A 54,945-nucleotide genomic window follows, 5' to 3' on the forward strand; every position below is an offset into this window, starting at 1 on the left:
TGATCGAGCGGCTCCGGGCGCAGGAGTCGCGCGCCGGCGTACTGGTCCTGACGACGTTCGACACGGACACCGACGTCGTCGCGGCGATCGAGGCCGGGGCGACCGGCTATCTGCTCAAGGACGCTCCGACGCCGGATCTGGTCGAAGCCGTCCGAGCGACGGCGGCCGGCGAGACCGTCCTCTCCCCCGCGGTGGCGACCCGACTCGCGTCCCGACTCCGTTCGCCGGGCCCGACGGCCCAGCTGAGCCCGCGCGAGCGCGAGGTGCTCGCCCTCGTCGCCGGCGGGACGACCAACCGCGCGATCGCCGCAAAGCTCTTCGTGAGCGAGGCAACGGTCAAGACCCACCTAGGTCACATCTTCGACAAGCTGGGAGTCACAGACAGAGCAGCCGCGGTCGCAAGAGCGTACGACCGCGGAATTTTGGGCTAAAACGCAGCGGTGTGCTGCCAGGCGTGCGCCATGACGCACTCCTGACAGCACACTGCGAGGTTCAGCAGCCGCCGGCTACGGCGGGGAGGATTACTACCTGGTCGCCGTCTTTCAGCTCGGCGTCGAGACCGCCGATGAAACGTACGTCCTCGTCGTTGATGTAGACGTTGACGAAGCGGCGCAGGTCGCCGTTGTCGATGAGGCGCTCCTTGATGCCGGAGTGGTTCGCCTCGAGGTCGTCGATGAGCGCGCTCAGGGTCTTGCCCTCGGCGCTGACTGCCTTCTCACCGGCGGTGTAGGTGCGGAGGATGGTCGGGATCTTGACCTCGATGGCCATGGGTTCTCCTAGCTGGATGTTCTCAGGATGCGTCACGACAACGTCGTGACGATGTTGATTTCTTCCTCGGTGACGTTGCCGTCGACGATGCGGTAGGACCGGAACTCGACCGGCCCTTGAGCCGACCCGTGCTCGCGGGTGCTGACCAGCACATAGTGCGCGTTCGGCTCCATCGCCAGCCCGATGTCGGTGCGCGAGGGGTAGGCCTCGGTCGCCGTGTGGGAGTGGTAGACGATCACCGGCTCCTCGTCGTTGGCGTCCATCTCCTTGTAGAGCTGGAGCAGGTCTGTCGAGTCGAACTCGTAGAAGGTCGGCGAGCCGGCGGCGTTGATCATCTCGATGAACCGCTCGGGCCGGTCGGACCCCTCAGGGCCTGCGACGATCCCGCATGCCTCGTCGGGATGGTCGCGCTTCGCGTGGGCGACGATCGCGTCGTAGGTCGCCTGGTCGATGGTCAGCACGGGATCAGCCTAGGCGGGCAGAACAGCGCGGACGTACGTGACCGGGTGCCGGACACGGTCACCGCCGTCCGCACGGATGGTGTAGTCAGGACGCCGCCCACAGCGCATCGACGATGGTCTCCTGCAGGATCCCGACCCACTGGTAGATCCCGTAGACCTGGCCCGCGGGGTCGTCCTCGGGCAGCGAGTCCCAGAAGTCCTCGTCGCCCTCCTCGACCCCGAGCCGGGTCGCGAGCGCGAGCCGGATGTCGGTGAAGGAGCGCATCCACGCCTCGGCGTCGGCGATCGAGAGCTCGACGTCGATGACCATCCCGTCCTCGTCCAGCTCGGGCGGCAGTCCGGCCTCCTCGAGCGCGTCGATGATGGTCGAGGCGGCCCGCGCCTTGCCATCGCGCAGACCTCCCTCGGTGAACCGCCGGAACTCCCCGGCCGCCTCTTCGTCGTCGCCGTAGGCGGAGGGGAAGAGCCGCTTCAGCACCGGGTCCTCGGGCTCGGTGGTCGGACCCGAGAAGTCGAGCAGCGCCTCGAGCGGGTCATCGCTCTCGGCAGGCGCGGCGACCTCGTTGCGCAGCAGCTCGACGAGCTGGGAGGCCAACGAACGAAGCAGGTCGGCCTCGAACCCGGAGAAGGTCGCGATGATCTGCTTGCCGCGGCGGTGGTAGCTGAACCCGCCCATCAGTCCTGCTTCTCCAGGGTCGCCCACAGACCGTACTCGTGCATCGCCTGCACGTCGCGCTCCATCTCCTCACGCGATCCGGAGGAGACGGCCGACTTGCCGTCGTGGTGCACCTCCATCATCAGCTTCTCCGCCTTCTTCTTGGAGTAGCCGAAGTACTTCTGGAAGACGAAGGTGACGTACGACATCAGGTTGACCGGGTCGTTCCAGACGATCGTCACCCACGGGGTCGCGGGCGCTACGAGGTCGTCGACCTCGGGCTCGTCGAGCTCCACGGGGCTTGGCGCGCTCATACAGTCCATCGTGCCACGATGTGCCCGTGGACTCGACAGCGGACTCGACCGCGCTCCTGACAGATCACTACGAGCTGACCATGCTCCAAGCCGCGCTCAAGGCGGGCACTGCGGAGCGCCGTGCCGTCTTCGAGCTGTTCCCCCGGCGCCTCGCCGGTGGTCGCCGCTACGGCGTGGTGGCCGGGGTCGGACGGGCGCTCGACGCCGTCGAGACCTTCCGGTTCGGCCCGGAACAGCTGGCCGTCCTGGAGGGCGTCGTCGACGGCCCGACCCTGGAGTGGCTGGCCGGCTACCGCTTCACCGGCGACATCTGGGGGTACGCCGAGGGCGAGACCTTCTTCCCGCACTCGCCGCTGCTCGTGGTCGAGGCCAGCTTCGCCGAGGCGGTCGCCCTGGAGACGGTGCTCCTCTCGATCTACAACCACGACTCGGCCATCGCCACCGCGGCCTCCCGGATGACGCTCGCGGCCGGGGACCGCCCGTGCATCGAGATGGGCTCGCGGCGCACCCACGAGGCGGCCGCCGTCGCTGCCGCCCGGGCGGCCTATGTCGCGGGCTTCACCGCCACCTCCAACCTCGCCGCACGGGCGCGCTTCGGCGTGCCCACCACCGGCACCTCCGCCCACGCCTTCACGCTCCTGCACGACACCGAGGAGCAGGCCTTCCAGGCCCAGGTCGCCTCCCTCGGCAAGGGCACCACGCTGCTGGTGGACACCTACGACATCGCCGAGGCGGTCGCGAAGGCGGTCGAGATCACCGGGCCCGAGCTCGGTGCGGTGCGGATCGACTCCGGCGACCTGGGCCTCCTCGCCCACGACGTACGCCGCCAGCTCGACGACCTCGGCGCGACCAAGACGAAGATCATCGTCACCAGCGACCTGGACGAGTACGCCATCGCCGGCCTCGCGGCCGCCCCGGTCGACGGCTACGGGGTCGGCACCCAGCTGGTCACCGGCTCCGGTCATCCGACCGCCGGGTTCGTCTACAAGCTCGTCGCCCGCGAGGGCGCCTCCGGCGACCTGGAGCCGGTCGCCAAGAAGAGCGCGTCCAAGAGCTCGATCGGGGGCCGAAAGTACGCCCTGCGCCGCCGCGACCGCAACGATGTCGCCGACGCCGAGGTGATCGGCATCGGCACCCCTCCTCAGGGCGACGACAACGACCGCCCCCTCCTCACCCAGCTCGTACGCAAGGGCGAGATCGTCGGTCGTGAGCCCCTCGACGCAGCCCGCGACCGCCACCAGGCCTCCGTCGCCGAGCTCCCCGTCATCGCCCACTCGCTCCTCAAGGGCGATCCCGCGATCCCCACCCAGTTCATCTGATCGCGCGCCGCCTGGCCGGATGTTCGTCTAGGTATGCAGACCAACCGTCACACCCCACGTGGAACTCCGCTAGGGATGTGACGGTTCGGCTGCATACCTAGACGAACCGCCACCGTCTACGCTGGCGAGCATGACGCGTGCACTGATCGTGGTCGACGTACAGAACGACTTCTGCGAGGGCGGGTCCCTGCCGGTCGACGGCGGGGCCAGGGTGGCCTACGACATCGGTCAGCTGCTGCGCGAACGAGCAGCGAGCAAGGAGCCGGAGCCGACGTACGGCCTGGTGGTGGCGACCAAGGACCACCACATCGACCCGGGCGACCACTTCGGCAACCCGCCGGACTACGTGGACTCGTGGCCGGCGCACTGCGTGGTCGGCACCGACGGCGAGGCGTTCCACCCCAACCTGGACCCGGTGTCCTTCGACGAGATCTTCCGCAAGGGCGAGTACGCCGCGGCATATTCCGGCTTCGAGGGCGCGGCCAAGGGCGGCGCCACGCTGGTCGACTGGCTCCGGGAGCGCGGGGTGGAGGAGGTCGACGTGTGCGGGCTGGCGACCGACTACTGCGTACGCGCGACCGTGCTCGACGCGCGAGCGGCCGGGTTCGGCACGACGCTGCTCTCCGACCTGACCGCTGGAGTGGCGGCGGAGCGCACTGCAGCGGCCATCGAAGAGATGCGCGCGGCGGGGGTAACGGTCTTGTGACAGAAATGCGAACTTTCCACCGATAGTGCTCGTCTGAAGGTCTATTCTCTCTCGAATGGCTCGGATCTCGGCGACAGCCCCACTGCACCATCCCCACTTCCGGTGGTTCTTCGCATCCCGGTCGGTGAACCTGGTCGGCAATTTCATGGCGCCGGTCGCGCTCGCCTTCGCCGTGATGGAGGTGAGCGACGCGCCGATCGCGATCGGCGCCGTCCTCGCGGCCCGGACCATCCCGATGATCATCTTCATGCTGATCGGCGGCGTGCTCGCCGACCGGTTGGGCCGCGCCCGGATCCTGTTCGCCTCCAACCTGGTCTCCGGTCTGAGCCAGGCGGCCGTCGCTGTCCTGGTCATCGCCGGCGTCGCCGAGCTGTGGCACCTGATCGCGCTCTCGGCCCTCAACGGCATCGTCTCCGCCGCCGGTCTGCCGGCTCAGCAGGGGATCATTCCGCTCGTGGTGCCCCGCGACCAGCTGCAGGAGGCCAACGTCCTGCTGTCGCTGACCCGGGCGGTCGTCGCGATCGCCGGCCCTGGAACGGCGGGCCTGCTCGTCCTCAGCGTCGGCGCGGGCTGGGCGCTCGCGCTCGACGCCGCCACCTGGATCATCGCGGCGCTGCTGTTGCTGCCCGTCAAGCTCACCGGCTCGGTCGGCAAGGCCTCCGTCGTCGGCGACCTGCGTCTCGGCTGGGACTACTTCCGCTCGACCACCTGGCTGTGGCTCTGCGTCGGCGCCGCGACCATGCTCAACGCGCTCTACGAGGGCGGGTTGCTCACCCTCGGGCCACAGCGGGCCGAGGGCTCATCGCTGGGTGCCGGCGGCTGGGGCCTGATCCTCACCTTCCAGGGGATCGGCGTGCTCGCCGCGACCCTTGTGCTGATGAAGGTCCGGCTCGAACGACCCCTGTTCTTCGGCATGATCGGCATGGCCGCCTTCGGTCTGCCGATCGCGGCCCTCGGGTTCTCCACCGACATGGCGGTGCTCCTGCCCGCGGCCGCCATCTCCGGCGCCGGTGTCCAGGTGTTCAGTCTCGGCTGGCAGCTGTCGATGCAGGAGAACGTCCCCGGTGAGCTGCTCTCCCGGGCGTCCTCCTACGACCAGCTCGGGACGTATATCGCGATTCCCATCGGGCAGCTGACGATGGGACCCTTGGCCGCCGCGTACGGGATCGAGAACGTGCTCATGATCGCCGGGATCGCCTTCGTCGCGATCTCGCTGGCGACACTGCTGAGCCCAGCCGTACGCCGCCTGAGCCGCGTCACCGTCCCGGCCGTCGAACGCAACGGCGCTCCGGCGCACTAGCCCCGGCCTCACGCCCACCGGTCGGCGAGGGTGCGGATCACATTGAGGTTGCGGTTGGTGCTGACCGCGATGTGACGCTCGACCACGGCGTTGGTGATCTTCGTCTGGTGGAAGCTCTCGGTCAGCAGGTGCACGGCGCGACCGATGACATAGACCTGCTCGCCCTCCCCCGCCCGGGCGACCAGCGCCTCGCGGGAGCCGGTGTCGCCGTGCTCCTTGCACAGGAACACGAACTGTCTGCCTTCGTGCCCCATCCCGACCGCCGCGGCATCGTTGGCGATCACCTTCAGCTCGGCGGGGGTGAGGCAGATCGTCGGCACCTCGAAGAAGCGATCGGCAGCGAAGGCCTCCTCCAGGATCGCCTCCATCTCGGCCCGGTCGCCGACCGGGTGGTCGAAGCGTACGTTGCCGGTGTTGATGTAGGTCTCGACGTCCGTCCCGCCCGCCCTCACGACCGCCGCGATGATCGCCTGCTTCGGGAACTTCCGGTTCGCGCCGAGGTTGATGGCGCGCAGGAACGCGATCCAGGTGTGCCGTTCCGTTGTCATTCTCAGATAGTCTCCACCCGTCCGCCGCGCCGCAACCCCGACCCTGGAATCCGATCGATGCCTTCACAGCAGCTGCTCTCCACGGCAGCCCCGACCGCCTCGGGCTCCGCTTCGGCGAAGACCCTGGACCTCTCCAGCGACCTGGTCGTCTACGCGGCGCGTCTCATGCGCCTCGTACGCCGCGCCCTGGACCTACCGGCCAGTGTCCGGGTCCTCACGATCCTCGACGCCGTCGGGCCGCTCGGCATCACCGACCTGGCCCGCGCCGACGGCTGCTCGCAACCGACCATGTCGGCCCAGATCGCCCAGCTGGTCGAGACCGGCCTGGTCAGCAAGGAGCCCAATCCCGCCGATGCGCGGGCGAGCCTGGTCACCCTCACGGACGCCGGTCGGGCAGACCTCGCCGACGTGCGCGAGCGCATCTCCCACCTCATCGCCGAGCGCCTCGAGTCTCGCAACCGCACCGAGGCCGAGCTCGAGGGCGCGGTCGCGGTGCTTCGCGACCTGGTCGAGGGCGACTCCCCGACCGCCTAGTGGCGCGTCCTGGAAGTTCCTGGACGGTTGGCGTCGTCAGGGTGCGTGCATGGCGAGGCGGCGTCGCGAAGTCATACCGGGCGTCTTCCGAGCGGCGCCAACGCTGCCAGGTGCGTGCCATGGCGGCGCGAAGCGCCTAGGAACTTCTGGGACGCGCCACTAGTGGCGGCCGAGCACAGCAGCTGCAGCGGCGACGACCGCAGGATCGGTCACCCAGTGGCCACCGTCGTCGGCGTCGCCCAACGCGAGCCGGGAGGCAGAGGGGATCCGCCGCTTCGCGGACAGGTGCACGCCCTCGACGCCGAGCGCGGCGAGCGCCCTGATCGCCTCCACACTCACCCCACCGCCGGCCAGCACGTCCGGCCCCTCCACCGCCACCATCGCGGCGATCGTCGCCGCGCCCGCGGCTGCGGTCGACGCACCTCCCGAGGTGAGCACCCGGTCGACCATGCCGCTCAGCGCTCGGACCGCCGCGACCGGGTCGGCACTGAGGTCGACGGCGCGGTGGAACGTCACCGTCGCCTCGTACGCTGCGGCCTTCTCCGCGATCCGGCGGACCAGGTCCACGTCCGGCAACCCGTCCGTGGTGAGCGCACCGATCACGATCCCGTCGGCGCCGGCCTCGAGGATCGTGTCGACCTCTCGTGCCAGCAGGTCCCGCTCTTCCCGGGAGTAGCTGAATCCGCCCGGGCGCGGCCGGACGAGCACCTGGACGCCCTGCCACCCGTCGCCGGCCTCGATGCCGCCGACCTCGTCGAGGACCGCCTCGAGGAGCCCGTGCGACGGCGTGACACCGCCGACCTCGAGCGCCGAGCAGAGCTCGACGCGGTTCGCCCCGCCCTCGCGAGCAGCGCGTGCCCCCTCCACCGAGGTCACCGCGATCTCCAGCGCGGTCATGCGCTGCCCACGCCGGATACGACGGGACGTTCCGGTCGCTCTACCCGCGAGTAACCGACAATTACGTCCCGTCGTACCTCGCGACGGGACCCGGTCACGCCGAGCCCCGTGCCGCCCAGTCACGCAGGGTGTCGATCCGCTCACGCAGCTGGTCGGCGTTGGCGACCGCGGCGGGCGGGCCGCCGCACTCCTTGCGGAGCCGGTTGTGGGTGACCCCGTGGGGCGTCTTGGTGCGGTGGTGCCAGGCGGCGACCAGGCCGTTGAGCTCTCGGCGGAGCACGGCGAGCTGCTCGTGGGCGGCGACCGCGGCGACCGGCTCGTCGGCAGCGACGGGCGCAGAGGCGGACTTCTGCTTGCGCGCCCGGTCGCTCTGCCGCTGTTGGAGCAGGGCCTTCATCTGGTCGGTGTCGAGCAGGCCGGGGATGCCGAGGAAGTCCATCTCCTCCTCGGAGCCGACGTGCACCTCGCCGGAGTGGCCGAACTCGCCGCCGTCGAAGAGCACCCGGTCGAAGCGCGCCTCCGACCCCATGGCCTCCCAGGCTCCCAGCTCCTCCTCGGAGGCGCCCTCCTCGGCGTTGGCCGCGGCCATCAGCGCGTCCTCGGCGGCGAAGATGTCGTCCTCGCTGGTGACCTTCTTGCCGAGCACGTGGTCGCGCTGCAGCTCGAGCTCCGAGGCGAAGCCGAGCAGGTTCGGGACCGACGGCAGGAAGACCGAGGCCGTCTCACCCCGGGTCCGCGCTCGTACGAAGCGCCCCACCGCCTGCGCGAAGAACAGCGGCGTGGAGGTGGTGGTCGCGTAGACCCCGACCGCGAGCCGGGGCACGTCGACGCCCTCGGAGACCATCCGGACCGCGACCATCCAGCGGTCGTCGGACTCGGAGAACTTGGCGATCTTCTTCGAGCCGGCCTTCTCGTCGGAGAGCACCACGGTGGCGCTCTGTCCGGTGATCGTCTTCAGCGTCTTGGCGTAGGAGCGCGCCGACTCCTGGTCGGTCGCGATGACGAGCCCGCCCGCGTCCGGGACGTGGCGGCGTACCTCGGTCAGGCGCTTGTCGGCGGCCGCCAGCACCGATGGGATCCACGATCCGGCCGGGTCCAGCGCGGTCCGCAGTGCCTGCGAGGTCAGGTCCTTGGTCAGCGGCTCGCCGAGGTGGGCGGCGATCTCGTCGCCGGCACGGGTGCGCCACTGCATCTGTCCGGAGTAGGCCATGAAGAGCACCGGCCGGACGACGTGGTCGCGCAGCGCCTCGGCGTAGCCGTAGGTGTAGTCGGCCGCCGAGCGCGGGATACCGTCCTCGCCGGGCGCGTAGGTGACGAACGGGATCGGGTTGGTGTCGGAGCGGAACGGCGTACCGGTCAGCGCCAGCCGCCGTGCGGCCGGCTCGAAGGCCTCCCTGACCCCCTCGCCCCACGAGAGCGCGTCACCGGCGTGGTGCACCTCGTCGAGGATCACCAGAGTCTTGAACCGCTCGGTGCGGATCCGCATCGCGAGCGGGTTGACCGCCACCCCTGCGTACGTCACGGCGATCCCGACGTAGTCGGCCGAGGTCTTGCCCTGGCCGGCGGAGTAGGTCGGGTCGATCGGGATCCCCGCCCGCGCAGCCGCCTCCGCCCACTGGACCTTGAGGTGCTCGGTGGGCGCGACGATCGTCACCCGGTCGACCAGGCGGCGCCCGAGGAGCTCGGCGGCGACCGTCAGCGCGAAGGTCGTCTTACCGGCACCAGGGGTCGCGACGGCGAGGAAGTCACGGGGCTGGTCGTCGAGATAGGCGTTCAGCGCCTCCTGCTGCCAAGCACGGAGCTTGGGCGCAGTGCCCCACGCGGCCTTGTTGGGCCACGCAGGTGTGAGAGCGCCGGGGAGATCGGCACTGCTCACTCGTCGTCGCCCTCGCCACCGCTCGGCGGCATCCCCTCGAAGATCTCTTTGCAGTCGGGGCAGACCGGGAACTTGGACCCGTCGCGGCTCGGCACCCACACCTTGCCGCACAGCGCGACCACGGGCGTGCCCATGACCATCGCCTCGGTCAGCTTGTCCTTCTCCACATAGTGGGAGTAGCGGTCGTGGTCACCCTCCTCGGTGGGGACGTCTTGATGACGAACGTCCTCCCGTTCTTTGACGGCTTCTTTCGTGCCGAATCCCAGGATGCCCATGCCTCCAACCTTACAAGGGTCCGTTAGTTGAGTCCGGGGTCGGGCGGGCGCGTGGCGTGGAATGCCAGCTCACCGGGCTGGCGACGGAGCACCGCGCCCCACATCGAGCTGACGTCGTCGAGGAAGGAGTCGTAGGGCTCGCCGTCGATGACATACCAGGACCCCTCCTCCACCTCGCTCTGCAGCTGGGCTGCCCCCCAACCTGCGTAGCCGGCAAAGATACGCAGGCGCGACAGGGTTCCGTCGACCAGCTCGACGGGCGTGTCGAGGTCGAGCAGCCCGAGGCGCCCGACCACCGGCCGGAAGCCCAGCGGCGGGTCGTCGGCGTCGACCAGGAGAGCGACCGCGATCGCGGCGTCCTTGCTCACCGGGCCGCCCTGGAAGAGCACGTCGGGATCGGCGACAGAAGCCGCCCACGGATGGAGCACCTCGGCGACGGGAACCGGTGAGGGCCGGTTCAGTACGACGCCGAGCGCCCCGTCGTCGTTGACCTCGATCAGCAGCACCACGGTGTCGACGAAGTTGGGATCACGGAGCTCGGGCGTGGCCACCAGCAGCCGACCGGCGCGTACGTCCGTCTGCTCGGTCATGACGCCATGATCGCATCACCTGTGAAACAACAGCTGGAACTCGAATCCGACACGTATGGAGACTCCGGGGCCGGCGCTGAGGGAGTGCGGAGGGAGATCCGCGGGAGGGTGCACCGGCGCCCGGAGCCTGGCTCGATGAGGCAGTACGCCGCCTCAGGCCGCCGACCGCACCGACCGGAACATGTCGACGAGACCCGCGAAGGGGCCGCGGTCGACGATCGGGGCGGCCGGTTCGTACTCGGCCCGGGCTCGCAGCTCGATCATCGAGCCGACCTGGACGCACTGGGCGTCGGCGAAGGCACCCTTGCCCGCCATGACGGCAAGGGTGAGGTGCTCTTTGGTCCGCGCCTTGGCCAGCGCGTCGGCCATGGTCTCGTCGACGGGAAGGGCGTGGTAACGGTCGAGGACCGCGCGGACTCCGGGCAGGTCGTCGGCAGTGCCGTGCCAGGCACGGACGACGGCGTCCTCGAGGTCCATCGGCTGGTCGGCGAGCTCGGTCTCGATGCGGCCGGACAGGCGGGTGTGCCAGCGCAGCTGCAGGGCGGCGAGCAGGTCGAGCTCGTCGGCGAAGGTTTCGGTGACGCCGGGAAGATCCATGGGCAGCAGGCCGTCTCGACGATCGTCGACGGCGGCGACCACACCGCGGAGGATCTCCCCGCGCTTGTGATGGCTGGTCCAGCTCATTATCGGCTCCTTGCGGAAGATCGTCACCCACATACTGTGAGTACGTACCTACAGTATTGAACATACCAAGGGTATGGCCAATACCTGGGACGGTGATTCCGAACACGGCCGTTAGAGTGGGCGGGTGGCAAAGTCGTCCGTGAGCAAGCTCGTCCCCAAGGTTCCCCCGCTGCCGTCGGTCCCTGGGATGTCGCGGAGGCAACAGTTCTCCGCCTCGACCAAGAAGACCTTGATCGAGGTCGCCGAGAAGCTCTTCACCGAGCACGGTTACGCGAGCACGTCGCTGGACGCCATCGTGGCCGGGGCCGAGGTCACGAAGGGCGCGCTCTACCACCACTTCAGCGGCAAGCAGGCGCTCTACGAGGTCGTCTTCGAGAAGGTCGAGGCCGCCACCGCGCAGAGCATCGACGCGGCCATGCGCGAGACGAAGGACCCCTGGGAGCAGGCGAGGGCCGGGCTGCGTACGTTCCTGGAGGCGGTCCAGCAGCCCACCTACCGCCGCATCGTCGTGCAGGAAGGGCCATCGGTCCTCGGCTATCAGCGCTACCGCGAGCAGGAGGAGCGCTCCACGTTCACCGTCGTCGAGGACATCGTCGCCGCTGTCCTGCGCGCCGGCGACCGGAGCGTGGACGACGAGATGGTCGCGACCTTCGCCCGGCTCTTCTTCGGGGCGATGTCGGCCGCCGGCGAGTCCGTCACCGAGGCCAGCGACCCCGAGGACGCAGCCGACCGCATCGAGCTGGCCGTGACCTACCTGCTGACCGGGGTCCGGACCCTGGCCGAGCAAGGCGTCAGGGTCGAGGACATGCGCTGATCCACCGCTCCGGCGGGCAGCGCTACTCGACGCTCACCCCACCGGGCTCTACCTGGCCGTTGCCCTTCGGGATCAGGTCCAGCCACACCTTGCCCGGCGGGATCTCGATCGCGGCGCCGCTCGCGTCGGTGAACGCGACCGCGCCCTTCTCGCCCTTCTTCACCCAGGTCGCCTCGACGATCTGGCCGGCGCGCATGATCCACGCCTTGCCCCGACCGGTGAAGTGGGAGACCGGGACGATCGCGCCGCCCGGGTCCTTGTAGGGAGCGATGGTGGTCCTGGTCTGCGCGACGACGACGGTGTCGGCGAGGAACTGGCCGCTCTTCGACATGTAGTGGTTCTGGAGGCGGTATTTGCCGCCCTTGAAGATCCAGTTGTCCGTGCGCGCCTGGGAGAACTTCACGTCGACGGCCTTGGCGGGCTTGCCGCCGGTCAGCTCGGTGGTCGCGTCGCCCCAGGGCATGAAGTCGGCGGGCCGCTCGGCCTTGCCGTCCTTCGCAGCTGCCTTGCCTGCCTTGGCGACCTTGGCGACGACGCTGTGCAGGAAGTCGTGCGGCTTGCTGGTGTCGCGTACGACGTAGGGGGTGGACATGTCGATCCACTCCACGTCGTGCTTCTTCAGCTGAGCGTAGGTGTAGGGGGCGGCGCCGCTGGTCATGATCTTGGCCCCGATCGGCGCGGCGATCCCGGCGTCGGTCGCACGCATCGACCGGACCGGCCCGGCCTCCTTCGGAAGCTGGGAGTAGTACGCGACGGCCAACCGCGTCACGCCACCCTCGACCAGCTCCTGGACGACCATGTCCGCCTTGGCCATCCCGTACTGCGGGGCGCTGGCTGGGGTGTTGTCGATCTTGACGATGTAGGCGGGGTGCTGACGAGCGGCGGTCTGCCCCTCGGGGAGCTCGGCCCCGGTCAGCGGCTCGTGGTCGGGCTCAGCGGGCGCGGACGGCGACGGCTTCGTCTCCTTCGGCTCCTCCGAGGAGCCACAGCCGGTCAGGACCAGTCCCGCGGCGGCGAGCGTCGCTGTCGCTCGCAGCAGGAACCCCGGGCGGGACGTGCGCATCATCGATCTCCATCTGCATCGGCCAGCATCGGCTCATCTACCTTGACGAGTGTCAGACGGTAATCGTTGCATCCAACGCAGGCGCGCCCGGGGTTCCTCGCTTGACCAGATCAGGCGACGGTCGCGCCGCCATCCACGTAGAGCGTCTGCCCGGTGATGTAGGAGGCCTCGTCGCTGGCCAGGAAGGCTGCGGCGGCGGCGATGTCAGCGGGCTCGCCGACGCGCTTGACCGGGTTGGCGTCGGCGGAGAGCTTGCGGAACTCGTCGACGTCGAGACCGAGGCGGGCCGCGGTCTGGTCGGTCATCTCGGTGGCGATGAACCCCGGCGCGATCGCGTTCACGTTGACGCCGAACGGGCCGAGCTCGAGCGCCAGGGTCCGGGTGAAGCCCTGCACGCCGGCCTTCGCCGCGGAGTAGTTGGCCTGGCCCCGGTTGCCCGTGGCCGAGGTGGAGGAGACGTTGATGATCTTGCCGTACTTCTGCTTCACGAAGACCGCCTGCGCAGCCTTCGACATCAGGAAGTGGCCCTTGAGGTGGACGTTCATGACCAGGTCCCAGTCGTCCTCGGTCATCTTGAAGAGCAGGTTGTCGCGGGTGATCCCGGCGTTGTTCATCAGGATGTGCAGGCCGCCGAGCTCCTCGACGACGCGGGCCACCGCGGCCTCGGTGTCCTCGGCCTTTGCGACGTTGGCGCCGATGCCGACGGACTTGGCGCCCTCGGCCAGCGGGAGCTTGGCTGCCGCCTCGGCCGCGGCGGCCTCGTCCAGGTCGATGATCGCGACCGAGGCACCCTCCTCGGCGAAACGCGTGGCGACTCCGAAACCGATCCCTCGCGCTGCGCCGGTGATGACTGCGACGCGTCCGTCGAAACGACCCATGACCCAAACTCCTTCGTAGGTGACTGAGGCCGACATCACGTACGGCCCCCGCCGACAATAGCGAGGGCCGTACGTGACTTCATGAGGTGTCTACTGATTGGTAGCCACTACCGGTCGGCCCTAACCATTTTTGAGCCAAGCGTCGCGCGCGGCCACACCCAGGTCGGGGTGGTCGGTGAAGAACGCGTCGACACCGGCGTCCAGGTAGGGACCGACCTCGCAGGCGAGGTCACCGATCGCGATCGGGTCGGTGCCGATGCGGCACTCGGCGGGGAGGTTCTTGTTCTCGGCGCGCAAGGTCCAGATGACGGTCGGCAGCCCGACGCGCTCGGCGCGGGTGGCGAGGTCGGTGGGCTCGCCCAGGGTGCCGTCGGCGTCACGCGGGATGAAGTAGTACTTGTACGGCGCCACCTGGTCGGCGTACTTCTTGATGCCTCGCAGGCCCTTGTCGGTGACCAGGTAGTCGTTGGTCACCCCGGTCCCGGCGACCACCTGGTCGTACGGGGCGCCGCCGAAGTCGATCAGCTGCACCAGCTTGGTGCCGATCATCCGGTCGAGGTCCTTCAGGTTGCTGACCTCGAAGGACTGGATCACCGCTGCGGCGCGCTTGCCGCCGAGACCGTGGCGCTTCAGGCTCTTGACGAGCGGCTCCTCCATGGAGAGGCCGATGGAGTCGAAGTACGTCGGGTGCTTGGTCTCCGGGGCGACGCCGATGGTGCGGCCGGTCTCGGCCTCCTTGGCCTCGACCAGGTCGAGCACCTCCTCGATGGTCGGCACCTCGAAGAGGCCGTCGTAGGCGGTGTTGCCCGGGCGGTCGCCCGGGATGCGCTCCACGGCGCGCAGCGTCTTCAGCTCCGCGAGGGTGAAGTCCTCGGTGAACCAGCCGGTCAGGGCCTTGCCGTCGATGGTCTTGGTGGTCTTCCGGTCCGCGAACTCGGGACGGTCGGCGACGTCGGTGGTGCCCGAGATCTCGTTCTCGTGGCGAGCGACGAGCACGCCGTCCTTGGTCGAGACCACATCCGGCTCGATGTAGTCGGCACCCTGCTGGATGGCCAGGTCGTACGCCGCCAGGGTGTGCTCCGGCCGGTAGCCCGAGGCACCGCGGTGCCCGAAGACGACCGGCTCGCTGCCCCGGAGGTCGAGCTTGTCGAGACCCCCACCGTGGACAGCAGTGTTGGGGGTGGTCTTGGCGCTGGTCTGGGTCGCGGCGGAGGCGGGGTTCGCGACCAGGAGGGTCCCGGCGGCGAACGCAGCAGCGGCGGCGAGCGTGAGAGTACGCATACGAGTGGGGTTCAGCGTGGTCATGACCCGATCACACCGGGCCCGGGAGACCCCGGGCCCGGTGTGCGGTGAACGACGAATGACGATCTGTCGACGGACCTCAGGCCGCGTCAGCCGCGTCGGCCTCGTCGGCCCGCTCGGCGGTGCGTCGCTCGGCGATCACATCAGCGAGCACGTCGGGGCGGTTGGTGATGACGCCGTCGACACCACGGTCGAGAACGGCGCCCATCGTGTCGGCGTCGTCGACCGTCCAGGAGTGGATGTTCATCCCGAGGGCGTGCACGCGAGCCACGTAGCCCGCGTCGAAGGAGGCGTAGTGCGGGTTGATCTGGTCGGCCCAGGTGTAGCTGTCCAGGTCGGCGTAGGCCGGTGTGCCGAGGAGGCCGACCGGCACCTCGGGCTGGACGCTCTTGTAGGTCTTCATGGACCCGAAGTCGAAGCTCTGCACGGCGAGCCTGTCGGCGGCGACCGCGGAGCGGACGTAACCGGGGAAGGAGTCGAACCCGGCCGCGACCTTCTTCTCGATGCCCGGGTAGAGCGCCGGCGACTTGAGCTCCATCAGGATCCCGGACCGCGACGACCGCACCTGCTCGACCATCTCCTTCAGCGTCGGCACCGGCTCGCCGGCGTACTTCTCGCCGAACCAGGAGCCGGCGTCCAGGGTCTTGATCTCGGCGAGCGTGAAGTCCTTGACCCGCCACGGCGAGCGGCCGGGGAAGCGCTGCTCGACGTCGGTGGTGCGCGACAAGGTGGTGTCGTGCATCAGCACGAGCTCGCCGTCCTTGGTGGCCTGCACGTCCGACTCGATCCAGTCGGCGCGCTGCTCGATGCCGACGGCGAAGGCGGCGAGAGTGTTCTCCGGGGCGTACGCGCTCGCCCCACGGTGGGCGGTGACGGTGATGTCGTCGGCCCGGTTGGCCTCGACGGCGTTGACAGCCACCGGAACGAGCATCGTACCTGCGGCCAGCGCTACGCCGGCCAGAGCTGAGGTGAGGGACTTGGTCGCGACGGACGACACGGACATTGCGCACTCCCGGGATCAGTGGACAACAACTGATCCCGAGTGAATCGGCCCTCGCCGACCTCGCCCCGACCTCTCGATGGCCGAAGCCGTACGCCTCGGTGAACTCAGCCCAGCACGGCGCGAAGCCGGTCGGCGTACTCGCGCTGTTCACCGGCGGCGTACTTGTGCCGCGGCCAGAAGAAGCCTTTGAGGCCGTCGCCGCGACTGCGAGGGACGACGTGGAGGTGGAGGTGCGGGACCGACTGGCTGACCACGTTGTTGACCGCGACGAAGCTGCCTTGGGCCCCAAGACCCTCGACGACCGCGGCTGCCAGACGCTGACCGTCCGCGACGAAGCGTCCGTGCAGGTCGGGCGGGAGATCGAGCAACGTCTCCAGGTGCTGCCTGGGCACCATCAGGATGTGTCCCTTCTGCACCGGACGATGGTCGAGGAAGGCCAGGAACGCCTCGTCATCGAAGACCACCTCGGCCTCCAGGTCCCCGGCGACGACGTCACAGAAGACGCAGCTCATGGGGTTCGCTCGCTCACGACTCGTCCCCCCACGCCAGCGTGGCGACCACGAGGTCGACGGTGGGCAGGGCCAGGTCGGCGAGGTCGGGGTGCGGGAAGGAGTAGATCAGCCGTGACTCGTAGAGCCGGTCGGGCGAGGCGATCCACCGCTCCCCCACCGTGGTCGTCTCGCCCTGCAGGGGGTGCCGCACCATCCCGAACGGCGCCGGCCGGTTCAGCGCGACCGCCAGGGCGGCCGGCCGCCGACCGACCCGCTGCAACCAGAAAGCCAGGAAGGCCGCGCCCTGCTCGGCGGCCGCCTCCTTGGCGGCGACCATCCACTGCGCCCACTCGGGCTGCTCGGCCTTGGACCGCTGCACTCTCGGGAGCACCTTGTCCGTCAGATCGGCGAGCTGGTAGTCGCGGATGTCCTCCTCGGACATGTCGACGACGTACCACTCCTGCCCCTTCGGCAGCCGCAGATCGACGTGAGGCTTCGGACCGAGCGCCTTGAGCACGTCCTTGATCCCCGCCCGGAACCGGTTCGGCCCGGCCGGGTCGAAGGTGACGTGGGCGATCTCCTCGAGGTTGGCGGTGAGGAACTCCCGCAGGCCGTCGCCGTTGCGCAGCTGCGCGCGGCGGCGGGTGTCCTCGGCGAGGAACGTCTCCAGGGCTTCTTGGGAGGAGAAGAGCATCGCCTCGTACGGCGGCCGGTTGCCGCGGTCCCCGGGAAAGACCCGGATCCGGGCCTCGTCGAGCTGAGGAACGACAACCTGCCCCGTGCGCAGGGCGGCACCGACCGCGTCGATGTCGGCGGCCTCGAGGGCCGCCTCCAGCGCGCGGTTGCGGTAGCCGTCGGGAGTCATTCCCCGAGGTTAAACCCCGTTTGCCGCCGCTAGTGGCATGACACGGCATCCGCGCCGCACGGCATGATCTCCCGGGCAGCGACGCGCCCGCTGACCGGAGCGTCGAAGTGGTGCAGGTCGCCCGAGCCGTACGTCCACCGCATTCCGTTGTTGCGCATCGCACGGACGACGCCATGGCTGGTGCTGCGCCAGGCCACCCGGGGGTGGGAGCGCGAGGGCCACCACCTGTTGGGCACGTAGCCGTCGCGCGACCGGTAAGGGTTCTCCCAGGGGTTGACGTCGAGGGAGCGACCGTAGGAATGCGGCGAGCGCACACCCGGGCGGCCGACGACGTTGCGACAGTTGAAGGCCGAGGTGTTGTCGGCGTCCATGGACGCGTAGTCGTTGCCGCCGCGCAGCGTCTTGGAGTAGCCGAACCGATCGACGCGATACATCCGTCGGATCGGGTAGCGGCCGGCATACATCGCGGTCAGGGCGTTCTTCATGCGGCCGACCGAGTCGCGGTGGGCGATGATCTCGCCGCGGCGGCGGTAGCCGGAGTAGTCCCAGTAGTTGATGCGCAGCAGCCGCAGGCTGGCCCGCCCGACCGGGCAGCCGCTGTGCCAGGAGACGCCGACCATCGAGCGCCACACCCCGTCGGGGATGCTCGTGACGACACCGTTGGCACCGCTCCCGGTGGCGCGCGGCTGGGCCGGTGGGTTGCGTCTCGGCTTCGGGGCGGCGCTGGGCAGCCGCACCGGGGCCACCGGCGGCACGTTGTCGAGCCGGTAGTAGTTGCTCCAAGCCGCGTTCACACCGACGACGGCACTCGAGCTGGCTCGCCAGATGGTGTCGTAGCGGGGACGTACGCTGACTCTGGCGCGCCCCTCGGCGTCGGTCGTCACTGCCGTGTAGAGGGCGTAGCCATCGGCCCCCGCCGTCTTGGTGTAGAGCTTGACCCGGCTGCCGGGGACCGCCCGGCCACCCGGCGTGCGCAGGGTGATCGTGATCGTCGAGCTCCGCTCGTCGACCACCGTCCCTGGGCCGGAGAGCCGCAGAACACCGTCGACCGCCGCCGACGCAGGCACGCTCCACAGGAGCGTGACGACACATGCCAGAACAGTCCCGACCCAGGCGAATCCACCCATCCCCATGAACCGAGTGTAGGAACGACCTAGGACACCCGCGCCAGCCCAATTCGGTGTATCTGGGGCTGTTCGAGATCTCGCCGCGGAGACCTCGAACAGCCCCACGAGTCATGCCTTGGCTGCTACCCCGAGCTTCGCGGGGGTGTCGTCATCGCAGGTCGCGAAGAAGTTGCCGACCTCGTCGACCATGTGACTGAACGACTCCGCCGCGAAGAGCACCGGCTGGTAGTGGGTGATGTCGTAGTCGACCGTCGCCATCTCGGCGAAGTCGAGCGGACGGATCTCCACCTCCCGCATCTCCTCGATCTCCCCGTAGGAGGAGAGCAGCCCGGCTCCGTACGCCTTGATCTCGCCGTCCTCGTGGAGCACGCCGAACTCGATGGTGAACCAGAAGACGTCGGCGACGACCTGGAGCGCCTCTCGGGTCTGGACCCGGCGCGCGGCCGCGCCGGCGAGACGCTTGACCTCGGCCACCTGCGGGTCGGCGAGCAGGTTCCCGTGGCCGATCACCTCGTGGATGATGTCGGGCTCAGGCGTGTAGAGCGGCACCGCGTGATGACGTAGGTATTGCGTCGAGTGGAACTGCCCGTCGGCCAGGCTTCCGTAGAACTCCTCCAGCGGGACGATCCCCGCGGCCGGGACGTACTCGAAACCGGTCAGCCCCTTCAGGCCGGCGCTCACCTCGTCGAGCTGTGGCACCCGATCGGTCGGCAGATTGAGAGCCTCGACGGCCGCGATGTAGTTGCGGCAGGCATATTTCGCGTGCAACGGCGCGATCTCACGGGAGACCGTCCGCCAGATCTCGTTCTCGGTCTCCGTGTAGTCGATCCGGGGCACCGTCTCCCCCGGCTTCCAACCCAGCGCCGCGGCAGCGATCTCGCTCCGCCGTGCCCGGTAGTCCTGGTCTGCGAACCCGGGGTGGTTGTCCCCCAGATGCACCTCGACCTGCCCATCCTCGCCCACGGTGACGGGCGAGTAGAGCTGTCCTTCCTCGAACATCCTTACCTCCATGTGACGTACGCCTCACAACCCTATCGCGCACGCAAGAGAAGTCATTTCGCCCCAGAGGCTCAAGGCCGGAAGTTTTACCGCCCGCACAACGAAGCCCCGCTCCGCGCAACACCAACCACGCGCAACCAAGGAGCGTGGGGCGTCCCCGGAGGCGAGGCGAGGCCGATCACGCGCATCGGGGGTGCGGGTGGCGAAGCCCCCGCCCCCGCGCGAAGCGCGGACAAAATGAAGAGGGCGACGCGGCTCGCGCATATTGCGAGCACACGTCACCCTCGAACTCGTGGAGCTGCGGGGAATCGAACCCCGGTCCTCGAGCGCCGTGCCAGGTCTTCTCCGGGTGCAGTCTGTGGGTGGCGTTCTCTCATCCCCGGGGCTCGACACAGACACGTCCCCGACAGGCTCATCCGACTAGTTGTCCCTCATACCCCGTCGGCATGTGCATGAGGTGAGTCTTCTAGATGACGCCTGGGTCCGAGCCGAAGACGGATACTCGGTCAGACGCTTCGATCACCGCGTCAGGCGGCGAGAGCGAAGGAACTGCGCTTAGAGTCGGCAGTTATTGGTTTCCAGCGATCGTTTACGAGATGACGCTGGCTCCTCGACCCGCTTCCCCTGGGAGCAACGTCCCAAGTCGAAACCGATCAGCCCCTTTTGAGTTTTCAACGCCTGCAACCAGGCAATGACACAACACTACAGGCCCCCGCCGACATTCCCCACTCGGTTTATCCGGTCATCCCCTTGAGCTTGCGCCCGACCTCGACCTCGGCCTCGCGCTTGGCCGTGCGCTCGGCGATGGTGTTGCGCTTGTCCCACGACTTCTTGCCCTTGGCGACGCCGATCTCGACCTTGGCGCGGCCGTTGAGGAAGTAGAGGGCGAGGGGGACGACGGTGAGGCCCTTCTCGGTGACCTTGCGCTCGATCTTGTCGATCTCGGCCCGGTTCAGCAGCAGCTTGCGCTTGCGGCGGGCGGCGTGGTTGGTCCAGGTGCCGTTGAGGTATTCCGGGATGTGGATCCCGTGGATCCAGGCCTCGCCCCGGTCGATGTCGACGAACCCGTCGACCAGCGACGCGCGACCTTCACGCAGCGACTTCACCTCGGTGCCCTGCAGGACCATGCCGGCCTCGTAGGTGTCCTCGATGTGGTAGTCGTGTCGCGCCTTCTTGTTCTGCGCGATCATCTTGCGCCCCTGCTCCTTCGCCATTCCCCCATTCTCTCAGGCACAGGGGCATGACCGCGAAACGTTTAGGCGTCAGTCGTTCCGAGATCAGCCCAGCAGCGGCATCGGGTCGACCGGGGTCCCGTCGCGCAGGATCGTGAAGTGCAGGTGGCAGCCCGTGGACCAGCCGGTGGTCCCCGCGTACGCCACGGTCTCGCCGCGCCCGACAGAACCCGAGCGCTTCGCATAGCTCGAGATGTGGTTGTAGACGGCGGTGTAGGAGTGCCCGTTGACCTTGCCGAGGTAGAGGTGCAGGCGGTTGCCCCACACGCTCGAGTACGAGGTCGAGATGATCTGCCCCGAGTCGATCGCGAGCAACGGGCGACCGCAGGGGGCGGAGAAGTCGGTGCCGTTGTGCAGCGAGACGTACCCGTAGATCGGGTGCTTGCGGATCCCGTAGGGCGAGGTGACGTAGGTGTCGGTCACCGGCGCAGCGAAGAGCCCGCCGACGGACCCGACGTTCCGGTCGGAGCCGGTGCCTGCCGAGGCCAGCGACCGGATCTTGGTACGCAGCGCCGACTCCTCGGCCTCGAGCTTGCGCAGCTCGGCGGCGTCGGCCGCCCTGGCCGCTTCGGCCGACTGCTTCGCGGTGGCTGCCTGCTCCGCCAGCGTGGACAGCTCGGTGTGGGCGGCAGCGGCCTGGTCCCGGAGCGAGTCGACCTCGACGACCAGCGCCCGAGCCTTCGTCTCCTTGGCCGCGATCGCGTCGGTCGCCTCCTGCACCTCGGCCTCGCGGACGACGAGCATCGTCTCGGTGGCCTCCATCCGCTGGAGGGTGGCGTCCTGGCCGGCAGAGGCCGCGTCGACGTAGGTCTGCTGGCGCATCAGGTCCTCGAGGGAACCGCCGGAGAGCAGCGCCGCGGCCTGGGCGAGCTTCGGGTCTCCCCCGGTGAAGCGGGTCAGGATCGCGTCGCGCATCTCTTCACGCTGGGCCTTCACCTCGGCCTGACCCTCGGCCAGCTGCTTCTTGGCCTCCGCGAGCAGCAGCTTCTGCTCGGCCAGCTCCGCCTCGAGCTTGGTGTGGGCGGCCTGTGCCTCGACGAGCTCGGCGTTGAGCTCGTCGAGTCGAGACTGGGCTTGACCGAGCTTCTTCTGCGCTGCGGCGTACGTCGCCGATGCCTTCCGCAGACCGGCGCTGGAGTGCTCGAGCTCCTCGGCAGCGGCCTTCTGGTCCTGCTCGACCTCACGCTGCTCCTGCTCGAGGCGGTCCCTCTCGTCGGCAGAGGAGGGAAGGGTGGGCGAGAGGAGCACGGCAGCCACCACGGCGCAACAGAGCACAGCAGCGAGCGAACCGGCACGGGGGAAGGCGTGCACGGCTCAGACGCTAAGCGACCCGGGTCAGACCTTGATGTATTTGCGGGTGAGCAGGAGTGTCGGAACGAGGGTGAGCAGGATGCCGAGGAGCGCCACGATCGCGAAGGAGCTGAAGAACTCCTCCCAGCCGACCCACTGGGTCACCGCTGTGGACGAGAGTCGCTGCTCCACGCCGAAGTGCATCACCGCGGCCAGGGCGACGCCGGAGAGCCCGATCCCGACCAGCGCCACCACGAGCGATTCCAGGAGGAACGGCAGCGCGATGTAGAGGGTCGAGGCACCGACCAGCCGCATGATGCCGATCTCGCGGCGGCGGGCGAAGGCTGCCAGTCGGATGGTGTTGGCGACCAGCAGCAGCGCCGCGACGATCAGCACGATCGCGCCGACCAGCGCAGCGCTCTGCAGCCCGTCGACGGCGGCGAGGATGGGACCGGTCACCTCGTGGACGTCTCCGACGTGGTCGATGCCGTCCAGGCCGGCGACGGCCTCGATGATCTCGGCGGAGTGGTGCGGGTCGGTCATCGTGACCCAGTAGGACTCCCACATGTCCTCGGCCCTGACCACCGGGTCGGGACCGCTGACGCCTTCGACGTCGAGGGCCTGGAGCCGCTCGTAGGCCTGCTCCTGGCTCTCCTCCTCGATCTTGTCGACGTACCTGTTGTCCTCGAGCGCGTCGGTGATGACCTTCTTCTGGCTGTCGTCGACGGCACCGGCGCACTGCGGGTTGCGGTCGTTGGCGCCGTTGCACATGTAGAAGGTGATCTGCAGCTCGTCGCCCCAGACCTCCTCGGTCAGCTGGGCCTGCTCACGCAGCAGCAGGCCGACGCCGGCGAGGGTCAGCGAGACGAGCAGCGTCAGGGCCACCGCGACGTGCATCGACAGGTTGCGGCGTAGCCCCTGGCGGAGCTCGGTGAATACGTAGCGCAGCTGCATGGCGGGTCGAGGAACCTTTTCTGGTTGTGGAACCTGGTCGAAAAGCGAGGAAGCCCAGCTCAGAGCTGAAGCCTCAGAATTGGGCCCCGTAGCCGCCCTGGACCTGGTCGCGTACGAGGTGGCCGTGCTCGAGCTCGATGACGCGCTTGCGCATCTGGTCGACCATCTGGACGTCGTGGGTGGCCATCACGATGGTGGTGCCTGACCGGTTGATCCGGTCGAGCAGGCGCATGATGCCGACGGTGTTGCCGGGGTCGAGGTTTCCGGTCGGCTCGTCGGCGATCAGGATCATCGGTCGGTTGATGAAGGCGCGAGCGACTGCCACCCGCTGCTGCTCACCACCGGAGAGCTCGTCGGGCATCCGGTCGCCCTTGCCGTCGAGGCCGACCAGCTCGAGCGTCTCCGGGACGCGCTGACGGATCTCGCGGTTGGAGTGACCGGTCACCTGCATCGCGAAGGCGACGTTCTCGGCGACGGTCTTGTTGGTCAGTAGGCGGAAGTCCTGGAAGATCGTGCCGACCTGGCGGCGCAGCCGAGGCACCTTCCAGCCCGCGAGCCGGTTGATCTCCTTGCCGGCGACGTAGACACGCCCGGTGGTCGGCCGCTGCTCGCGCAGCATCAGCTTGAGCGCCGTCGACTTCCCCGAGCCGGACTGGCCCACGAGGAAGACGAACTCCCCCTTCTGGATGTCGATCGAAAGGCTGTTGAGGGCGGGTCGTGCCTGCCCTGGGTAGGCCTTGCTGACCTTCTCGAAGCGGATCACCGCACCGAGGGTAGTGCAACGGTGGTGGGACTCGACACTTCGGCTCTGAGATACCTGCCCCTGTACTCTGACGGCGTGCGCTCTGCAGTCCGGATCCTCCTCGGTGCCGTAGTCCTCACCGCGATCGCGGTCGGGGTCGGCGTGCTCACCCTGAAAGACGACGAGCCGGAGACCCCCGAGGTCAAGGGCGATCTCAGCACCGCCGACACCACCACGATGCACGTACGCCGGGGCGCCTTCTGCGACCGCGTACCGACCGAGGACGTGACCGAGGCGCTCGGTGGCGCCGCGACCGAGAAGAAAGCCTACGGCGACGGCGACCAGGTGGTCATCTCCGGCGAGGTGAGCGACGTCGCCCAGGAGTACGGGTGCATCTGGACCGGCCCGGAGGAGTCCGCCACCTCTGCGCGCTCCTGGGTCTTCGCTCCGCCGGTCACCCTGGACTGGGCCACGCAGATGACCAAGAGCGTGCCGAAGGGCTGCAAGGCCTCGTCGAGCCCTGCGTACGGGAAGCCGTCGGTCGCACTCACCTGCGTCGACGCGAAGAAGCAGCCCAAGGTGGTCCTGCACGGACTCTTCGGAGACGCCTGGCTCTCCTGTGAGCTCACCGGCAAGGCGGGCGAGGCGACCGCGACGCTCCAGAAGCGCGCCTCGCGCTGGTGCCTGGTGACGGCGACCGCAGCGTCCGCCTGATCACGGTCGACCACCCCGACCCGACCAGGCGAGCCCGGACCAGGCGAGCCATTTGCGTGAAACAAAGTCGAGTGCTTTAATCGACTTAGTCGCTCGGGCGGTCCAGCCGAGTCAACGAGCGGCGCGCGTCGCCGTGGGCTCTGAGTCAGAGCAGGGCCTGTCGGCGAGAGCGGGTGGGGTCCTTAGGGATGGGGATCCCACCCGCGACGCGGGACGCGTCGTATCCGGCACCCGCGACGCCAGCCAGCCCAGCACCGCCTCAGCGAACTCCGCAGGCTTGTTGCGATGCACGAAGTGGCCGACGTCGAAGTGGACCAGATCGGCATCGGGGATCCGGCTGGCGACCTCCTCGAGGTCTGCCGGCGGGATGTGGCTGTTTCCCCCACCTGCCACGATCAGGGTCGGCATGGACAGCAGCTCGAGCTGCTCCCACATCCACGCGTCGTACGTCGTCGCCTCCGCGAGCAGGGACGCGATGCACTCCCAGTCGTAGGACATCGGCTCGGTCGCGCGCCCGGGGCCGCGGCGTTGACGCGGCGCAGGCGGCACCACGTCCTCGATCACCAGCCGGGAGACCAGATCGGGCCGGTGCATGGCGACCAGGAGCGCTACGTTGCCGCCGGTCGAGTGCCCGACGACCACGGCGCCGGAGATCTCGAGCGAGTCCATCGCCACGATGACATCGTCGGCGATGAGCCGGTGGGAGTACTCCGAGGCCCAGTCCGAGTCTCCGTGCCCACGCAGGTCGAAAGCGTGGACCCGGTGCTCGGCCGCGAACGACGGCACGAGCCCCTGCCACCGCTTCGCACTGCCTCCGAGCTCGTGCAGAAGCACCATCGGCGTCGCACCCTCGGGGCCGTAGACGTCATAGACGTACGCCGCCCCGCGGCCCGGGAGTGGAAGCCTGGTGCGCGTCAGCGCAACCATCAGGTCAGTTCTGTTCGGCCTTCTCGGCGCCGCGGCGCCACCGGATGCCGGCCTCGAGGAACCCGTCGATGTCCCCGTCGAAGACGGCCTGCGGGTTGCCGGTCTCGTAGGTCGTACGCAGGTCCTTGACGATCTGGTAGGGGTTGAGCACGTAGTTGCGCATCTGGTCGCCCCAGGAGGCGGCGACGTCACCCTTGAGATCCTTGAGGTGGGCCTCCTCCTCGGCCTTCTTCAGCGCGAGGAGCTTGGCCTTGAGGACGATCATCGCGGCGGCCTTGTTCTGCAGCTGCGACTTCTCGTTCTGGCAGGAGACCACGGTGCCGGTGGGGATGTGGGTCAGCCGGACCGCGGAGTCGGTGGTGTTGACCGACTGGCCGCCGGGACCCGAGGAGCGGTAGACGTCGACCTTGATCTCGTTCTCGTCGAGCTCGATCTCGTCGGTCTGCTCGAGCACGGGCACGACCTCGACCGCGGCGAAGGAGGTCTGGCGGCGGCCCTGGTTGTCGAACGGGCTGATCCGCACCAGACGGTGGGTGCCGGCCTCGACGGAGAGGGTGCCGTAGGCGTAGGGCGCGTGGACCGCGAAGGTGGCGGACTTGAGCCCGGCCTCCTCGGCGTAGGAGGTGTCGAAGACCTCGACCGGGTATTTGTTGCGCTCGGCCCAGCGGACGTACATCCGCATCAGCATCTCGGCGAAGTCGGCAGCGTCGACGCCACCAGCGCCGGAGCGGATCGTGATCAGTGCCTCGCGGGCGTCGTACTCCCCCGAGAGCAGGGTGCGGATCTCCAGGCTCTCGACGGCCTTCTTGACCCGGCCCAGCTCGGCCTCGGACTCGGCGAGCGAGTCGGCGTCACCCTCCTCCTGGGCCATCTCGACCATCAGGCCGAGGTCCTCGATACGGGTGTGGAGCTCGGTGAACTTGTTGAGCTCGTTCTGCAGCAGGGAGAGGCGGCCGGTGACGCGGGTGGCGTTGTCCTGGTCGTCCCAGAGGTCGGGCGCGGCGACCTGCTCGCCGAGGTCGGCGATCTCCTTGCGCATCGCATCCAGGTCCAGCACCTGGCCGATGGTCTGCATCGTTGCCTGGAGCTGCTTGATCTCGGTGTCGAATTCGGGGCCTGCCACGTCTTACAGGTTACTTGACGCGTGGGGCCGCACCCGATTCGCCGACCCTCGCTGTGCCGACTTCCTCGGGCTCCGCTTCGGAAATGCGCTCGCCCTCCGGCATGGGGAACCGGAGGGCGAGCGCCGGGGGGATATACGACCCGGAGAAGAACTCAGGCCTGGTGGGTCGAGCCGGCGAACCAGCCGTCCCAGGCAGCCTCCTCGCGAACAGACGCACCCGGCTTGGGGGCGTGCAGCATGATCGCCTGACCGTTCTCCCAGCGCAGGAAGATGCCCACGTGGTAGACGGGGCTGCCCCAGAACATCAGGTCACCGCGCTGGATCTGGTCGTTCGCGACCGTCGGCAGCGCAGCGGCCTGGTCCCGCGAGACCCGGGGCAGCTCGATGCCGGCGGCACTGAAGGCGTACTGCGTCAGGCCGGAGCAGTCGAACGAGCTCGGACCGGTGGCGCCCCAGACGTACGGGTCGCCGATCTGCTGCGAGGCGACGCTGATCGCCCGCTCGATCTTGCCCTGCTTGCTCGCGGCGAAGGCCTTGGCCTCCGCCTCGGCCTTCCTCTTGGCCTCCGCCGCCTTCTTGGCGGCGATCGCGGCCTTGCGCTTCGCCTCGGCCGCCTTGCGGGCCGCCTCGGCCTTGCGCTGCTGCGTCTCGACAGCCCGCTCGAGCTGCTTGATGTCGGTGACCATCGCCGTGGGGGTGGCCGAGGCCTCCAGCGTCGGAGCCTCCACCACCTCGGCCGACTCGACGGCCGACTCGAGGGAGGTCTTGTGGGAGACCGGCGCGGCGTTGGCGGCGGGGACCGCCACCAGGGCACCTGCGGCGATGCCGCTGGCGAGAGTGATGCGGCCGACGAGCTTGCCGTGGCCGCTGAGCGATCCTGCGATCGTCCGGGCGATGGAGACGTTGGGCACCCGGAAGGGACGCGACGTGCCTCGATGGGCAGGTCGGGATACGGACTTGGACATGCGTGAGTTCCTTCCCACGCCTGCGAGGTGAGCTGTCGGGTTCGGGCTAGAAGGTTGCCCGGCCATCTTCGATGGCTTCACCCCAAGCGACCGTCCGAGTTAGTCGCTGAGAATCTTGGGTCCCCCGCTCCTGTCCCATACGTACTGCTGAGTGTGAGGGGTAAGGGGGTTCAGTAGTAGGGGCCGGCTTCCGGAGGGACAGGATTAGGCGTGAACCGGGGCCGGTCGTGCGTTCTGCACGGCGCAACCAAGGTGACATGACAACTCAAGCGGATCCAATCCGGAATTCGTGCAGTCGGGGCACGATCCGCCTGTTCACGCGTGGTTTTACCGTTGTTTGTGAGTCATCTCACCGGTGAACGACCGTTTGAAGGCGGGTTGCCCTTGACTCATTCCGCCGCTTCGAGCCGACTGTGCCTACTCTCCGGCTTCGAGCCGGAACCCGACCCCGCGGACCGCGACGACCTTCTCCTGCACACCTGCCGCCTCGAGCTTCTGGCGCAGGCGGCCGACGGTGACGTCGAGCGTCTTGGTCGAGCCGTACCAGTTCTCGTCCCAGACCTCGGCCATCAGCCGGTCCCGGGAGACGACCTTGTCACGAGAAGCAGCCAGGACGGCCAGGAGCGCGAACTCCTTGCCGGTCAGCGTCACCTCGCGGTCTCCGGCGTAGACCCGGTGGGCGGCGACGTCGATGCGCAGCGCGTCGTCGTCCGCACCGGGCTCGACCGGACCCGAGCGGCGCAGGAGCGCCCGAACGCGGGCCTGGAGGACGGCCAGCGCGAACGGCTTGGCCAGATAGTCGTCGGCGCCGGCGTCGAGGCCGACCACGAGGTCGATCTCGGCGTCACGAGCGGTGAGGATCATGATCCCGCCCTCGTAGCCGTTGTCCCGTGCGGCCTTGCAGACCTCGAGGCCGTCCATGTCAGGAAGGCCCAGGTCGAGCAGCACGAGCTCGGCCTCGTACGGGGGCGCGAGCAGCTCCAGCGCCTTCTTGCCGGAGTCGACCCAGGTGACGTCGTACCCCTCACGCTGGAGCGTGCGCACCAGCGGAGCGGCGATGTCCTCTTGGTCTTCTACGACGAGCACGGAGTTAGACATGAAGAGAACAATAGTTACAGGCCCGTAGGACTTGTGAAGAGATCCCCCCTTTCAGATAAGCGCGTGATCACATTGTTAGGTCCGAGCTGCTCGATACCGAGCGGATCCTCGGCCCCTTCGGTGACCTCGTCCCACGTGATCGGGGCCGCGACCGTCGGGATCTCCTTGCCGCGAAGCGAGTAGGGACAGATGGTCGTCTTCGACCCGGAGTTCTGGGACCAGTCCAGGAAAACCTTGCCTGACCTGCGACTCTTCGTCATCGTGGCGGTCACCTGGCGCGGGTTCGCCTTCTGCAGGTCCTCGGCGATCTCCTTGGCCAGCGCTGTGGCCACGTCCGGCTCGACAGCCTCCGGCAGGGCGGCGTACAGATGCAGGCCCTTGCTGCCGCTGAGCACAGGGGTCGCCACCAGATCACGGGCATCCAGCGCCTCGCGCACCAGCAAGGCCACCTCGCAGCACTCCTGCAGACCGGCCGGCTCGCCCGGGTCGAGGTCGATCACAATCCGGTTCGCACCGGCCGGGGCGCCGTCGGCGCCGACCGTCCACTGGTGGACGTGCAGCTCCAGCGCGGAGAGGTTCGCGGCCCAGGTGAGAGCGGCAAGACTGTCGAGGATCGGAAAGGAGAGTGTTCCCTCCTTGTGGTCGGCAGTACGAGATCCCGTGGTCGGAACGGTGACGGTGCGGACCCAGCTGGGGGTGCCGGCCGGGGCGTTCTTCTCGAAGAAGGACATGTCGCCGATGCCGTGCGGCCAGCGGATCCGCGTCACGGCTCGGTCCTGGAGCTGCGGCAGGAGAACCGGCGCGACCTGGGCGTAGTAGTTGAGCACCTCCCCCTTGGTCATGCCGGTGCGGGGATAGAGCACCTTGCTGAGGCTGGTCAGGGTCAGGACCCGGCCGTCCACCTCGACGCGTACCTCTTCTCGTTCGACCATCACAGATCCTTCGGCTCGATGTCGTCGCGGATGCCGATGAAGCTCGGCTGCCGCAGCCGGCCCTCGTAGCTCGCCGCCGCGACCGCGGTGCCGTGGGTCTCCACCTCCACGACGAGGAGCGGCTCGACCCAGTGGGTCCCCTTCGCGTCCACGGCCGGCACTCCCCCGTCGGGATCGACGTCGGGACCGGCGAAAGGGTTCCGCCCGGTCTCACGGAGCAGCTCCCCGAGCCGCTGGGCCCGTTTGCCGGTGATGCCGCTGCCGACCCGCCCGCGGTAGATCAGCCCGTCGGGCGTCGGCTGCCCGACGAGCAGTGCGCCGAGACGCTCGGTGCCGCCCTCGGTGCCCACCTCGGGTCGCCAGCCGCCGACCACCAGCGAGGCCCGGTAGCGGTGGGGCAGCTTGATCCAGTCCTTGCTCCGCTCCCCCGGCCGGTAGCGGCTGCCACGACGCTTCGACACGATCCCCTCGAGCCCCTGCTGCTTGGTGACCTCATGGAGCATGTGGCCGTCCTCGTAGGTCCCCGGCACCTGCCACGAACCCAGGTCACCGTCGGCGTGAAGGCCCTCGAGCACCTTGCGCCGCTCGGTCCAGGGCTCGTCGACGAGCAGCCGCCCGTCGAGACGGAGAAGATCGAAGACCATGTACGTCGCGGGCCGCTCCGCCGCGAACCGGGCCGCCTTTCGGCGATCACGGTTGTGCATCCTGTCCATGAGCACGCGGAAGTCCGGGAGCCCGCCGTCGTTGAGGGCGATCACCTCGCCATCGACGAGGAGGTCGCGCGTCGGACCGTCCGCGATCTCCGGCCAGGCAGTCGTCGCGTCGTTCTCGTTGCGCGTCGTCAGCCGAGCCTGCGTACGTCCTGCGGGGCTGTCGCCGAGAAGACGGATGCCGTCCCACTTGACCTCATGGACCCACTCCTCCCCCGGCGGCACGTGGCTGCCAGGCGTGGCCAACATGGGGCGCAGCGTTGAGCGCATGACCCCATCTTGCTTCATCCCGCCGTACGTGGGTGGCTCTGACGTGGGCAAATGGGGTACCGATATCGGTGAATCCAACCGATACTGGGTGAGTTCCTACCGACTGACGAGGGGTCCGTATGCGTGCGATCTGGAAGGGTGCGGTCTCGTTCGGGCTGGTCAGCGTGCCCGTGAAGCTCTACTCGGCGACGGAGTCCCACGACGTCTCCTTCCGTCAGGTGCACCAGGCCGATGGCGGCCGGATCCGCTATCAGCGGATCTGCTCGATCGACGGCGAGGAGGTGCCCTACTCCGAGATCGCGAAGGGCTATGAGACCGAGGACGGCGAGATGGTCATCCTCACCGACGACGACTTCGCCAACCTGCCGACGACCTCCTCGCGCGAGATCGCGGTGGAGAAGTTCGTGCCGAGCGACCAGATCGACCCGATGCTCTTCGAGAAGAGCTACTACCTGGAGCCGGAGAAGACCGGGGTCAAGCCCTACGCGCTGCTGCGCCAGGCGCTCCTCGAGGCCGACCGGGTGGCCCTCGTGACGGTCGCGCTGCGCCAGCGCACCACGGTCGCGGCGCTCCGGGTGCGGCCGACCGACAACGGCGACGTGATCGTGCTGCAGACGATGATGTGGCCCGACGAGATCCGGGTGCCCGACTTCAACGTCGAGGCCGGAGAGGTCAAGGACTCCGAGATCAAGATGGCCAACATGCTCGTCGAGACCCTGGCGGGCGACTTCCACCCCGAGGAGTTCTCCGACGACTACGCCGAGGCCATCGAGGAGATGGTGAAGGCCAAGATCGAGGGCGGCGAGGTCGAGCGGACCCCCACCTCCACCAAGACCTCCGGCGAGGTCGTCGACCTGCTGGCCGCGCTGCAGCGCTCCGTCGCCGACGCGAAGAAGTCGCGCGGCGAGAAGGTCCCCGATGAGGCCGAGGAGAGCAAGAAGAAGAAGTCGAAGGCGTCCTAGACGACCGGGGCTCGCGCCGAGCGAGGGAGTGACCGCGCGCAGCGCGGAGGCAACACGTACCCAAATCTCTGGTGCCGGCGTGTCGAAAGCGGCAGGCTCTGCTCGACGCGTAGGCGACGACGCACGACAGAGGCGTCGCGCACCCGCAAGGAGAAACTGATGCGCTACATGATGCTGGTGAAGATGGCTCCCGAGGCCGGGCCGCCGCCGGTCGCTCTGATGGAGGCGGTGGAGGCCGAGATCAAGCAGCAGCACGCCGACGGCATCCTGCTCGACGCCGACGGTCTCGGGCCTGGGCTGGAGATCCGGCTGACCGCCGGGGAGGTGACCCACGTCGACGGGCCGTTCGCCGAGGCCAAGGAGGTCGCCGGCGGCTTCTCGCTGTTCGAGGTCCGCTCCCACGAGGAGGCCGCCGAGATCGGACGCCGGATGGTCCGGTTCCACGAGGAGCTCTGGCCCGGGCAGGACGTGGCCGTGGAGATGCGGCCGTTGGTCGGACCGCCGGACCCAGCGGCGGAATGAGCTCGCCTACCGAAGAAGCGATCGTCGCGGTCTGGCGCAACGAGTCCGTACGTCTCCTCGCCGGTCTGGCGCGGATGACGCATGACCTCGACCTGGCCGAGGACCTCGCCCAGGATGCCCTCGTCGCGGCGCTGGAGCAGTGGCCGCACGAGGGCATCCCCCGCAGTCCCGGAGCCTGGTTGATGTCGATCGCGAAGCGGCGCGCGATCGACGGGTTCCGCCGCGACGAGGTGCTGCGCCGCAAGGTCGCCCTGCTGGGGCACGAGCTGGAGGAGGGTGAGATGCCGGACCTGGTGGCCGCGGTCGACCATATCGAGGACGATGTGCTGCGGCTGATGTTCCTCTCCTGCCATCCGACGCTGGCACCCGACTCCCGCACGGTGCTGACGCTGCGGCTCGTGGGCGGACTGACGACCGCCGAGATCGCCCGCGCCTACTTCGCCAAGGAGTCGGCCGTCGGCCAGCGGATCTCGCGGGCGAAGCGCACCCTGGCCGAGGTCGGGGCCACGTTCGAGCTTCCGGTGGGCGAAGAGCGCGCTGCACGTCTGCGCGAGGTGATGCAGACGATCTACCTGGTATTCAACGAGGGCTACGCGGCGACGTCCGGGCCGTCGTGGACCCGGCCCGAGCTGTGCCTGGAGGGGATGCGGCTGGCCCGGATGCTGGCCGCGCACGCCCCCGGCGACCCGGAGGCGCAGGCGTTGCAGGGCCTGTTGGAGATCCAGGGGTCGCGGCTCGTGGCCCGGGCGGATGCCGATGGCCACCCGGTGCTGCTCGAGGACCAGGACCGGACCAGGTGGGACCACCTCCTCCTGCGGCGCGGGCTGGCCGCGGTCGACCGGGCGAAGGCGCTGGCCTCCTCCGGCACCCCCGGCGGGAGCTATCTGGTGCAGGCGATGATCGCGGCGTGCCACGGCCGCGCCCGCACGGCCGAGCAGACCGACTGGGCCGAGATCGCGCGTCTCTACGACGTGCTCGCCTCCGCCGCCCCGGGTGCCGTCATCGAGGTCAACCGGGCCGTGGCGCACGGACGTGCGTTCGGGCCCGACGCCGGGCTGGCGATCCTTGCGGGCCTTCCCGACGGTGCCCTTCCGGGGTCGCACCTGCCGGCCGGCGTACGTGGTGACCTGCTGCATCGTGCCGGCCGGCACCACGAGGCCGCGGAAGCCTTCGACGAGGCGGCCTCGTCGACCGACAACGCCGAGGAACGGAAACTTCTGGAGAAGCGCGCGGCCGCGTGTCGAAACGACGTGGGCTCGTCCGACGCGTAAGCATCAACCGGGCCCGACGGGCCCGACAACCGCTGGACAGGAAAGAGCACCATGACCAAGACCACCATCTCCGCCGACGGCTCCACGATCGCCTACGACGTCGCCGGCACCGGCCCTGCGCTCGTCCTCGTCGACGGGGCGATGTGCTATCGCGGTTTCGGACCCTCGCAGGAGCTGGCCGACGCGCTCTCGGACCGTTTCACCGTCTACCGCTACGACCGCCGCGGCCGGGGCGAGAGCACGATCGCCAAGCCCGCTGCCGTGGGCACCATGGAGGCGGTCGAGCAGGAGGTCGCCGACCTGGGTGCCGTGATCGAGGCCGCCGGTGGGCACGCCCACCTGCTGGGCCTCAGCTCCGGCGCCTTCCTCGCGCTCGAGGGCGCGCGGGCGGGGCTTCCGATCGACAAGATCGTCGCCTACGAGGCGCCCCTCATCCTCGACGACACCCACCGCCCCAACGACGCCGACCTGGCGCAGCAGGTCGAGGAGCTGATCGAGAAGGGGAAGCGGGCAGCGGCGATCGAGCGGTTCATGCGCGTGGTCGGGATGCCGTGGATCGCGATCAAGATCATGCGCCTGACCCCAGCCTTCAAGAAGCTCACTCCTGTTGCGCACACGCTGACGTACGACCTCGGGATGTGCGTGCCGTTCCAGCAGGGTCGGCCGTTGCCGAAGGGCTACTACAAGGACGTGTCGGTGCCGGTGCTGTCGGGGGCCGGGAGCAAGAGCCCGGCCTACATGACCAATGCCCAGCAGGCCATCGCCAAGGCGGTCCCGGACGGACGCTACGTGGTCCTCGACGGGCAGGACCACATGGTCAAGGCCGCGGCTCTGGCCCCGGTGGCCACCGAGTTCCTCTCCGCCTGAAGCGCCGAGTCCGCGCTTCGCGCGGTTACTCCCTCGCCTCATCCTGACCCGATCCAACGCCGAGCCGGCTCGTCATGACGCGCCGACTCGACAGGGTGTCCGGTCAGAATGCGCCGACTCGACAGGGTGTCCGGTCAAGATGCGCCGACTCGGCGGAAAATGGGGTCATCTAGGCTGCGGAGCATGGCGCAACTGTGGGACATCTCACCACCCGTTCACGCGGACTCGCCGGTCTTCCCCGGTGATCACGCGACCGAGGTCGGCTGGACGTTCCGCATCGGCCCGGGGTGCCCGGTCAACGTGGCCGAGCTGAGCCTGTCGGCACACGTCGGCGCGCACGCCGATGCGCCGCTGCACTTCACCGACGACGGCGCACCGGCCGGTGAGATGTCGTTGGAGCCGTTCCTCGGGCCGTGCCGGGTCGTCGACGTCTCCGGCGTACGGCCGCTGGTCACCGTCGACGACGTCGACGTCACCGACCTGCCGCCGCGCGTGCTGTTCCGGACGTACGCCACCCAGCCCACCACCTGGGACGACGACTTCTGCGCGCTCGACCCCCCGCTGATCGACCTGCTCGCCTCGCACGGGGTGCGGCTGGTCGGCACGGACGCAGCGAGCCTCGACCCCGCCGACTCCAAGGACCTGCCGGCACACTTCGCGACGCATCGTCACGACGTACGCATCCTGGAGAACCTGCTGCTCGACGAGGTCCCGGCGGGCGACTACGAGCTGATCGCACTCCCCCTCAAGCTCACCACCGCCGATGCCGCGCCCGTGCGGGCCGTGCTCAGGCCGCTCACCCAGGAGTCCTCCCGATGAACCGTGACGACGTCGTCGCTCGCGACGCCGCAGACCCGCTGACCCCGCTCCGAGAGCTCTTCGCGCTGCCCGAGGGGACGATCTATCTCGACGGCAACTCGCTCGGCGCGCTCCCCCGCGCCACCGCCGGCCGGGTGGCCGAGGTCGTCACCGAGGAGTGGGGACGTGGGCTGATCGAGTCGTGGAACACGGCCGACTGGATCGGTCTGCCCCAGCGGGTCGGCGACAAGGTCGCCCGGCTCGTCGGCGCCGGCCCGGGCGAGGTCGTGGTCGCCGACTCCACCTCGCTCAACGTCTACAAGGTGCTCGCCTCGGCGCTCTCGATCGCCGCGTCCGACGCCCCCGAACGCCGGATCGTGGTCAGCGAGCGCAGCAACTTCCCGACCGACCTCTACATCGCCTCCTCGCTCTGCCGTGACCGCGGCTACGAGCTGGTGCTGGTCGACTCGCCCGAGGAGATCGAGGGGCTGCTCGACCGCGCCGCGGTGCTGATGCTGACCGAGGTCAACTACCGCACCGGCTACCTGCACGACATGGCCGCGGTGACCGCGCGCGCCCACGAGCACGGCGTGCTCGCGGTCTGGGACCTGTGCCACTCAGCGGGTGCGGTGCCGGTGGATCTTGGCGGCGCCGATGCCGACTTCGCGGTCGGCTGCGGCTACAAGTTCCTCAACGGCGGCCCGGGATCGCCCGCGTTCCTGTGGGTCAACCCGCGCCATGTCGACCGCTTCGAGCAGCCGCTGTCGGGCTGGATGGGTCACGCCGCGCCGTTCGAGATGTCGCCGGGATACCGGCCTGCGGAGGGGGTCTCGCGCTACCTGTCCGGCACCCCGGGCATCATCGGCATCTCCGCCCTGGAGTGCGGCGTCGACACGCTGCTGGCAGCCGAGGCGTACGGAGGTCTCGAGGCGATCCGGGAGAAGTCGCTCGCGCTGACCCGGCTCTTCGCCGACCTCGTCGCGTCCCGGCTCCCTGGGTTCACCATCGAGTCCCCGCTCGACGACGCGCAGCGAGGCAGCCAGCTGTCGCTGAGCGTCGACGAAGGTGCGTACGCGATCGTGCAGGCGCTCATCGAGCGCGGCGTGATCGGCGACTTCCGCGCAGGATCAATTGCCTCGGGCTCCGCTTCGGCAGGATCACCGGACATCCTGCGGTTCGGGGTAACCCCGCTCTACACCCGCTACGTCGACGTGTGGGACGCCGTCGACCACCTGGTCTCGGTGATGGACAACGACGAATGGCGCGACGAGCGCTTCTGGACCCGAGGAGCAGTCACATGAGCAGCACGCAGGACCTTCCGATGGACTACTCCGACTACCTCCACCTGCCGGAGGTGCTCGGCGCGCAGCACCCGCTCTCGGGCGACCACCACGAGATGCTCTTCATCGTCCAGCACCAGGCGATGGAGCTGTGGATGCGGCTGGCGCTGCACGAGCTGACCGAGGCGCAGCGTCTGCTCTCGGTCGACGAGGTGCGCCCGGCGTTCAAGGGGCTGGCCCGTGTCTCCCGGGTCATGGAGCAGCTCGTGCACGCCTGGGACGTGCTCTCGACGCTGACCCCGACCGAGTACGACAAGTTCCGCCCCTACCTGGCCACCGGCTCGGGTTTCCAGTCGTGGCAGTACCGCTGCATCGAGTTCGCGCTCGGCAACAAGGCGGTCTACACCCTCCGCGTCCACGAGGGGCGGCCGCACGAGAAGGACGTGCTGGCCGCGTACGGACGGCCTTCTCTCTACGACGAGTCGCTGCGGCTGCTGGCCCGGCGCGGCTTCGACATCCCGGCCGACCACCTCGACAGGGACTGGAAGCAGGAGTACGCCGCCTCCGACGCTGTCGAGGCCGCCTGGCGTGAGGTCTACCGCGACCCGGAGAAGCACTGGGACCTCTACGAGCTCGGCGAGGAGCTCACCGACCTGGAGACCACCTTCCGGGTCTGGCGGTTCCGCCACGTGACCACCGTCGAACGGATCATCGGCTTCAAACCCGGCACCGGCGGGACCAGCGGTGTCTCCTACCTGCGCAAGCAGCTCGACATCATCCTGTTTCCCGAGCTGTGGGCGATGCGCACGGGGCTGTGAGGATGTTCGTCTAGGTATGCAGGGCAACCGTCACATCCCTGTCGGAGCTCCGCACGGGGAGTGACGGTTCGGCTGCATACCTAGACGAACATCCGACCGGCCGTCAGCGCTCCAGCTTGCCCCGGAGCCGTTCGGCGAGGCGTACGGAGGCCTCGATCTCGACCTTGCGGATCGAGACGGACTCGATGTTGATGCCGAACGGCACCCCGAGCTGACGGCAGAAGGACATCAGCTCGAGAGCCGTCGCCTCGGCCTGCTCGAGCGAGGCGTCGAGGGTGTCGGTGGCGTGGCGCAGCTCGTTCTCGATCCAACGCGGTACGTCGACGCCGAGCCAGCGGAGGAACTCGAGGGTCTTCATCGAACCGCAGACGGAGAAGGTGAACACGATCGGCACCGGCTGAAGGCCGCGTGCGTCGCACTCGTAGCGGTAGTCGGAGACGAGGTTCTTGGCGGCGTTGACGTCGTAGACGACCTGGGTGACGAAGTAGGAGCAGCCCGCCTCCTGCTTGGCGATCAGGCGCAGGTGCTCGTCGCCTTTGGCGGTGTGCCGCTCGGGGATCGCGACTGCTCCGAGCAGCAGGTCGGGGTTGGTCTCGTTGCGGATCTGCTGGGCGCGGCGCAGGCTGGTGGCGACCCGCTTCTCACCCGAGGAGGCACCGACGAAGACCGAGAGCGCCTTGCCCGGATCCTGGGTCTTGACCCAGTCGCGCAGCGTCGGCTCGTCGTACTTCCCGGTGGCGCGGTAGACGACGGCCGGCACATCGAGGCCGGCGAGGTTGCGCTCGAGGAAATCGGCCGGGTCGAGGGTGCGTACGAACGGGAACGGCCGCTCCTCGGGGTTGCGGTCGGACTCGTCGTCGATGTCGTAGAGAATCAGTCCGTCGACCTCGAGCGGCCGGATCCGCTCGAGCGTGACCTCCGCGATCTGCTGCACCCTCTCGGGGTCCGTCGTCACCCTCGGTGGGGTGACGGCGAAGAGCAGAATCTCACCGGCCCGGTCACTGATGCGCTGCTGCAGATCCACGACCTCAACGCTAGCCGAGCCCCGCCCACTCGGCGCATCTTGACCAAAAACCAGGCCGAGTCGGCTCGTCATGACGAGCCGACTCGGCGTGGGTTCAGTAGACGCTGGGGCCGGAGGTGGGAGCGTCGTAGGCGTCGGTGTCCGGCTTGATCTTGAACAGCTCGGCGCGGCGCTTGATCGTCTCGGCACGAGCCAGACGTGGCTTGTCGCTGCCGTCGCGGATCACACGGCCGCCCTCCTCGAACTTCTGGAGGAACTCGTGGGCCCAGGTCACGTCGGACGGGGACGGGCTGAACGACTCGTTGATCACCGAGGGCTGCTCGATGTCGAGGCAGAGCTTGCCGGTCATACCCATCGCGACGCCGTCGGCGGACTGCTCACGCAGGAGCGGGTGGCTGCTGCCGACCGTCGGGCCGTCGATCGGACCGGACAGGTTGCCGATCCGCGAGGCGAGGACCAGCTTGGTCCGCGGGTAGGCCATCGCGAGGGGGTCGTTCTCCGCGCCGGTGTCGCGGCGGTAGTCACCGGAGCCGAACGCGAGCCGGTAGGCGCCGCGCGCCCGGGCGATGGTCGCGGCGTCCTCGATCCCCAGCGCCGACTCGAGCAGCGGGATGACCGGGGTGCTGCCGCCCAGTCGCTGGAAGGTGTCGGTCACCTGGTCCGGCGACTCGGTCTTCGCGAGCATCACGCCGGCGAGCGTCTCGATCCCGGCGAGCGCCGAGATGTCCTCGGCCCAGTCGTCGGTGGTCCAGTCGTTGATGCGCACCCAGGCACGGCCGCCGCCCTTGAGCCAGCCCGTCACGTTCTCGCGGGCCTGGTCCTTGAGCGAGGTGTCGATCGCGTCCTCCATGTCGAGGATGATCTGGTCTGCTCGGCTGAGCTGTGCGTCGTCGAAGATCTCCGTACGCATCGCGGAGACCAGCAGCCAGGATCTGGCGTTATGGCCTTCGACTCGGTTGGCTTCGCGCACCTCGCGCTTCTCGGCGATCTGGCTCGTGCTCATCGTTCGCGTATCTCCCTACTGGCGCCCTGGGCTGGACGCGATTTTGACGGTAAACCAACGCGTTGGTGACTCGCGAGTAGGAACCCGGTGGCCCGTCGCGGTTGAGACGTAACCCACATCAGGTGCTGTGGTTCGATACCCGTGGAGCTTCGGGAGCCGCCATCCGAGCACTAACAATGCCAAAGGCGATCGTAGGTGCGATTCTGAGCACAAAAGTCCGACAACGCTCCGATATTCTGCCGAAGTCCCCCGATGCAGCCTTCGTATACCGAAGAAGGATCCCTCCATGTTCAAACGGGCCTGTTTGGCGTTGGTGCTTCTGGCCGGAGCGTTCATCACGGTGCTGTCGCCGGCACCGGCTCACGCGATGACCGACTCGTGGGCCGGGTGGGCCCCGATCTCCGGGACCTCGAACGACTACTCCACGACGATGACCCAGCGGTCGGCCGGCTTCCCCCGGGCAGAGATGGCCAGCGACTCCCGGGCCAACGTCGCCCTTCCCAGCGGCGCGAGCACCTTCCTCGACACCAGCACGCCTCCGGGGGCGAAGTACGGCTCGAGCCGCGGGTCGGCCTACATCAACCTGCGACCGAAGGCCGACACCCCGAGCGGCGCCTCGACCACGACGTACGCCTTCGAGAACCCGACGCCCGACACCGGCTGGGCATTCGTTCTCGGCGACATCGACTCGGACCAGGTCCAGATCCTGGCGACCGACGAGAACGGCGGCCCGGTCCCGGCCGCAGAGATCTCGTCGTGGTTCCAGGGCTCGTTCAACTATGCCGGCGGTGCCGACCAGCCGACCTGGAACGCGGCCACCTCGACGTTGACCGGAAACCCGACCGCCGCCGACACGAACGGCGCCAGCGGTTGGTACGAGCCCGACATCCGGATCACCAGCCTGTCCTTCGTCTTCACCCGCCGCGCGGGGTTCCCGGTCTACCAGACCTGGTTCGTGAGCAGGGCGCGGCCGATCAGCGGCACGGTCTCCGACGTGTCCACGTCCGGCTCGTGCCCCGTCGAGGACGCGGTGCTCACTCTGGTCTCGCCCTACGGCGAGACGCTGGCGACCACGAGCCCCGCCGCCGACGGCACCTACTCCTTCGGCGAGTACGCCACCCAGGACGGCTACACCGTCCGGCTCAGCCGACCTGAGAGCTGCGCGACGGTCGGGACGGCCGAAGCTGTGGTCAGCAACCGTGGCAACGACGGCGACCCCGCCTCACGAGCCGACTTCGAGGTGCGGCAGGTGATCCCGCAGCCCATCAGCGGCACCGTACGCGACGACGCCGGGGCACCGGTCCCAGGAGCGACCGTGACCCTCAGCCGTCCCGATGGGACCACTGCGACCACGACCACGGACGTGGACGGCGGCTATCTCTTCGACGACAACGACACCGGCACGGGTTACTCGGTGACACTCACCGTTCCCGACGGCTACAACGGCGGCCCCGACGGTACGACCCGCTCCGACATCACCGTCGCCGATGATCCGGTGGCCGGCCAGGACTTCGTGGTGAACCAGCTCGCCAGCGTCTCCGGCACCGTGACCGGCGGCGGCAACGGACTCGGTGGCGTCCAGGTGCGACTCGTCCCCGCTGGTGGCGGCGACCCGATCACCACCGTCACCGACGGCGACGGCACCTACCTGCTCGACGGCGTTCCGCCCGGTGACTACACCGCCGAGATCGACGCCCCCGAGGGCTACTCCGGCGCCACCTCGCGGCCGGTCGCCGTGGCCGCGAGCGACGTGACCGGGGTCGACTTCGACCTCACCCGCCCCGGCGCGGTCGCCGGGCAGGTCACCGACGCCTCGTCCGGCGCCCCGGTCGCCGGCGTCACCGTCACCGTGGAAGGCCCCGACGGGCCGGTCGCGGTCACCACCGACGACGCGGGCGGCTACGTCGTCGAGGACCTGCCACCGGGCGACTACACCATCACCGTCACTGCACCGGACGGGACGCGGGTGGTGGGCGAGCCCACGCGTACGGTCACGATCACCTCGGCCGGCGAGATCCGCGGCGGGCAGGACTTCCGGCTCGACGAGGTCGCCTCACCGAGCCCGACGCCGACCCCCACGCCGGACCCCACACCGGACCCCACGCCGGCGCCGGGCCCCACCGATGTCCCGGTCCCTGGTGGAAATGAGAATCCGCCGACGGCCCCGGACCCAGGACCGTCGACGGAGATCTCACCTCAGAGCTCGTTGCCCGAGACCGGCGGCCCGTCGTGGGTGTTCGCCGCGCTCGGTGTCTCGCTCATGCTCGCCGGCACGGTGCTCACTGTGACGGCTCGCCGACGCGCCCGAAGGCACGGTTGACCTCTTCGTTGACCACCGAGGTCGCCCAGATCTCCCGACGCAGCGGGTGCTCCAGGATAGCCTCGGGGAAACGCTCCCGGACGGCAGTCGGGAAGTACGCCACCAGCCGCTGCGTCTTCTCCGGGTCCGTCGCCGGGTCCGGAAGGCCTTCAGCGACCAGCTCGCGTCGACGCTCGATCTTCGTCCAGGCGAGCACGACGGCCAGCTCGGGAGCGGTGAGCCCCTCCCCGGCCTCCAGACGGCGGGCCACCTCGGTCGATGACGGCAGTCCTTCGACGTCGCGGCTGAGGAGGCCGTCGGTGACCCACTCGGCGATCTGACGCTCGTGAGCCTCGAGCAGCTGCGGCGCCGAGGCGACCGCACGGGTCAAGGTCACGTTGTGAGCCTCGTTGTGAGCCAGCACGAGGGCGGCGACCTCATCGGTCATCTCCTCGAGCAGCTCGTCACGCTCGGCGAGGGTGAGCGAGCCGGCGCGTACCTCACGGTCCAGCAGGATCTTGAGGTTCACCTCGTGGTCGGAGGTGCCGACACCGGCGGAGTTGTCGATCGCGTCGGTGTTGATCAGTCCCCCCTTGCGGGCGTACTCGACGCGCGCGGCCTGGGTGATGCCCAGGTTGCCGCCCTCGCCGACGACTCGCACCCGCAGGTCGGCGGCATTCACCCGGACGCCGTCGTTGGCGTGGTCACCGGCGTCGTCGTGAGTCTCCTCAGAGGCCTTGACGTACGTCCCGATCCCGCCGTTCCACAGCAGGTCGACCGGCGCGCACAGGATCGCGCTGATCAGCTCCTGCGGCGTCAGCCGCTTGACGTCGGCCGCGAGACCGAGCGCCACGCGCACCTCGGGACTGATCGGCACCCACTTCAGCTGCCGCGACCACACGCCGCCGCCTGCCGAGATCAGTGCGGTGCCGTAGGACTCCCAGTTCGACCCAGGGGTCTCGAAGAGACGCTTCCGCTCCTGGAACCCCGTCGCCGCATCGGGCGTCGGATCGATGAAGATGTGCCGGTGGTCGAAGGCCGCCACGAGCCGGATCCGGTCCGAGCGCAGCATGCCGTTGCCGAACACGTCCCCGGACATGTCGCCGACGCCGACAGCAGTGATCTCGTCGGTCTGCGGGTCGATGCCGAGCTGCTTGAAGTGGTGCTGCACCGAGACCCAGGCACCTCGGGAGGTGATCCCCATCGCCTTGTGGTCATAGCCCGCCGAGCCTCCGGAGGCGAACGCGTCACCGAGCCAGAAGTCGTACTCCGCCGCAACCGAGTTGGCCAGGTCGGAGAACGTCGCGGTGCCCTTGTCTGCGGCGACGACCAGGTAGGAGTCGTCGGCGTCGTGACGCACCACGTCGGGCGGCGGCACGATCTCACCGTCCACCCGGTTGTCGGTGACGTCGAGCAGGCCCCGGAGGAAGGTGACGTAGGCGTCGGGACCGGCCACGCCCTTGGGGACGAAGCCACCCTTCGCGCCACCCGGCACGATCACGGTGTTCTTGACCTGCTGCGCCTTCGCCAGCCCGAGCACCTCGGTGCGGAAGTCGTCGCGCCGGTCGCTCCACCGCAGCCCGCCACGGGCCACGGCGTCGAAGCGCAGGTGCACGCCCTCGACGTCGGGCGAGTAGACGAAGATCTCGTACGCCGGCCGCGGCAGCGGCAGGTCGGGCACCTGCTGCGGGTCGAACTTGAGCGCCAGGTAGGACCGACCCCGGTAGTAGTTGGTCCGCGTCGTCGCCAGGATCGCGGAGACGTAGCTGCGCAGGATCCGGTCCTGGTCGAGGCTCGCGACGTCGTCGAGAGCCTCGATGATCGCCTCAGCACGCTTCGTCTCGTCGCGTGTCGTGAGCGAGGGGTCGAAACGGGTCTCGAACAGCTCCACGATCTGCCGCGCGATGCCGGGGTTGGCCACCAGCGCGCCCGCGATGGTCGCGAACGAGTTGGGGGTGCCGGCCTGGCGCAGGTAACGGCCGTAGGCGCGCAGCACCGTGATCTGGCCGTGGTCGAGCCCCGCCAGGACGAGCGCGTTCAGACGGTCGACCTCGCTGCGCCCGGACCAGGCCTGGTGCAGCGCGGCCACCAGCTGGGTGGGCGTGCCGACCGGGGTGCCGGCGTAGGTGAGGCCGAAGTCGTAGATGAACCACTCCTCCGCCCCGGACGCGCCGACCCCTTCGAGGTCGTAGGGACGCTCGTCGGTGACGTCGAAGCCGAACGACGACAGGATCGGGAGCATCGAGGACAGCGAGAGCGGGCCGCCGGTGCGGTAGATCTTGATCCGGAACCCGTCGGTGTTCTCCGGGTCCTTGTAGAAGGAGAAGTCGACCGCCTCGCCCTGGTGCGAGAGCAGCTCCAGGCGGGTCAGGTCGGCGGCGCCGGTGTCGGCGTCGAAGTCCTCCTTGTAGGCCTCCGGGAACGCGTCGAGCAGGTGCGCGAGCCGGGCCGCGCCGTCCTCGCCGGTGTGGGCGATGACCGCGCTGACCAGGTCGTCGCGCCAGCTCCGGGCGGCCTTGCGCAGCCGCGACTCGAGGCTGTCGACCAGCCCCGGCGTGTCCAGGGCCTTGCCGAGCGACTCGGTGGTGCCGTGCACCACAAAGTGCACCCGGGCGGTGGTCGACTCGCTGATGCGTACGGTGAACTCGAGGTCGGTGCCGCCGAGGACGTCGAGGAGCACCTTCGAGAACCGCTCGCGGACCGTGGTGTTGTAGCGGTCACGCGGCAGCGAGACGAGCACCGAGACATAGCGACCGTACGTGTCGGGGCGGACCGCGACCCGGAGGATGCGGCGCTCGATCGCTCCCAGCGCGGCTTCAGCGAGGTCCATCAGCTCCTCGGAGGAGGCGTGGAAGAGCTCCTCGCGCGGGTAGGTCTCCATCGCGTCGAGCATCGCCTTGCCGGTGTGGCTGCGGGCGTCGTAGCCGGTGTGGTCGAGGACCGCGGCGACCTTGCCGCGTACGACCGGGATCCGGGTCACCGACTGTCGGGCCGCCTTCGTGGTGAAGAGCCCGAGGAAGCGGTGCTCGCCGATCACCTCGCCGGCGCCGTTGAAGATCTTGATGCCGACGTGGTCGAGGTAGGCGGGCTCTCCGACCGTCGAGCGTGAGTTGGCCTTCGCCAGGACGAGCATGACCTTGTCCCGGGCGTGGGCGGCGACCTTGGGCGGCATCTTGCCGTGGTCGGAGGCCTGAGGCGGGTCGGCGCGCAGGATGCCCAGGCCGGTGCCGGAGAGGCCGCGCAGGTAGTCGCCGTCGAGGCGGTACTCGCGGTAGCCGGTCAGCAGGAAGTGGTCCTCGGCCAGCCAGGCCAGCAGCTCGGCGGCCTCGGAGGCCTCCTCGCGCGGCACGCTGTTGGGCGGGGTGTAGCGCAGGCCGGCCGCGATCTCCGCCAGTCGGCGGTGCAGCCGCGGCTCGTCCTCGACGACCTCGCGTACGTCCTCGAGGACTCCCTCGAGGCCCGCGACGATCTCCTTGGCGGCGTCGGGGGCGAGCCGGTCGATCTCGATGTGCATCCAGGACTCGCTGATGTCACCTTCGTTCACCCCCTCGAGCGCACCGGTCACGTCACGGGCGACGTCGATGACGGGGTGGACGACGAGATGGACGTCGAGGCCACGCCGGTAGAGCTCGGTCTTGACCGAGTCCACGAGGTAGGGCATGTCGTCGACGACGATCTCGACGACGCTGCGGCCCCCGGCGGACCAACCGTCTACGGCGGTGGTCGGGGTGAGGATGCGCACGGCGGCGGTGCCTTGCGGGCGACTGGCTGCCAGCGACAGGTGTGATCCCACCGCGCCGGCGAGATCGGTCTCGCTGCGACCGGTGAGCTCCTCAGGGGCTACGTTGCGGAAGTAGGTGGTGCTCGGCAGGCGGAACCGCTGGGCCGTCTGCGAAGCTTGGACAGGTTTGATGTGCGTCTCCGTTGACACACCTCTCACGGTATCCCGGGAGGGCTCCGGATAGGCCGCCCGATCCGAAGGAATCGCCGATGCGTGTCATAGGCCGACGTGACCCCTCGCCGGCCCCGCAACTTGAGCATACCCAGGGAATGTGTCGGTTCTCTCGGCCGCTCTACTGGTGACTCTGGCTCGACTAGGCGTCATGATGTGTTCTTATGAGCGAGCGCCAGCGAGTGAACATTCAAGACGTCATGCGATCGCATCCGTATTCTCGCGCTTGCGCTACGGACGTGGTCGCATGAGTAAAAAGCTGTCGGTCGACCTGGCGTATGACGCCCCGATCGCAGCCGTCTCCGGGATGCTCGCCGACGCGACGTTCCGTGAGCAGGTCTGCGACGCCCAGCACGCCCGGTCCAAGAGCGTGGCGATCACCGGGTCGACGGTGAGCATCCGCTACGAGCAGGCCGTCAGCGGCGTGCCCGGGTTCGCCAAGAAGTTCGTCGGCGACACCATCGAGGTCCACCAGGACGAGATCTGGTCGGCCGACTTCACCTCCGGCGATCTCAAGCTCACCCTGCCAGGCAAGCCCGGCTCGCTCTCCGGCACCGCTCGGCTGATCGAGAACGGCTCGCGGACCATCGAGACGGTCACCTTGACCGCTACCGTGAACGTGCCTCTGGTCAGCGGGAAGCTGGAGGACCTCATCCTCTCGATCTTCAAGAAGGGGCTCGAGAAGGAGCATCGGGTAGGCACCCGCTGGCTCGCCGGCTGAGCCTCCCTCGACCCCGTCCCCAACCCGCAGAAGAGCCCCAAAGGAATCGGCAATGACGACGACCCTCCAGCACGAGCTCGTCTACGAGGCCCGTATGGGCGAGGTGTCCGCGATGCTCGCTGATCCTGGCTTTCGGGAGCAGGTCGCCGACGCCCAGGGCGCGCTCCGTCGCCGGGTGACCATCGGCGGTGCGCCGCGCGAGGTCCGGATCGACCGCGTGCAGTCGACCGTCGGCATTCCGTCCTTCGCGAAGCGCATCGTCAACGGCGATCTCACCGTCCACCAGAACGAGGTCTGGTCCTCCGACACGGTCGCCGTCGTCGACATCACCGTCCCCGGCGGCCTCGCCACGCTGCGCGGCAACATCTCGCTGACCGAGTCCGACGGGCGCACCACCGAGAGCGTGCGACTGAACATCAAGGTGCCCGTCCCGCTGGTGGGGGCCAAGCTCGAGGAGTACGTCGAGGAGCTGATGCTCAAGGCCTTCGACCTCGAGCAGGCGGTCGGCGCGGCGTACCTGTCTCGCTGATCTCGCGGTTCTCGCCGTCCCGAGGACGAGCTAACCGATGAGCTGCGGGATCTCCTGGGTTCCGAACCAGCCGAGGTCCTCGTCGGGGTCGGCGTCGGCGGGCCGGTCGGCCAGGTCGGCGTGGACCGCGGCAACCAGCTTGAGCGGGACGACCTGGTCACCGAGCGCATCGGGCGCGTCGACGACGACCACGACCCTGCGTCCGGGGCCGGCGAGAAGGACGGCCGAGTCGTCGGCGGCGCTCATCAGGGCCGCGTACTCGGCCTCCTCGCTGTCGTCGGGCGCCGCATAGCCGTCGGCGGTGCCGGGCAGCTCACCCTTGGCGTACCAGTCAGCGAGCAGCTCGAGCGTGGCGGGTACGTAGATGCGGGTCACGCCTCGGATTCTCTCAGACCGCTCACTCGCCGGAGCTCTTGACCACGCGCAGCCCCCGAGGCGCCCGGAAGCGGCGGCCCGAGGCGGTGTCGAGCAGCTCGTCGAGGGCCTCGCCGATGCACTGCCCGACCAGCGACGCGTCGGGCACCAGGTCACGGTCGGCGGTGATCGCGAAGAAGACCTGGCCATCGTAGGAGGTCACCCCGATCGCGAGGGTGTGGCCCTCGGCCAGCGGGTGGATCGGATAGGAGGCCACCAACCGGGAGCCGGCCGCGTAGCGAGGCTCCTGCGGGCCGGGCACGTTGCACACCGAGAGCAGGTAGTCGTGCTCGCTCTCGGCGGCCACCCGAGAGCCGACCATGTGGAAGGTCGCCGGAGCGAAGCCGCTGATCCCGGCCAGCCGCTGCGCACTGACCGTGCGGGCGTTGGCCTGGTGCTCCTCGAACGAGTAGGACACCTGATGCAGCCGCACCACCGGAGAAGGCTCCGCGACCGGAAGCACCACGAAGTGGGGCGCCACCGCGGAGCCGAGCTGGGTCGGGTCGAGCTCCTCGTCGATCACCGAGACCGGCACCAGCGCCGGCACCTGGCGTACGCCGGCCAGTGACTCCTGCCTGGTCATCAGCCAGGCGCGCAGGCCGCCGGTGACGGCAGCGAGGATGACGTCGTTGACGGTGCCGCCATGGCTGTCCCGGATGCGGCGGAAGTCGGCCAGGTCGGCCTGCAGCGTGACCACCAGTCGCTGCTGGGAGAGCGCTCCGCTCAGCGGCGTCGGCCGCTCCGGAGCCCGGCGCGTGACCACCCGAGCGATGCCCGCGCCTGCGTTCTGGACGTCCTTGGCCACACCGGTGACCCGGCCCAGAGCGAAGCCGCCCAGGCTGCGGGCCGTGTCGGTCAGCCCGCTGACCGAGGTGACCGCGTCGACGACAGCGCCTGCCACCAGACGGGCGCTCGACTGAGGCTCCGGGGGCTCCCACAGATCGGGCACGACCGGCCCGACCTCGGGCCTGTCGTCGAGCAGCAGCTGGACCAGGTCCACCGTCTCGGCACCGTCCACCAGCGCCTGATGGGTCTTGGTGACCAGCGCGACCCGGTCGCCGGCCAGCCCCTCGATGACGTAGAGCTCCCACAACGGCCGGGAGCGGTCCAGAGGCCGGGAGACGATCCGGCCGGCCAGGTCGAGGAGCTGATCCATCGATCCCGGTCGGGGCAGCGCGGAGCGGCGTACGTGATAGGTGAGGTCGAATCGGTCGTCGTCGGCCCAGACGGGGTAGGCGAGCCGGCCGGGCACCACCCTGACCCGTTGGCGGTAGCGAGGCACGAAGGCCAGCCGGTCCTCGACGTGCTGGAGGAAGGCGCCGTAGTCGAACCCCTCGGCCTTCGGGTCCTCCGATTGCCTCGAGCTCCGCTTCGGCTCGATCAGCTCGATGCTCGCCACCTGATGCGGCACCGACAGCGTCTCGCCGTCCAGGAACGCCACCTCACGTGGTCCAAGTCGATCTCGCTGACGCTCGCTCATGCCGCCACCCCCGTAGCGCAAGCGCCATCGTACGGGCGCGGCGTCCTGAGGCCTGTGGTCGCTCGCTGGCGCTCGCTCATATCCTCTCAGCCCCCTCTTTGGTTCGTATGCGATTGTGGCAGACGCCAGCTTGAAACCAGCCCACGAAACGGGGGAGTAATGCGCCTCACGACCCGGATCATCGCGGTCGTGGCTGCAATCTGCGGGATCGCGTCCTTCGCGACTGCCTGCGGAAACGACATCGCCACCGAGCCCAGGACCGACAGCGACCCGGTGGTCGTCCAGATCAACTTCTCCGGAGACTCCGTCGACCCCCACGGGAGCAAGATCGAGGTCCCCCTCGGCCACAGCGTCGAGCTCGACGTCACCGCTGACGCCGCCGGCGAGGTCCATGTGCACTCCGACCCGGAGCAGTCCGCCGCCTACGGCGTAGGCACGACGCGGATCAGCCTGGGCAAGTTCGAGATCCCTGGTCAGTACGAGGTGGAGTCACACACCCTCGGCAAGACCATCGTCACCCTCGAAGTGCAGTGATCTACTCCTCCGGGATCCTCACCCACGGCGTGGGTGGTCGCCAGGATCTCCCACTGCCGCTCGAGTACGTCATCGCGGGCGCGGTCCTCGCCCTTCTCGTCTCCTTCGCATTGCTGGTGGTGACCACCAGGCGTGCCGTGGCAGGTGAGGTCGTCGGGGTGAAGAATCCCCGCGGCTGGCCGTTGCCGCGTCTCGGGCGTGTCGTCGACTCCCCCGCCTGGACCGCCCTGTGGCGCGTCGTCGGCATGCTGATCTTCGGTTACTTCGTGCTGGTCGCCTTCGCGGGCCCCGACAACGCCAACAACCCCATCTTCGGGATGACGTACGTCTGGCTGTGGGTCGGACTCGTCCCGTTCTCGCTCCTCTTCGGACCGGTCTGGAAGGCGATCAGCCCGGCCCGCACGATCGTGGCCGGACTGACCTGGCTGCGCGGCGCCGGCGATCCGCCGTTCCGCCTGTCCGAGCGCCTGGGCTACTGGCCCGCGGCGTTCACGCTGCTCGCCTTCGCCTGGCTCGAGCTGGTCTACCCGGACAACAACTACCTCGGTCCGGTACGCCTCTGGCTGGCCGTCTACCTGGCCACGATGATCCTCGGCGGCGCGCTGTTCGGCGAGAAGTTCCTGGAGCGCTGCGACCCGTTCGAGGTGTACTCGTCGCTGATGGCGCGGCTGTCGGTGTGGGGACGTACGCCGGCCGGGAACCTGGTCCTGCGGACCCCGCTCGGCAACCTCGACACGCTGCGTCCGGCTCCGGGCCTGGTCGCGGTCGTCTCGGTGCTCTTCGGCACCATCGTCTACGACTCCTACCGTGAGTCGCCGCAGTGGCTCCAGATCGTGCAGAGCCCGGAGATCTCGGGCTCCACCGCCTACCTGATCAACAACATCGCGCTCATCGCGCTGCCGCTTCTCGTGGCCGGGTTCTACTCGGCCGGGACGATGCTGACCGGTGTCGGCGACGTACCTCGCCGGGCGCTGCCCGCCGAGCTCGCACCCTCGATGGTGCCGATCATCGCCGGCTACGTCGTCGCCCACTATCTCAGCTACTTCTGGGAAAGCGGGCTGGCAACCCTGCGCAACGCGTCGGACCCGATGGGAACCGGAGCCGACTGGCTCGGGACCGCCGACATGCCGGTCTCCTACTTCTTCGCCTACCACGGCACGCTGCTGGCCGTCATCAAGGTGACTGCGGTGATCGTCGGGCACGTGCTCGGCGTCTGGTCGGCCCACATCCGCGCGCTCCAGGTGCTTCCGAAGCAGCATCTGGTGGTTGGCCAGGTGCCGCTTCTGGTGACGATGGTCGGCTTCACCGTCGGCGGGTTGTACCTGCTGTTCGCTGCATAGCGCACCTCTGCTTCACGGTTCACCCACCTCGCATCCACAAAGAAGCGCAACACTGCCTAAGGTGGACTAACAGGTTGGCGCCCTGGTTTACGCCCGCTTGCAGAGTCTGGGAGACTGAACCTTATGTCTGGTACCCCCCGCTTCCTGACTCTTGCCGACGTCGCCGAGGTCCTCAACACCTCGAGCGCACAGGTCTATGCCCTTGTCCGCCGTGGTGAGCTTCCCGCTATCAAGATCGGCGGGCGCGGCCAGTGGCGCGTCGAGGCCAGTGTCCTCGAGAAGTTCATCGATGACATGTACTCGCAGACCAAGGCCTTCGTGGCCGACCACCCGTTCGTCGAGGCCGAGAGCCCTGCGCCCGCGGCCACGCCGGACGCTTCTTGAGTCATAGCCAACTGATCCCCCACAACTAAACCTTCCCCACAACAACGCGAAGAGCTGCCGGGCATGTGCCGAGCAGCTCTTCGCGTCTCTCAAGTGGTGCGTCCTGGAAGTTCCTGGATGCTTGGCGTTGTCAGGGTGCGTGCATGGCAAGGCGGCGTCGCGAAGTCATACCGGGCGTCTTCCAAGCGGCGCCAACGCCGCCAGGTGCGTGCCATGGCGGCGCGAAGCGCCTAGGAACTTCTGGGACGCACCACTGTTCAGGCGAGGTTCTCGGTCTGCGCTTCGAGCTTGATCTTCAGCTCCTGGCGGGCGCCGTTGCGCATCACGGTGAACTCGACGGTCTCCCCCGGCTGGTGGGCGCGGATGGCGACGATCATGCCGATCCCGTCGGTGACCGTGACGTCTCCCACCTTGGTGACCCGGTCGCCGTCCTTGAGCCCACCGGCGGCCGCCGGCGAACCGGCCTCGACCACCGAGATGAGGGCTCCGTTGTGGTCGGTGGCCTGCACGTCGACGGAGGCGCCGACGATCGGGTAGGTCGCCTTGCCCGTCTTCAGGATCTGCGCTGCAGTGACCTTGACCTGGTCGATCGGGATGGCGAAGCCGACGCCGATGCTGCCGCCTTCTCCACCCTCTCCGCCGCCTGCGGTCGCGATGGCCGAGTTGACCCCGATGACCTGGCCGACGAGGTTGACCAGCGGACCACCGGAGTTGCCCGGGTTGATCGCCGCGTCGGTCTGGACCGCGTTGATGTAGGAGGTGTCGTCCTCGGTCTGCCCGGTGCTCACCGGACGCTGCAACGCGCTGACGATGCCCGAGGTCACCGTGGAGCTGAGCCCCAGCGGCGACCCGATCGCCACCACGCCCTCACCGATCCTCAGTCGCGAGGTGCTGCCCAGCGAGGCAGCCTCGAGCTCCTTGACCTCGGGCACATCGAGGACGGCAAGGTCGTAGACAGCGCTGCGACCGACCACCTCAGCCTTGTAGCGGCGGCCCTTGTGGTCGACGACCTCGATGCTTCCCTTGGCCTTGGCCGCATCCGCGACCACGTGGTTGTTGGTCACCACATGGCCCAACTTGTCGAAGACGAAGCCGGAACCGGTGGCTGCGTCCTCCACGCCTTGATACTCGGCGAAGATCTGGACCGTCGAGGGCAGCAGCGTCGCGGCCACCTTCACGATGCTGGCGTCGTCGGCGTTCAGGGGCGCGTCGGTCTCGATCGATCCCGGCTCGAGCCCACCGCCGGCCAGGCTCGACATGTCGTCCTGGTCCTCGAGGACCCCACCGGCATAACCGCCCAGCACGCCCAGCAGAAAGGCGACCGCAGCCGCGAGCGCCCAGATCGGGCCGGGTACGCGGCGGCGCGGCGAGGAACTGGTCTGAGCGCCGGACAACGGCGGCGGCGGTCCGTCGAAACCGGGCAGGGACGGGCCCGGCGGCGGCGCCGTGGGCGGCAGCGGAGCGGTGTCGGCGGCCGGGCCCAGCGGAGGCGGGCCCACCGGCGCGGAGGCTACCGGAGCCGGACGGCCTGGCATGCCTGGCAGCGGCACCTCGGCCGTGTCGCGCTCGTCCTCGCCGAGGCCATCGGGGGACGACTGCCCGGCCGGGGGCGCATCGGGCGCGTCTGTAGGTGGCGCCCAACGGGAGATCGGCCGCGACTGGTCGTCTTGTGGTTCCTGCGTCACAGCACCCATTCTTCCCACTCGCCCCAACAATGGGCAGCCCGGGTCTCGTGTCGCGTCGCTCGACAGCCGGTCAGCGGCGTACGTGCGCGATGACGGGGGCGCCCGGGGAGCCCGGAACCTGGGTGACCGCGGTGACCGGAAGGTTTCTCGGCACCGGTGCGTCGGCGGGCGCGGCGGCGAAGGCGAACATGCCGAACACCGCGGCGCCGACAGCGCCGCCACCAGCCGCGACCATCACCAACGTACGCCGCATCGACCGGGGGTCGGAGTAGACCTCGCTGAGGTCGTCGCCTGGCCACACGGACGCGGCCAGGACGCCCCCACGAAGGGAGCCCTTGAGGTCGGCAGGGGCCGAGACCCCAGGGTCGACGCTGAGCCCGGCCAGGCGTCGCTTCAGCCAGCCCTCGCGCTCGACCGACCTGCGACACGCGCAGCACTCGTGCACGTGCGCCCAGGCGCGCTCCTCCTCCGCCGCGTCGAGCTGGCCGTCGAGAAGAGCGCTGATCCGCGCCCCGAGGTGGTTTCCCAGCAGACTCATGAAGCCCCGCCCCACAACACCTTGGGCCCGGAGTGTCGCAACCGTCCGCCGCGCGGGGCGCGGTGGGCGAGAGCGTCACGGAGCATCGCCCGACCGCGGTGGATGCGCGAGCGGACGGTGCCGAGCTTGGCACCGAGGATCTCGGAGATCTCCTCGTAGGAGAGCCCCTCCACGTCACAGAGCACGACCGCAGCCCGGAAGTCGGGGGGCAGCGTGGCCAGCGCGCGCTCGATGTCGTCATCGAAGCGCTGGTCGGCGTAGGCCACGTCGGGCGTCGGGCCGCTGCTCGTCAGGCGCGAGGCGCGCTCGTCGGAGAGAGCATCGAAGCGGATCCGCTGCTTGCGGCGGGCCTGGTCGAGGAAGAGGTTGGTGGTGATCCGGTGCAGCCAGCCCTCGAAGGTGCCAGGGCTGTAGGTGTCGAGAGAGCGGAAGACCCGCACGAAGACCTCTTGGGTGAGGTCCTCCGCGTCGGGACGGTTGCCGGTGAGGCGGTAAGCGAGCCGGTAGACCCGGTCGGAGTGCTTCTCCACGATCTCGTCCCACGTCGGAACGCCCGGCTCTGTCGTCGGGGCCTGCGTGGGTTCGGCGGTCATGGTGCTCCTGTCGTCTGTCTCGCTGATCGCTGACATCTCCTACGGTAGATCGCCTGGGACCGGAAGGGCTGAGAGTTGCCTGTGAGGCTCCTATTTTTCCTCTTCCTGTGCACTTCTAACGCACGAGTTGGATCGGGCGTTCCCGCACCGTTGCGCGAAACAGGTTAGGTTTTGCGGTGTGACCAGCCCTGTTTCGACCGCAAGTTGGACCTACGCCGACGAGTACGTCGCGGAGGACGACCTCCTCGCCGCTGCCCGTTCCCGGGCCGAGGAGGTCGGAGTCGCGCCCATCGGACCGGGCGGAGGTGCCACGCTCCGCTTCCTCGCCTCCGTGCTCGATGCGAAGAACGTCGTCGAGGTCGGCACCGGCACCGGCGTCTCCGGGCTGTGGCTGCTGCGCGGCATGCGCCCCGACGGGGTCTTGACCACCGTCGACATCGAGACCGAGCATCAGCGGCTGGCCCGCCAGAGCTTCACCGAGGCCGGGTTCGGCCAGCGGCAGGCGCGGTGCATCGCCGGCGCCGCCCTCGACGTGCTCCCCCGGCTGACCGACAACCACTACGACATCGTCTTCGTCGACGGCGACAAGACCGAATACGCGGCCTATCTCAAGGAAGCGCTGCGTCTGCTCCGCCCCGGCGGCGTCGTCGCCTTCGACAACGCGCTGTGGCACGACCGTGTGGCCGACCCGTCCGTACGCGACGAGGAGACCGCCACCATCCGCGAGCTCAACCAGCTGGTCGCCGACAACGACGGCCTCATCCCCCTCCTCCTCCCCGTCGGTGATGGTTTGTTGCTGGCGCGTAAGTCCTAGGGTTCGCGCCGCTCGCACGGGGTACCTTCGAGTTATGAGCGACCTCCCGAGTGGATGTACCCTCCGCGTGAGGACGGGTGGTACGCCGAGGATCTTGACGCGCTCCCCCACGCTCCACGTCACACCGAACTGATCGACGGAGCACTGATCTTCCACATCTCGCCCCAGCGTCGCTGGCACAGCGTGGTCAAGACCGAGCTCTCGAGGTGCTTGGCCGACCAGGCACCAGATGGCCTGATCGTCGACACCGAGATGACCGTACGCCTCGGTCCTCGCAACCGCCCCGAACCAGATGTCCTCGTCAGCACGTCTGACATCGACCGGGACGCGACCTGGTACGACGCCGCGACAGTCCTTCTGGTCGCGGAGATCGTTTCCCAGGAGTCCACGGACCGCGACCGCAGGCTGAAGCCTGTTCGCTATGCGGAGGCCTTCCCCGCGTCTGAGTCGCTCGCTCCGTTTCCCACTCAGTTCCGCAATGCCGACGTCGGGTCGGTCCTCGTCCGCCGAAGCGTCACTCCGGTCGGCCGAGATGGCACCTGGGTGCCGTCTCGGCCGACCGGAGTGACGTTTCGGCCGACGTGTGTGACGTCTCGTCAGGAACCGACGCCGGCCAGCGGGTCGGCGTCGGCCAGCCAGCTGAGCAGCACCCGGGCACCGAAGCCGGTGGGGCCGGGGGTGAGCTCGTGGA

General features: G+C 68.9%; 58 protein-coding genes, 1 other RNA gene, 1 pseudogene and 1 riboswitch (2 of these 61 cut by a window edge). Of the genes and pseudogenes, 22 read left to right on the plus strand and 38 right to left on the minus strand.

The window, feature by feature from the left end; all coding sequences use genetic code 11:
• On the plus strand, positions 1–431 hold the 3' portion of the coding sequence (locus tag IEY84_RS14995; RefSeq protein WP_183546892.1) for a response regulator. 190 nt of this gene lie to the left of the window's left edge; the window shows 431 of its 621 coding nt (coding positions 191–621); its start codon lies off the left edge, out of view; its stop codon occupies positions 429–431.
• Positions 432–492: 61 nt separating this feature from the next.
• On the opposite strand, the gene IEY84_RS15000 is transcribed toward IEY84_RS14995, so the two are convergent.
• The 4 genes from IEY84_RS15000 to clpS form a co-directional block, all read right to left on the minus strand.
• The gene (locus IEY84_RS15000; protein ID WP_183546894.1) at positions 493–768 is read right to left on the minus strand and encodes a MoaD family protein; all 276 of its coding nucleotides are present in this window, start codon (positions 766–768) and stop codon (positions 493–495) included.
• A 32-nt stretch (positions 769–800) separates the two neighbouring features.
• A complete protein-coding gene (locus tag IEY84_RS15005) occupies positions 801–1,229 on the minus strand; it encodes a M67 family metallopeptidase (RefSeq protein ID WP_183546896.1) in 429 nt (142 codons plus the stop codon).
• An 85-nt stretch (positions 1,230–1,314) separates the two neighbouring features.
• On the minus strand, positions 1,315–1,905 hold the full coding sequence (locus IEY84_RS15010; protein ID WP_183546898.1) for a DUF2017 domain-containing protein: 591 nt from the start codon (positions 1,903–1,905) through the stop codon (positions 1,315–1,317).
• On the minus strand, positions 1,905–2,198 hold the full coding sequence (clpS, locus tag IEY84_RS15015; protein ID WP_221208939.1) for an ATP-dependent Clp protease adapter ClpS: 294 nt from the start codon (positions 2,196–2,198) through the stop codon (positions 1,905–1,907). The genes IEY84_RS15010 and clpS overlap by 1 nt, the downstream gene beginning before the upstream one ends.
• Positions 2,199–2,224: 26 nt before the next feature.
• Between clpS and IEY84_RS15020 the strand changes: the two genes are divergently transcribed.
• The 3 genes from IEY84_RS15020 to IEY84_RS15030 all read left to right on the plus strand — a co-directional run bounded on the left by IEY84_RS15020 (position 2,225) and on the right by IEY84_RS15030 (position 5,523).
• The gene (locus tag IEY84_RS15020; protein ID WP_183546902.1) at positions 2,225–3,517 is read left to right on the plus strand and encodes a nicotinate phosphoribosyltransferase; all 1,293 of its coding nucleotides are present in this window, start codon (positions 2,225–2,227) and stop codon (positions 3,515–3,517) included.
• Between the two features lie 121 nt (positions 3,518–3,638).
• Entirely contained in the window at positions 3,639–4,223 is a 585-nt protein-coding gene (locus IEY84_RS15025) for a nicotinamidase (RefSeq protein WP_275944483.1), read from the plus strand.
• 55 nt (positions 4,224–4,278) lie between these two features.
• On the plus strand, positions 4,279–5,523 hold the full coding sequence (locus IEY84_RS15030) for an MFS transporter (RefSeq protein WP_183546906.1): 1,245 nt from the start codon (positions 4,279–4,281) through the stop codon (positions 5,521–5,523).
• 8 nt (positions 5,524–5,531) lie between these two features.
• On the opposite strand, the gene IEY84_RS15035 is transcribed toward IEY84_RS15030, so the two are convergent.
• A complete protein-coding gene (locus tag IEY84_RS15035; protein ID WP_183546908.1) occupies positions 5,532–6,071 on the minus strand; it encodes a DUF1697 domain-containing protein in 540 nt (179 codons plus the stop codon).
• Positions 6,072–6,128: 57 nt separating this feature from the next.
• Between IEY84_RS15035 and IEY84_RS15040 the strand changes: the two genes are divergently transcribed.
• On the plus strand, positions 6,129–6,605 hold the full coding sequence (locus IEY84_RS15040) for a MarR family winged helix-turn-helix transcriptional regulator (protein ID WP_183546910.1): 477 nt from the start codon (positions 6,129–6,131) through the stop codon (positions 6,603–6,605).
• Positions 6,606–6,764: 159 nt separating this feature from the next.
• Here IEY84_RS15040 and IEY84_RS15045 read toward each other — a convergent pair whose 3' ends face one another.
• The 5 genes from IEY84_RS15045 to IEY84_RS15065 all read right to left on the minus strand — a co-directional run bounded on the left by IEY84_RS15045 (position 6,765) and on the right by IEY84_RS15065 (position 10,927).
• Positions 6,765–7,502 carry a copper homeostasis protein CutC gene (locus IEY84_RS15045; protein ID WP_183546912.1) on the minus strand — a complete coding sequence of 246 codons (738 nt, stop codon included), beginning with the start codon at positions 7,500–7,502 and terminating at the stop codon, positions 6,765–6,767.
• 94 nt (positions 7,503–7,596) lie between these two features.
• Positions 7,597–9,378, minus strand: a complete 1,782-nt coding sequence (locus IEY84_RS15050; RefSeq protein ID WP_183546914.1) for a DEAD/DEAH box helicase — start codon at positions 9,376–9,378, stop codon at positions 7,597–7,599.
• Positions 9,375–9,653 carry a DUF3039 domain-containing protein gene (locus IEY84_RS15055; protein WP_183546916.1) on the minus strand — a complete coding sequence of 93 codons (279 nt, stop codon included), beginning with the start codon at positions 9,651–9,653 and terminating at the stop codon, positions 9,375–9,377. The genes IEY84_RS15050 and IEY84_RS15055 overlap by 4 nt, the downstream gene beginning before the upstream one ends.
• A 23-nt stretch (positions 9,654–9,676) precedes the next feature.
• Entirely contained in the window at positions 9,677–10,243 is a 567-nt protein-coding gene (locus IEY84_RS15060; protein WP_183546918.1) for a YqgE/AlgH family protein, read from the minus strand.
• Positions 10,244–10,396: 153 nt separating this feature from the next.
• The gene (locus IEY84_RS15065; protein ID WP_183546920.1) at positions 10,397–10,927 is read right to left on the minus strand and encodes a hypothetical protein; all 531 of its coding nucleotides are present in this window, start codon (positions 10,925–10,927) and stop codon (positions 10,397–10,399) included.
• Positions 10,928–11,051: 124 nt separating this feature from the next.
• Between IEY84_RS15065 and IEY84_RS15070 the strand changes: the two genes are divergently transcribed.
• On the plus strand, positions 11,052–11,741 hold the full coding sequence (locus tag IEY84_RS15070) for a TetR/AcrR family transcriptional regulator (protein ID WP_229788699.1): 690 nt from the start codon (positions 11,052–11,054) through the stop codon (positions 11,739–11,741).
• 22 nt (positions 11,742–11,763) lie between these two features.
• On the opposite strand, the gene IEY84_RS15075 is transcribed toward IEY84_RS15070, so the two are convergent.
• From IEY84_RS15075 to ftsE, 13 genes are all read right to left on the minus strand, one after another.
• On the minus strand, positions 11,764–12,804 hold the full coding sequence (locus tag IEY84_RS15075; RefSeq protein WP_183546922.1) for a DUF3048 domain-containing protein: 1,041 nt from the start codon (positions 12,802–12,804) through the stop codon (positions 11,764–11,766).
• Positions 12,805–12,914: 110 nt separating this feature from the next.
• Complete coding sequence (locus tag IEY84_RS15080; RefSeq protein ID WP_160024719.1) at positions 12,915–13,682, minus strand: SDR family NAD(P)-dependent oxidoreductase; 768 nt, start codon at positions 13,680–13,682, stop codon at positions 12,915–12,917.
• Between the two features lie 120 nt (positions 13,683–13,802).
• Positions 13,803–14,987, minus strand: a complete 1,185-nt coding sequence (locus tag IEY84_RS15085; protein ID WP_183546924.1) for a glycerophosphodiester phosphodiesterase — start codon at positions 14,985–14,987, stop codon at positions 13,803–13,805.
• 76 nt (positions 14,988–15,063) lie between these two features.
• Positions 15,064–15,987, minus strand: a complete 924-nt coding sequence (locus IEY84_RS15090) for a glycerophosphodiester phosphodiesterase (RefSeq protein WP_183546926.1) — start codon at positions 15,985–15,987, stop codon at positions 15,064–15,066.
• A 104-nt stretch (positions 15,988–16,091) separates the two neighbouring features.
• A complete protein-coding gene (locus tag IEY84_RS15095) occupies positions 16,092–16,499 on the minus strand; it encodes an HIT family protein (protein WP_183546928.1) in 408 nt (135 codons plus the stop codon).
• Between the two features lie 13 nt (positions 16,500–16,512).
• The gene (locus IEY84_RS15100) at positions 16,513–17,343 is read right to left on the minus strand and encodes a hypothetical protein (RefSeq protein WP_183546930.1); all 831 of its coding nucleotides are present in this window, start codon (positions 17,341–17,343) and stop codon (positions 16,513–16,515) included.
• A gap of 29 nt (positions 17,344–17,372) precedes the next feature.
• Positions 17,373–18,476 (minus strand): M15 family metallopeptidase, encoded by a 1,104-nt coding sequence (locus IEY84_RS15105; protein ID WP_183546932.1) that lies wholly within the window; start codon positions 18,474–18,476, stop codon positions 17,373–17,375.
• Positions 18,477–18,578: 102 nt separating this feature from the next.
• Positions 18,579–19,469 (minus strand): phenylalanine 4-monooxygenase, encoded by an 891-nt coding sequence (locus IEY84_RS15110; RefSeq protein ID WP_183546934.1) that lies wholly within the window; start codon positions 19,467–19,469, stop codon positions 18,579–18,581.
• Between the two features lie 290 nt (positions 19,470–19,759).
• Positions 19,760–20,130: a transfer-messenger RNA gene (gene ssrA, locus IEY84_RS15115) on the minus strand.
• A gap of 73 nt (positions 20,131–20,203) precedes the next feature.
• Positions 20,204–20,683, minus strand: coding sequence for an SsrA-binding protein SmpB (gene smpB / locus IEY84_RS15120; RefSeq protein WP_179656766.1), 480 nt, complete (start codon positions 20,681–20,683; stop codon positions 20,204–20,206).
• A 63-nt stretch (positions 20,684–20,746) separates the two neighbouring features.
• Positions 20,747–22,012, minus strand: coding sequence for a murein hydrolase activator EnvC family protein (locus IEY84_RS15125; RefSeq protein WP_183546935.1), 1,266 nt, complete (start codon positions 22,010–22,012; stop codon positions 20,747–20,749).
• Between the two features lie 24 nt (positions 22,013–22,036).
• The gene (ftsX, locus tag IEY84_RS15130) at positions 22,037–22,945 is read right to left on the minus strand and encodes a permease-like cell division protein FtsX (RefSeq protein ID WP_183546937.1); all 909 of its coding nucleotides are present in this window, start codon (positions 22,943–22,945) and stop codon (positions 22,037–22,039) included.
• A 73-nt stretch (positions 22,946–23,018) separates the two neighbouring features.
• Positions 23,019–23,708, minus strand: a complete 690-nt coding sequence (ftsE, locus tag IEY84_RS15135; protein WP_183546939.1) for a cell division ATP-binding protein FtsE — start codon at positions 23,706–23,708, stop codon at positions 23,019–23,021.
• A gap of 75 nt (positions 23,709–23,783) precedes the next feature.
• On the opposite strand from ftsE, the gene IEY84_RS15140 reads away from it, so the two are divergent.
• Positions 23,784–24,401 carry a hypothetical protein gene (locus IEY84_RS15140; RefSeq protein WP_183546941.1) on the plus strand — a complete coding sequence of 206 codons (618 nt, stop codon included), beginning with the start codon at positions 23,784–23,786 and terminating at the stop codon, positions 24,399–24,401.
• A 111-nt stretch (positions 24,402–24,512) separates the two neighbouring features.
• Here IEY84_RS15140 and IEY84_RS15145 read toward each other — a convergent pair whose 3' ends face one another.
• The 6 genes from IEY84_RS15145 to IEY84_RS15170 all read right to left on the minus strand — a co-directional run bounded on the left by IEY84_RS15145 (position 24,513) and on the right by IEY84_RS15170 (position 30,405).
• A complete protein-coding gene (locus IEY84_RS15145; RefSeq protein ID WP_183546943.1) occupies positions 24,513–25,328 on the minus strand; it encodes an alpha/beta fold hydrolase in 816 nt (271 codons plus the stop codon).
• Between the two features lie 4 nt (positions 25,329–25,332).
• Positions 25,333–26,451 carry a peptide chain release factor 2 gene (gene prfB, locus IEY84_RS15150; protein WP_183546946.1) on the minus strand — a complete coding sequence of 373 codons (1,119 nt, stop codon included), beginning with the start codon at positions 26,449–26,451 and terminating at the stop codon, positions 25,333–25,335.
• Between the two features lie 152 nt (positions 26,452–26,603).
• The gene (locus IEY84_RS15155) at positions 26,604–27,416 is read right to left on the minus strand and encodes a C40 family peptidase (protein ID WP_183546948.1); all 813 of its coding nucleotides are present in this window, start codon (positions 27,414–27,416) and stop codon (positions 26,604–26,606) included.
• A 2-nt stretch (positions 27,417–27,418) separates the two neighbouring features.
• A riboswitch (cyclic di-AMP (ydaO/yuaA leader) is annotated at positions 27,419–27,593 on the minus strand.
• 240 nt (positions 27,594–27,833) lie between these two features.
• Positions 27,834–28,514 (minus strand): response regulator transcription factor, encoded by a 681-nt coding sequence (locus IEY84_RS15160; protein WP_183546950.1) that lies wholly within the window; start codon positions 28,512–28,514, stop codon positions 27,834–27,836.
• A 14-nt stretch (positions 28,515–28,528) separates the two neighbouring features.
• A complete protein-coding gene (gene ligD, locus IEY84_RS15165) occupies positions 28,529–29,446 on the minus strand; it encodes a non-homologous end-joining DNA ligase (RefSeq protein ID WP_183546952.1) in 918 nt (305 codons plus the stop codon).
• Complete coding sequence (locus IEY84_RS15170) at positions 29,446–30,405, minus strand: ATP-dependent DNA ligase (protein WP_229788701.1); 960 nt, start codon at positions 30,403–30,405, stop codon at positions 29,446–29,448. Before IEY84_RS15170 ends, ligD begins: the two co-directional genes overlap by 1 nt.
• Before the next feature lie 140 nt (positions 30,406–30,545).
• Here IEY84_RS15170 and ku point away from each other — a divergent pair, with 140 nt between their 5' ends.
• From ku to IEY84_RS15205, 7 genes are all read left to right on the plus strand, one after another.
• The gene (ku, locus tag IEY84_RS15175) at positions 30,546–31,388 is read left to right on the plus strand and encodes a non-homologous end joining protein Ku (protein WP_183546961.1); all 843 of its coding nucleotides are present in this window, start codon (positions 30,546–30,548) and stop codon (positions 31,386–31,388) included.
• A 159-nt stretch (positions 31,389–31,547) separates the two neighbouring features.
• The gene (locus IEY84_RS15180; RefSeq protein WP_183546963.1) at positions 31,548–31,910 is read left to right on the plus strand and encodes a YciI family protein; all 363 of its coding nucleotides are present in this window, start codon (positions 31,548–31,550) and stop codon (positions 31,908–31,910) included.
• A complete protein-coding gene (locus IEY84_RS15185; RefSeq protein WP_183546965.1) occupies positions 31,907–33,181 on the plus strand; it encodes an RNA polymerase sigma factor in 1,275 nt (424 codons plus the stop codon). The genes IEY84_RS15180 and IEY84_RS15185 overlap by 4 nt, the downstream gene beginning before the upstream one ends.
• Before the next feature lie 51 nt (positions 33,182–33,232).
• The gene (locus IEY84_RS15190; RefSeq protein ID WP_183546967.1) at positions 33,233–34,048 is read left to right on the plus strand and encodes an alpha/beta fold hydrolase; all 816 of its coding nucleotides are present in this window, start codon (positions 33,233–33,235) and stop codon (positions 34,046–34,048) included.
• A 183-nt stretch (positions 34,049–34,231) separates the two neighbouring features.
• Positions 34,232–34,867, plus strand: coding sequence for an arylformamidase (gene kynB / locus IEY84_RS15195; protein WP_183546969.1), 636 nt, complete (start codon positions 34,232–34,234; stop codon positions 34,865–34,867).
• Positions 34,864–36,147: a kynureninase gene (gene kynU, locus IEY84_RS15200; RefSeq protein ID WP_183546972.1), complete on the plus strand. Its 1,284-nt coding sequence runs from the start codon at positions 34,864–34,866 to the stop codon at positions 36,145–36,147. The genes kynB and kynU overlap by 4 nt, the downstream gene beginning before the upstream one ends.
• Positions 36,144–36,944 carry a tryptophan 2,3-dioxygenase gene (locus tag IEY84_RS15205; protein ID WP_183546974.1) on the plus strand — a complete coding sequence of 267 codons (801 nt, stop codon included), beginning with the start codon at positions 36,144–36,146 and terminating at the stop codon, positions 36,942–36,944. Before kynU ends, IEY84_RS15205 begins: the two co-directional genes overlap by 4 nt.
• A 103-nt stretch (positions 36,945–37,047) precedes the next feature.
• Here IEY84_RS15205 and IEY84_RS15210 read toward each other — a convergent pair whose 3' ends face one another.
• Both IEY84_RS15210 and IEY84_RS15215 read right to left on the minus strand, forming a co-directional pair.
• A complete protein-coding gene (locus IEY84_RS15210) occupies positions 37,048–37,968 on the minus strand; it encodes a methylenetetrahydrofolate reductase (RefSeq protein ID WP_183546976.1) in 921 nt (306 codons plus the stop codon).
• A 94-nt stretch (positions 37,969–38,062) separates the two neighbouring features.
• Complete coding sequence (locus tag IEY84_RS15215; protein WP_221208942.1) at positions 38,063–38,971, minus strand: HpcH/HpaI aldolase/citrate lyase family protein; 909 nt, start codon at positions 38,969–38,971, stop codon at positions 38,063–38,065.
• Positions 38,972–39,257: 286 nt separating this feature from the next.
• On the opposite strand from IEY84_RS15215, the gene IEY84_RS26955 reads away from it, so the two are divergent.
• Complete coding sequence (locus tag IEY84_RS26955) at positions 39,258–41,291, plus strand: MSCRAMM family protein (protein WP_183546978.1); 2,034 nt, start codon at positions 39,258–39,260, stop codon at positions 41,289–41,291.
• Here the strand turns inward: IEY84_RS26955 and IEY84_RS15225 are convergent.
• A complete protein-coding gene (locus tag IEY84_RS15225; protein ID WP_229788702.1) occupies positions 41,251–45,201 on the minus strand; it encodes an NAD-glutamate dehydrogenase in 3,951 nt (1,316 codons plus the stop codon). The genes IEY84_RS26955 and IEY84_RS15225 overlap by 41 nt on opposite strands.
• 268 nt (positions 45,202–45,469) lie before the next feature.
• On the opposite strand from IEY84_RS15225, the gene IEY84_RS15230 reads away from it, so the two are divergent.
• Together IEY84_RS15230 and IEY84_RS15235 are read left to right on the plus strand one after the other, a co-directional pair.
• Positions 45,470–45,943 (plus strand): DUF2505 domain-containing protein, encoded by a 474-nt coding sequence (locus IEY84_RS15230; RefSeq protein ID WP_183546982.1) that lies wholly within the window; start codon positions 45,470–45,472, stop codon positions 45,941–45,943.
• 52 nt (positions 45,944–45,995) lie between these two features.
• The gene (locus IEY84_RS15235) at positions 45,996–46,472 is read left to right on the plus strand and encodes a DUF2505 domain-containing protein (RefSeq protein WP_183546984.1); all 477 of its coding nucleotides are present in this window, start codon (positions 45,996–45,998) and stop codon (positions 46,470–46,472) included.
• Between the two features lie 30 nt (positions 46,473–46,502).
• On the opposite strand, the gene IEY84_RS15240 is transcribed toward IEY84_RS15235, so the two are convergent.
• Positions 46,503–46,847, minus strand: a complete 345-nt coding sequence (locus IEY84_RS15240) for a DUF6912 family protein (RefSeq protein ID WP_183546986.1) — start codon at positions 46,845–46,847, stop codon at positions 46,503–46,505.
• Positions 46,848–46,869: 22 nt separating this feature from the next.
• Positions 46,870–48,366, minus strand: a complete 1,497-nt coding sequence (locus IEY84_RS15245) for a wax ester/triacylglycerol synthase family O-acyltransferase (RefSeq protein WP_183546988.1) — start codon at positions 48,364–48,366, stop codon at positions 46,870–46,872.
• Positions 48,367–48,525: 159 nt separating this feature from the next.
• On the opposite strand from IEY84_RS15245, the gene IEY84_RS15250 reads away from it, so the two are divergent.
• The 3 genes from IEY84_RS15250 (at position 48,526) to IEY84_RS15260 (ending at position 50,624) form a co-directional block, all read left to right on the plus strand.
• Positions 48,526–48,900, plus strand: a complete 375-nt coding sequence (locus IEY84_RS15250) for a hypothetical protein (protein ID WP_183546990.1) — start codon at positions 48,526–48,528, stop codon at positions 48,898–48,900.
• The gene (locus IEY84_RS15255; protein WP_229788704.1) at positions 48,897–50,240 is read left to right on the plus strand and encodes a hypothetical protein; all 1,344 of its coding nucleotides are present in this window, start codon (positions 48,897–48,899) and stop codon (positions 50,238–50,240) included. The genes IEY84_RS15250 and IEY84_RS15255 overlap by 4 nt, the downstream gene beginning before the upstream one ends.
• Before the next feature lie 123 nt (positions 50,241–50,363).
• Positions 50,364–50,624 (plus strand): helix-turn-helix domain-containing protein, encoded by a 261-nt coding sequence (locus tag IEY84_RS15260; protein WP_183546992.1) that lies wholly within the window; start codon positions 50,364–50,366, stop codon positions 50,622–50,624.
• Positions 50,625–50,881: 257 nt separating this feature from the next.
• Here the strand turns inward: IEY84_RS15260 and IEY84_RS15265 are convergent, their stop codons facing one another.
• The 3 genes from IEY84_RS15265 to sigE form a co-directional block, all read right to left on the minus strand.
• On the minus strand, positions 50,882–52,309 hold the full coding sequence (locus IEY84_RS15265; RefSeq protein WP_183546994.1) for a S1C family serine protease: 1,428 nt from the start codon (positions 52,307–52,309) through the stop codon (positions 50,882–50,884).
• Between the two features lie 70 nt (positions 52,310–52,379).
• A complete protein-coding gene (locus tag IEY84_RS15270) occupies positions 52,380–52,847 on the minus strand; it encodes an anti-sigma factor (protein WP_183546996.1) in 468 nt (155 codons plus the stop codon).
• The gene (gene sigE, locus IEY84_RS15275) at positions 52,844–53,440 is read right to left on the minus strand and encodes an RNA polymerase sigma factor SigE (RefSeq protein ID WP_221208943.1); all 597 of its coding nucleotides are present in this window, start codon (positions 53,438–53,440) and stop codon (positions 52,844–52,846) included. Before sigE ends, IEY84_RS15270 begins: the two co-directional genes overlap by 4 nt.
• 178 nt (positions 53,441–53,618) lie before the next feature.
• On the opposite strand from sigE, the gene IEY84_RS15280 reads away from it, so the two are divergent.
• Together IEY84_RS15280 and IEY84_RS15285 are read left to right on the plus strand one after the other, a co-directional pair.
• Positions 53,619–54,254 (plus strand): O-methyltransferase, encoded by a 636-nt coding sequence (locus IEY84_RS15280; RefSeq protein WP_183547000.1) that lies wholly within the window; start codon positions 53,619–53,621, stop codon positions 54,252–54,254.
• 54 nt (positions 54,255–54,308) lie between these two features.
• Positions 54,309–54,626: pseudogene (locus IEY84_RS15285) on the plus strand (Uma2 family endonuclease); the annotation flags it as partial.
• Positions 54,627–54,850: 224 nt separating this feature from the next.
• Here IEY84_RS15285 and IEY84_RS15290 read toward each other — a convergent pair.
• Positions 54,851–54,945, minus strand: the 3' portion of a protein-coding gene (locus IEY84_RS15290) for a leucyl aminopeptidase family protein (RefSeq protein WP_183547002.1). 1,429 nt of this gene lie beyond the right edge of the window; only the last 95 of its 1,524 coding nucleotides appear in the window; its start codon lies beyond the right edge, outside the window; its stop codon occupies positions 54,851–54,853.

Origin of the sequence: Nocardioides albus, assembly GCF_014648255.1 — a bacterium.
GTDB classification, from domain to species: domain Bacteria; phylum Actinomycetota; class Actinomycetes; order Propionibacteriales; family Nocardioidaceae; genus Nocardioides; species Nocardioides albus.

Bases quoted from the DNA above. Each gene is read 5' to 3' on its own strand.
- IEY84_RS15080 (WP_160024719.1), bottom strand. From the start codon at position 13,682: ATGGGTCGTTTCGACGGACGCGTCGCAGTCATCACCGGCGCAGCGCGA.
- IEY84_RS15060 (WP_183546918.1), bottom strand. From the start codon at position 10,243: ATGACCGAGCAGACGGACGTACGCGCCGGTCGGCTGCTGGTGGCCACG.
- IEY84_RS15155 (WP_183546948.1), bottom strand. From the start codon at position 27,416: ATGTCCAAGTCCGTATCCCGACCTGCCCATCGAGGCACGTCGCGTCCC.
- IEY84_RS15090 (WP_183546926.1), bottom strand. From the start codon at position 15,987: ATGTCCGTGTCGTCCGTCGCGACCAAGTCCCTCACCTCAGCTCTGGCC.
- IEY84_RS15245 (WP_183546988.1), bottom strand. From the start codon at position 48,366: ATGAGCGAGCGTCAGCGAGATCGACTTGGACCACGTGAGGTGGCGTTC.
- IEY84_RS15035 (WP_183546908.1), bottom strand. From the start codon at position 6,071: ATGACAACGGAACGGCACACCTGGATCGCGTTCCTGCGCGCCATCAAC.
- IEY84_RS15055 (WP_183546916.1), bottom strand. From the start codon at position 9,653: ATGGGCATCCTGGGATTCGGCACGAAAGAAGCCGTCAAAGAACGGGAG.
- IEY84_RS15045 (WP_183546912.1), bottom strand. From the start codon at position 7,502: ATGACCGCGCTGGAGATCGCGGTGACCTCGGTGGAGGGGGCACGCGCT.
- IEY84_RS15205 (WP_183546974.1), top strand. From the start codon at position 36,144: ATGAGCAGCACGCAGGACCTTCCGATGGACTACTCCGACTACCTCCAC.
- sigE (WP_221208943.1), bottom strand. From the start codon at position 53,440: ATGACCGCCGAACCCACGCAGGCCCCGACGACAGAGCCGGGCGTTCCG.
- IEY84_RS15085 (WP_183546924.1), bottom strand. From the start codon at position 14,987: ATGACCACGCTGAACCCCACTCGTATGCGTACTCTCACGCTCGCCGCC.
- IEY84_RS15160 (WP_183546950.1), bottom strand. From the start codon at position 28,514: ATGTCTAACTCCGTGCTCGTCGTAGAAGACCAAGAGGACATCGCCGCT.
- kynU (WP_183546972.1), top strand. From the start codon at position 34,864: ATGAACCGTGACGACGTCGTCGCTCGCGACGCCGCAGACCCGCTGACC.
- IEY84_RS15260 (WP_183546992.1), top strand. From the start codon at position 50,364: ATGTCTGGTACCCCCCGCTTCCTGACTCTTGCCGACGTCGCCGAGGTC.
- IEY84_RS15000 (WP_183546894.1), bottom strand. From the start codon at position 768: ATGGCCATCGAGGTCAAGATCCCGACCATCCTCCGCACCTACACCGCC.
- IEY84_RS15030 (WP_183546906.1), top strand. From the start codon at position 4,279: ATGGCTCGGATCTCGGCGACAGCCCCACTGCACCATCCCCACTTCCGG.
- IEY84_RS15105 (WP_183546932.1), bottom strand. From the start codon at position 18,476: ATGGGGATGGGTGGATTCGCCTGGGTCGGGACTGTTCTGGCATGTGTC.
- IEY84_RS15250 (WP_183546990.1), top strand. From the start codon at position 48,526: ATGCGCCTCACGACCCGGATCATCGCGGTCGTGGCTGCAATCTGCGGG.
- smpB (WP_179656766.1), bottom strand. From the start codon at position 20,683: ATGGCGAAGGAGCAGGGGCGCAAGATGATCGCGCAGAACAAGAAGGCG.
- ku (WP_183546961.1), top strand. From the start codon at position 30,546: ATGCGTGCGATCTGGAAGGGTGCGGTCTCGTTCGGGCTGGTCAGCGTG.
- IEY84_RS15110 (WP_183546934.1), bottom strand. From the start codon at position 19,469: ATGTTCGAGGAAGGACAGCTCTACTCGCCCGTCACCGTGGGCGAGGAT.
- IEY84_RS15075 (WP_183546922.1), bottom strand. From the start codon at position 12,804: ATGCGCACGTCCCGCCCGGGGTTCCTGCTGCGAGCGACAGCGACGCTC.
- IEY84_RS15190 (WP_183546967.1), top strand. From the start codon at position 33,233: ATGACCAAGACCACCATCTCCGCCGACGGCTCCACGATCGCCTACGAC.
- IEY84_RS15185 (WP_183546965.1), top strand. From the start codon at position 31,907: ATGAGCTCGCCTACCGAAGAAGCGATCGTCGCGGTCTGGCGCAACGAG.
- IEY84_RS15145 (WP_183546943.1), bottom strand. From the start codon at position 25,328: ATGGTTGCGCTGACGCGCACCAGGCTTCCACTCCCGGGCCGCGGGGCG.
- IEY84_RS15040 (WP_183546910.1), top strand. From the start codon at position 6,129: ATGCCTTCACAGCAGCTGCTCTCCACGGCAGCCCCGACCGCCTCGGGC.
- IEY84_RS15270 (WP_183546996.1), bottom strand. From the start codon at position 52,847: ATGAGTCTGCTGGGAAACCACCTCGGGGCGCGGATCAGCGCTCTTCTC.
- IEY84_RS15095 (WP_183546928.1), bottom strand. From the start codon at position 16,499: ATGAGCTGCGTCTTCTGTGACGTCGTCGCCGGGGACCTGGAGGCCGAG.
- IEY84_RS15170 (WP_229788701.1), bottom strand. From the start codon at position 30,405: ATGTTGGCCACGCCTGGCAGCCACGTGCCGCCGGGGGAGGAGTGGGTC.
- IEY84_RS15180 (WP_183546963.1), top strand. From the start codon at position 31,548: ATGCGCTACATGATGCTGGTGAAGATGGCTCCCGAGGCCGGGCCGCCG.
- IEY84_RS15100 (WP_183546930.1), bottom strand. From the start codon at position 17,343: ATGACTCCCGACGGCTACCGCAACCGCGCGCTGGAGGCGGCCCTCGAG.
- IEY84_RS15235 (WP_183546984.1), top strand. From the start codon at position 45,996: ATGACGACGACCCTCCAGCACGAGCTCGTCTACGAGGCCCGTATGGGC.
- IEY84_RS15065 (WP_183546920.1), bottom strand. From the start codon at position 10,927: ATGAGCTGGACCAGCCATCACAAGCGCGGGGAGATCCTCCGCGGTGTG.
- ligD (WP_183546952.1), bottom strand. From the start codon at position 29,446: ATGGTCGAACGAGAAGAGGTACGCGTCGAGGTGGACGGCCGGGTCCTG.
- clpS (WP_221208939.1), bottom strand. From the start codon at position 2,198: ATGAGCGCGCCAAGCCCCGTGGAGCTCGACGAGCCCGAGGTCGACGAC.
- IEY84_RS15215 (WP_221208942.1), bottom strand. From the start codon at position 38,971: ATGAGCACGAGCCAGATCGCCGAGAAGCGCGAGGTGCGCGAAGCCAAC.
- kynB (WP_183546969.1), top strand. From the start codon at position 34,232: ATGGCGCAACTGTGGGACATCTCACCACCCGTTCACGCGGACTCGCCG.
- IEY84_RS15010 (WP_183546898.1), bottom strand. From the start codon at position 1,905: ATGGGCGGGTTCAGCTACCACCGCCGCGGCAAGCAGATCATCGCGACC.
- ftsX (WP_183546937.1), bottom strand. From the start codon at position 22,945: ATGCAGCTGCGCTACGTATTCACCGAGCTCCGCCAGGGGCTACGCCGC.
- IEY84_RS26955 (WP_183546978.1), top strand. From the start codon at position 39,258: ATGTTCAAACGGGCCTGTTTGGCGTTGGTGCTTCTGGCCGGAGCGTTC.
- IEY84_RS15230 (WP_183546982.1), top strand. From the start codon at position 45,470: ATGAGTAAAAAGCTGTCGGTCGACCTGGCGTATGACGCCCCGATCGCA.